A 57,671-nucleotide genomic window follows, 5' to 3' on the forward strand; every position below is an offset into this window, starting at 1 on the left:
CGCCGTGCCAGCGAGCCGCGATGCTCGGTCTGGATCGAGGTGTGATCGACGCCGGCTTCAAGGGCAGCCTGCATCGCCTGGCCGATCAGGCCTTCGGTGCCCGTGAGATAGAGGCGCAGGCCCATATGCGCATTGGCCAGCGTCTGCCTGAGCCGCGGCAGCAGGCTGGCAAAGGACGGCGCCTCATGAAACTGCGCCGGCCTCAGCGCTTCGAGCGCTGCGGCATGCTTGCCGTCAGGACCAGGGATGAAGACGATTTCGGCCCCGTCGAAAAACCCTGGCGGTGTCCGCTCGGCCATTTCCGCTATCGCCAGCGCGCCCTCCGCATCTGCAACGAAAAGATGGTGCTTGCCGGGCTGTGGAGACAGCGTTCCGTAAACGGGCCGGCTGATGATGCTTTTGGCTGCCATTTAAGTCTTCGTGCCTCGAACCCCTCGCTGTTGATTATGCCTCAACCTTTGGCCGTGCGCTTGGTCTTCTTGGGATCGTCGAAGGGGAGCGGCTGCGCCGTCGCCTTGATCGAACCGCTTTTGTTGCGAATCTCGAGCTTGGTGTCCTTGACCGCGCAGTCGACGTCGAGCCGGGCGATGCCCATCGATTTCTTCACCAGCGGCGAATACATCGCGCAGGTCACCACGCCGACCTTCTTGCCGTCGCGATAGACCGGCGCGCCCTCGTCGGCCGGCTCCTTGCCGTCGAGCAGAACGCCATAAATCTTGAAGCGTTCCTTGCCCTTGAGGCGGTAATGCTCCTCGGCGCCACGGAAGCCAGTCTTGCCGGGGCTGACGGTGAAGTCGAGGCCGAGCTCCCACAGCGTGTCGCCGGGACCTTCATTGTCGAACGGGTATTTCTGCGAATTGTCGTAGGGATAGAACAAGAGGTAGCTCTCAACGCGCAGCATATCGAGCGTGGTGAAGCGGCACGGAATGATGCCGGCGCTCTTGCCCTCATCGAGGATCCTGTCCCAGATCGTGCCGGCATCCTGGCCACGGCAGAAGATCTCGTAGCCGCGCTCGCCGGTGTAGCCGGTGCGTGAAATCATCACCGGAAAGCCGAACAGCTGCGTCTGCATGTGATGGAAATAGTTGAGATCGCGAATAGCAGGCACATGCTTGGCCAGATAGTCGACAGCGGTTGGCCCCTGTAGCGACAGGTCATGCAGATTGTCATCGAAGCGCAAGGAGACGTCGCGCCCGACGGAAGCGCGCTGCAACTCCTCATGGCCGGTGCCGGAGCCATGCACGACCATCCAGGAATTCGGTCCGGTGCGGTAGAGGATGCAGTCGTCGGTGAACTTTCCCGCCTCGTTCAGCATGCAGGCATAGGCCGACTTGCCGGGATAGATCTTCTCGACGTCACGCGTGGTCGCCAGATCGATCAGGTGCGAGGCGTGCGGCCCGGTGATGTGGACCTTCTTGAGGCCCGAAACATCCATCAGCCCGGCCTTGGTGCGGATGGCGACGTACTCTTCGTCGGCGTTCTTGTCGTAGGTCCAGGCAGTCCCCATGCCGCTCCAGTCTTCGAGCTTCGAACCAAGGGCGCGATGGCGATCCGCCAGGGTTGAAAATCTCCAGGATGCCGTCATCCGCTCGTCCTCCGTTTCGAAAAATCGTTTGCTGTTCCCTGCCCCCTGCGCAGTCGCGGGGGCTTTGGCCGAATATTGACCGCAAACATTCGGGCGCCGCAATACCCATAAGCAATTAATTTCATTGTCAGGCAAAATCCGTCGCACGAAGCAAACGGTTAACCCAACGTAAAATCGGCTTGACAATTGCGGAAATCGGACGGAATTTATGAAAAAAATTTCACTCTCTTGAAAGAGGGCGACGCGCGGTGGATTCGGAACCGTGCGTCGGAAAAAGGGGAAAACCGATGTCAGACATGCAGCAGCGCATTGAAGCGCTGTACCGTTCCGACGTGCGCGGATCCATGCTCCTGATCGTCTGCCTGTGGGCAACGATCCTCTTCGTCCTCCTCATGACGTGGCMATACATCCCCGATAGCGGCATCAGGGTCGTCGTCGCGATCGCGGCGGCCGCCGTGCTGATCTTCAACACGGCCGCCATCCTGGCGATGGTCAAGCACTACAAGGAAGACAAGGACTTCATCTACGGGCTCGACATCAAGAACGCCGACGCATTCCGCAACCGCAAGTCCTGAAGGGGTAGAAGACATGTCGCGCTACAAACCGCCGGAGCAGAGCAAGGCCGGACAGATTTTCGATATCGTCGTCGTTGTCGTCGCCATCTTCGTCGCCCTGTGGCTGCCGCTGAAACTCGGGCTGGCGGGTGCGGCCAAATCGATCGACGCACTCGATACCAAGACCTGGGAGACGCTCGGCCAGAACGCGACCATGGCCTCGATCTGGGAAAAGCTCGGCTACACGCCCGAGACCGCGCACGACATCATCCAGAACCGCTTCCACTATGTCATCGACTGGCCGACGCTGATCATCATGGCCGCGGTGCTGATCGGTTATTTCGTCTTCCTGTTCCGCGCCTCCGACCGCGAATATCGCGAAGTCATCAACGAAAAGTTCGACGACAAGTAAAAACTTTCCACGAACAATCGGGGGACACGATCATGTGGATGGCACTCTCCTACGCCTGCTGGGGCATCTCGATCGTGCTTGCCCTGTGGATGCTCAACGACTGGTTCAAGGTTGACACGACCTTCTCAGAAGAGGTGCTGACCTCGTCGCGCGAAGGCGAATTGGAAGCCGTTTCCGAAAAACACCGGATCTGAGTGGGGATTGAACAATGACGATCACACTTGAACCGGTAATCCACGGGGACAGGGTCTCACTGCTGCGCGTGCTCGGCCCGGCCCATGTCTGGGCGCTCGGAGTCGGCATCGTGCTGGTCGGCGAATTCACCGGCTGGAATTTTGCCGCCGACAAGGGCGGCGCGCTTGCCGCGCTGATCGTCTGCTGGCTCGTCGGATTGCTCTACACCTCGGTCGCGATGATCGATTCCGAGGTGACATCGACGGTCGCCGCCGCCGGCGGCCAGTATGCGCAGGCAAAGCACATTGTCGGGCCGCTGATGGCCTTCAATGTCGCGCTGTTCCTGGTCTTTGCCTACACCATGCTCGAAGTGTCCGACGCGATCCTGCTCGGCGACACCATCGTCGCCAAGGCGGGGGTCGAAGGGCTCACCCACAATTCCTTCATCGCCGCCACCATCGTGGTGCTGGCATGGCTGAACTATCGCGGCGTGCTGATGACGCTGAACGTCAACTTCGTCATCACCGCAATCGCCTACATCTCGATCGTCATCCTGTTTTTCTCGGTCAGCCCGTGGACGCAGGGCGCCGTGCTGAAGCTGAACGAACTGGTCACACCCGACAACGCCCTGCCCTATGGCTGGATCGGCGTCATCGCCGCCTTCCAGTTCGGCATCTGGTACTATCTCGGCATCGAGGGCACCACGCAGGCCGCCGAGGAAGTGCGCTCGCCGGCTCGCTCGCTGCCCTACGGCACGATGGCCGGCATGATCACGCTTTTGATCGCCGCCGCCATGACCTGGTATGTCTGCGCCTCGATGATGCCGTGGGAATATCTGGGCATCACCTATTACCCGCTGTGGGACGCCGGCAAGCTGACCGGCAGCCCGTTGCTTGAGAACCTGTTGTTCATCGCGACGCTGCTTGCCGCACTTGCCTCCGCCAATGGCTGCATCAACGACGCGGCGCGCGCCTGGTTCTCGCTCGGCCGCGACCGCTATCTGCCGACATGGTTCTCGGCCGTGCATCCGAAATACCGCACGCCCTATCGCTCGATCCTGTTCCTGCTGCCGATCGCGCTGGCCTTCGCCTTCATCGCCGACCTCAACCAGGCGATCACCTTCTCGATCCTGTCGGGTGTGCTGCAATACACGTTCATGAGCATCAACATCGTCATGTTCAGGAAGAAGTGGCCGCTCGGCTCGATCCGCCGTGGCTATACGCATCCGTTCCATCCGCTGCCGGCCGTCGTGCTGTTCTGCCTGTGCGTGGTGACCTTCTTCGCCATCTTCCTCGGCTTCGGCTCGCAGCTGATCGCCATGGTCGCCTTCTACTTCCTGATCTCGCTATGGTTCCATTTCTACCGCTACAAGTTCGTGCGGCGCGGCGATCAGTTCACCATGCCGTGGCCGAAGCCGCAGGGTTATTGATGGGAGTAGGCCCGTCCGGATCCTGGACGGGCCTGGCATGACAAAATGTCCGAGGTGACGTCAGCACTCTTTGCCGGGGCAATTGTCCTGGCCCTCATCCTTCATCTTGCCTGGCTGGCGCGCGCCAGCCGCAACAGGGCGTCAGTGGCGCTCGCCATCGACCATGCCAGCGTTCGTACCGTCATTACCGACGCTGCCGATGTTTCGGACGGCACCGCCGGTGTCATCACATGGGAAGGTTCCTGGAAGGGCCGACGCGTCCAGGTGCGCACGATCGTCGATACGCTGGCAACACGAAAACTTCCGGCACGCTGGCTGAGCGTCTCGATCACCGAGCCCGTGTCGGTGCCCGGCACCTTCGACATGATGATGCGGCCGGGCTCGCCGACGACCTTCTCCAATTTCGATCATCTCGACCATACGCTGCCGAAGGCTCCGGGATTTCCAACCGAGGCAGTGTTGCGCACCGACCGCAGGGGCGCGCGTTTTCCCCAAGGTATCATCGCCAGCCATGTCGAGATCTTCTCCGAAGGGCGCGCCAAGGAACTGCTAATCACGCCCAAGGGCATACGCATCGTCTGGCTGCTGGCCGAGGCCGAGCGGGCACGCTACGGCGTGTTCCGGCAAGCCGAATTTGGGGATGCCACACTTGACCCAGCGCTGATTGAAAGGCTGCTGGTGTCGGTGTCGGCACTTCGCGACGCCATCAACAAAAGCGATCGGCAGGCCGCATGACCAGTTCCGTCACTGTACCCGCCCCTCCCAACCCGTATCTGGTGCTCGGCGCGGCAATCGTGCTGCCGGCGAGCGGACATGTCATTCTGGGCGTGCCGGTGCGCGGCCTGCAATTTCTTTTCTTCATGGTGATCCTGGCATGGGTCACCGCCAAGATCGCGCCGCCGGACGCCAGCTTCGTCGGCCGTCATGCCGGCGGCTTCCTGATTTATGCGTTGTCGATCCTCGACGCCTACAGGATAGCCCGCATCCGCACCGCCAAATGGGTTCACAAGCTCCGGCGAGACAATGATGGTGCGCAGAGCGGCATTGAGAAACATACGTAACTGGAGGAATATTTTTTTCATACGATTGAATTCAGGAGACTCATTCGGTACATCATCTCAGAGCTGCAAACACCGGGAGGCTGACATGTGTGGAATTGTCGGACTGTTTTTGAAGGACAAGTCGCTGGAACCCCAGCTTGGCTCGATGCTGTCGCAGATGCTGATCTCGCTCAGCGATCGGGGTCCGGACAGCGCCGGCATCGCCATCTATGGCGCGCCTTCCAGGAATGAGGCCAAGATCACCATCCAGTCGGCCAAGCCGGAGCGCGATTTCCGCGGCCTCGAGGCCGAACTCGCCAAGGCCATCGGCACGCCAGTGACGATCACTGTCAAATCGACCCATGCGGTCGTCAGGACCACGCCTGCCAAGATCGACGAGGCGCGCGAGGCGATCCAGGCGCTGCGCCCCGACATCCGCATCATGGGCGCCGGCGACGTGGTCGAAATCTACAAGGAGGTCGGCCTGCCGGAGGCGGTGGTCGACCGCTTCGATGTCCGCAGCATGACCGGCACGCATGGCATCGGCCATACCCGCATGGCGACGGAATCGGCGGTGACGACGATGGGCGCGCATCCGTTCTCGACCGGGGCCGACCAGTGCCTGGTGCACAATGGTTCGCTGTCCAACCACAACAATGTCCGCCGCGAACTGATCCGCGAAGGCATGACCTTCGAGACCGAAAACGACACCGAGGTCGCGGCCGCCTATCTCTCCTCGCAGATGGCGCATGGCAAGAATCTCGGTGAAGCGCTGGAGGGCACGCTCTCCGACCTCGACGGCTTCTTCACCTTTGTCGTCGGCACCAAGAACGGCTTTGGCGTGGTGCGCGATCCGATCGCCTGCAAACCCGCCGTGATGGCCGAGACCGACCAGTATGTCGCCTTCGGTTCGGAATATCGTGCGCTGACCAAACTGCCCGGCATAGACAATGCGAGGGTCTGGGAACCCGAGCCCGCAACCGTCTATTTCTGGGAGCATTGAGTTCATGCCGGCAACCAAACTTTCAAAGACGGCGGCGCACGACCACGCTTCCCGGGTCTTCGACCTCGACCAGATGTCGTTGCGCGAGCTCAACCAGGCGCTGCACAATCTGGCGCCCGGCTCGAACGAGACGGCGTGGGAAGTGCTCAACCCGAAAGGCAACCATTCGGTCGCCGTCGGCGTCGACCAGCCTGTTACCATCGATGTGCGCGGCAGCGTCGGCTATTATTGCGGCGGCATGAATTCCGGCAGCGCCATCACCGTGCATGGCTCGGCCGGGCCCGGCGTCGGCGAGAACATGATGTCGGGTTCGATCACCGTGAAGGGCGATGCCAGCCAGTATGCCGGCGCCACCGGCAAGGGTGGCCTGCTGGTCATCGAAGGCAATGCCTCGTCGCGTTGCGGCATTTCGATGAAAGGCATCGACATCGTCGTGCACGGCAATATCGGCCACATGTCGGCCTTCATGGCGCAGTCCGGCAATCTGGTGGTGCTGGGCGATGCCGGCGATGCGCTGGGCGATTCCATCTACGAGGCGCGGCTGTTCGTGCGCGGAAAGGTCGACAGCCTCGGTGCCGACTGCATCGCCAAGGAGATGCGGGCCGAACACCTGGAGTTGCTGCAAGGCCTGCTCGACCGTGCCGGCGTCACCGGCGTCAAGCCGTCGGACTTCAAGCGCTACGGCTCGGCGCGCACGCTCTACAATTTCAATATCGACAACGCCGACGCGTATTGAGGCAGCATGACCTACAGGAACCCGCCGACGACGCCGCGCAAATCCGCGACCTTCGACGACTACACGCTTTCTGAAATCCGCCGCGCCGCGGCGACGGGGATYTACGATATCCGYGGCGCCGGCGCCAAGCGCAAGCTACCGCATTTCGACGACCTGCTGTTCCTTGGCGCGTCGATCTCGCGCTATCCGCTGGAAGGCTATCGCGAGCGCTGCGACACAAGCGTCGTGCTGGGCTCGCGCCATGCCAAGAAGCCGATCGAACTCAAGATCCCGATCACCATTGCCGGCATGAGCTTCGGCTCGCTGTCCGGTCCGGCCAAGGAAGCGCTCGGACGCGGCGCGACCCTGTCGGGCACCTCGACCACGACGGGCGATGGCGGCATGACCGAGGAAGAGCGCGGCCATTCGAAGACGCTGGTCTACCAATACCTGCCGTCGCGCTACGGCATGAACCTGCGCGACCTGCGCCGTGCCGATGCCATCGAAGTCGTCGTTGGCCAGGGCGCCAAGCCCGGCGGAGGCGGCATGCTGCTTGGCCAGAAGATTTCCGACCGGGTCGCCGAAATGCGCACGCTGCCGAAAGGCATCGACCAGCGCTCTGCCTCGCGCCACCCCGACTGGACCGGGCCCGACGATCTCGAGATCAAGATCCTCGAACTGCGCGAAATCACCGACTGGGAAAAGCCGATCTACGTCAAGGTCGGCGGCGCCCGGCCCTATTACGATACGGCGCTTGCCGTGAAAGCCGGCGCCGATGTCGTCGTCGTCGACGGCATGCAGGGCGGCACGGCGGCCACGCAGGAAGTGTTCATCGAAAACGTAGGCCAGCCGACGCTTGCCTGCATCAGGCCGGCGGTGCAGGCACTGCAGGATCTCGGCATGCACCGCAAGGTGCAGCTGATCGTCTCCGGCGGCATCCGCAACGGCGCCGATGTCGCCAAGGCGCTGGCGCTGGGCGTCGATGCGGTCTCGATCGGCACGGCTGCCCTTGTCGCGCTCGGCGACAACGATCCACGCTGGGAGGCCGAGTACAACGAGCTCGGCACCACGGCGGGCGCCTATGACGACTGGCACGAGGGCCGCGACCCGGCCGGCATCACCACGCAGGACCCGGAACTGATGAAGCGCGTCGACCCGGTCGCCGCCGGGCGCCGGCTGGCGAACTACCTCAAGGTGATGACACTGGAAGCTCAGACTATCGCCCGCGCGTGCGGCAAGAACAGCCTGCACAATCTCGAACCCGAGGACCTCGTCGCGCTGACGATCGAGGCAGCCGCCATGGCCGGCGTGCCGCTGGCCGGCACCAACTGGATACCGGGGAAGAACGGCTTCTAATCAACGAAGGGCCGAAGCCCACACGCTCTGGGGCCACCAATCGACAAAAAATGGGGAACTTCCGTGACAGCTGATCTTGCAGAATTCGCAAGGGCGAAAAACGTCAAATATTTCATGATTTCCTACACCGACCTGTTCGGTGGCCAGCGTGCCAAGCTGGTGCCGGCGCAGGCCATCGCCGACATGCAGAAGGACGGCGCCGGCTTTGCCGGGTTCGCCACATGGCTCGATCTGACCCCGGCCCATCCCGATATGCTGGCGGTGCCGGACCCGAATTCGGTGATCCAGCTGCCGTGGAAGCCGGAAGTCGCCTGGGTCGCCGCCAATTGCATCATGGACGACAAGGAGGTCGACCAGGCGCCGCGCAACACGCTGAAGCGACTGATCGCCGAGGCGGCCAGCGACGGCATGCACGTCAAGACCGGCGTCGAGGCCGAGTTCTTCCTGATCTCGCCGGACGGCAAGACGATCTCCGACGAATACGACACGGCGTCGAAGCCCTGCTACGACCAGCAGGCGGTGATGCGCCGCTACGATGTCATCGCCGAGATCTGCGACCACATGCTGGCGCTCGGCTGGGGCGCCTACCAGAACGACCATGAGGATGCCAACGGCCAGTTCGAGATGAACTGGGCCTTCGACGATGCGCTGGCCACCGCCGACAAGCACTCCTTCTTCAAATTCATGGTCAAGTCGATCGCGGAAAAGCATGGCCTGCGCGCGACATTCATGCCGAAGCCCTTCCAGGGCCTGACCGGCAATGGCTGCCATGCGCATATCTCGGTGTGGGACAAGGCCGGCAAGACCAACGTCTTTGCCGACAATGCGATGGAACTCGGCCTGTCGGCCAAGGGCAAGAATTTCCTCGGCGGCATCATGAAGCATGCATCCGCGCTTGCTGCGATCACCAACCCGACGGTCAATTCCTACAAGCGCATCAACGCACCGCGCACCATTTCGGGCGCGACCTGGGCGCCGAACACGGTGACCTGGACCGGCAACAACCGCACCCACATGGTGCGCGTGCCCGGCCCCGGCCGCTTCGAACTTCGCCTGCCCGACGGCGCGGCCAACCCCTATCTGCTGCAGGCGGTCATCATCGCCGCCGGCCTCGACGGCATCCGCTCGAAGGCCGATCCCGGCAAGCGCTACGACATCGACATGTACCAGCACGGCCATACGGTGAAGGGCGCGCCGAAGCTGCCGCTCAACCTGCTCGACGCGTTGCGCGAGTTCGACAAGGACAAATCGCTGAAGGCGGCGCTGGGTGAGGAATTCTCGTCGGCCTATCTAAAGCTGAAGCACCAGGAATGGAATTCCTATGCTTCGCACTTCACGCAATGGGAGCGCGACCACACGCTGGATATCTAACTCCCAGCGAATGCGAGCGACCTCGGAATGAACTGATGAAATACTCGATCTTCTCGCTCGCCCGCGCCGCCCTGTCCGGCCACAAGAACTGGCAGCGCACCTGGCGCGACGCCACGCCGAAGGATCGCTACGACGTGGTGATCATCGGCGGTGGCGGCCATGGCCTGGCGACCGCCTGGTTCCTCGCCAGCGAGTACGGCATCAAGAATGTCGCCGTGCTGGAAAAGGGTTGGATCGGCTCCGGCAACGCCGGCCGAAACACCACCATCATCCGCTCCAATTACGGCCTGCCCGGCAACACCGGCTTCTACGAATTGTCGATGAAGCTGTGGGAGCGGATGGAGCAGGACCTCAACTACAACACGATGGTCAGTCAGCGCGGCGTCATCAACCTCTACCATTCCGACGCACAGCGCGACGCCTATGCGCGGCGCGGCAACACCATGCGCATCAACGGCATCGATGCCGAACTGCTCGACCTCGCCGCGGTCAAGAAGATGATCCCGTTCCTGAACTTCGACAATGCGCGCTTTCCCGTGCAAGGCGGACTCTTGCAGCGGCGCGGCGGCACGGCGCGGCATGATGCGGTGGTCTGGGGCTATGCCCATGCGGCGAGCGCGCTCGGCGTCGACATCATCCAGAACTGCGAGGTGACCGGCTTTAGCCGCGACGCCAACGGCAAGGTGACCGGCGTCGAGACCTCGCGCGGCAAGATCGGCGCCGGCAAGGTCGGCATGGCGGTCGCCGGCAGTTCCTCGCGCGTCGCGGCGATGGCGGGCCTGCGCCTGCCGATCGAAAGCCATGTGCTGCAGGCCTTCGTCTCCGAAGCGATCAAGCCGCTGATCCCCGGTGTCATGACCTTCGGTGCCGGCCATTTCTACGTCAGCCAGTCGGACAAGGGCGGGCTGGTCTTCGGCGGCGACATCGACGGCTACAATTCCTACGCCCAGCGCGGCAACATGCCCGTGATGGAGGATGTCTGCGAGGGCGGCATGGCGCTGATGCCGATGATCGGCCGCGTGCGCCTGCTGCGCCAGTGGGGCGGCATCATGGACATGTCGATGGACGGCTCGCCGATCATCGACAAGACGCCGGTCGACGGGCTCTACCTCAATGCCGGCTGGTGCTATGGCGGCTTCAAGGCGACGCCCGGATCGGGCTTTGTCTTTGCCCATCTGCTGGCCCGCGACACGCCGCACGAAGAAGCCGCACGGTTCCGCCTCGACCGCTTCCGGACTGGCGCGATGATCGACGAAAAGGGCCAGGGCGCCCAACCGAACCTGCACTGAGGACGGACGGAACCATGCGCATAGTCTGTCCCTTCTGCGGCGAACGTGAACTCGGCGAATTCACCTATCTGGGCGACGCCAAACCATTGCGGCCGGCGGCCGGCGCTTCGGAAGACGAAGTCTTCGACTATGTCTATCTGCGCGACAATGTCGCCGGCGAGACCAGCGAATACTGGTACCATGGCGGCGGCTGCCGGGCCTGGCTGAAGATCGCCCGCAACACGCTGACGCACGAGATTTCTTCGGTTGAGCCGGCGGCGGGTGCCGGTGCCGCGAAAGTCGGTGCGTGATGGCCGGCGCGCAGACCAACCGGCTGGAACGTGGCGGCCTTATCGACCGCTCCGCGCCGCTGAATTTTCGTTTCGACGGCAAGACTTTCTCAGGCTTCCAGGGCGACACGCTCGCCTCGGCACTGATCGCCAATGGCGTCAAGCTGGTCGGCCGCTCGTTCAAATACCATCGCCCGCGCGGCATCCTGACTGCTGGCTCGGAAGAGCCGAACGCGCTGGTCGAATTGCGCACCGGTGCGCGGCGCGAACCGAACACCAAGGCGACCACGGCCGAGCTCTATGAAGGGCTAGAGGCGGCCAGCCAGAACCGCTGGCCATCGCTGCGCCACGATGTGATGTCTGTGAACCAGCTGTTCTCGCCGATCTTCGTCGCCGGCTTCTACTACAAGACCTTCATGTGGCCGGCGAAATTCTGGGAAGCGATCTACGAACCGGCGATCCGCCGTGCCGCCGGGCTCGGACGCGCCGCGGGCGCCGCCGATCCCGACCACTACGACAAAGCGTGGGCCCATTGCGATGTGCTGATCGCCGGCTCGGGCCCAACCGGACTGGCCACGGCCTTGGCAGCCGGACGCAGGGGTGCCCGTGTCATCCTGTGCGAGGAGGATTTTTCGCCGGGCGGGCGCCTTTTGTCGGATGGCGGCACGATCGATGGCCTGCCGGCAGCCGAATGGCTTTCACGGACGCTGGCCGAACTGGCGACGCTGCCAGACGTCCGCATCATGACCCGCACGACACTGTTCGGGGTCTATGACGGCGGCACCTATGGCGCGATCGAGCGGGTCAACGACCATCTGCCCTCGCCGCCGGAGCATCAGGTGCGCCAGCGGCTGTGGCGGATCGTGGCCAGGCGCTGCGTGGTCGCGGCCGGCGCCATCGAACGGCCGATCGTCTTTGCCGGCAACGACACGCCTGGCGTGATGATGGCTTCCGCCATGCGGACCTATGTCGCGCGCTATGCGGCAACGCCGGCCAAACGCATCGCGCTGTTCACCAACAATGAGGATGGTTGGCGCACGGTCGAGATCGCACTCGGCGCCGGGTTGCAGATCGCGGCGGTCATCGACGCCCGGCCTGACGTATCGCCCGCCCATCGTTCGCTGGCGTCCAAGGGTGGCTTCCCCGTGCTGCACGGCTCCGTCAGTGGCGTCGATGGCGGCAAGGATGGCGTCACGAAGATCGCGGTGTCACTCACCGGTGGCGCGCGCGCCGAGGTCGAAGCCGACGGGCTTGCCGTTTCCGGCGGCTGGAACCCGGCTGTCGGGCTGACCTCCTACCATCGCGGCCGGCCGAAATGGCTGGATGACATCGCCGCCTTCGTGCCGGATGGCGCGCCTCCCGGAATGGTGGCCGTGGGCGCCGCCAACGGCGCCTTCGGGCTCGGCGCCTGCCTGGCTCAGGGCTTTGCCGTGGGTAGCGCAGCCGCGCATGACACCGGGCACAGCGGCAAGGCAGGCACAGCCCCTGTCGCTGACGACGAGGCGTTCTCGCTCAAGCCGCTCTGGCATGTCGCCGGCAAAGGCAAGGCCTTTGTCGATTACCAGCACGACGTCACCGCGTCCGACATCGAACTGGCGCAACGCGAAGGCTTTGAATCGGTCGAGCATCTGAAGCGATACACGACGCTCGGCATGGCGACCGACCAGGGCAAGACCTCCAATGTCGCCGGTCTCGCCATCATGGCCGCGGTCAGCGGCCGGTCCATTCCCGAGACCGGCACGACGATCTACCGTCCTCCTTACGTGCCCGTCGCCATCGGCGCCTTTGCCGGCCATCATCGCGACGAGACGTTCCATGCGACGCGGCTGACGCCGTCGCATCATTGGGCCGCCGAACAGGGCGCTGTTTTCGTCGACACCGGACTGTGGAAGCGCGCGCAGTGGTATCCCCGCGCCGGCGAGAAGGACTGGCTGGAATCGGTAACCCGCGAGGTCAAAGCGGTGCGCGGCGGCGTCGGCTTCTGCGATGTCTCGACGCTCGGCAAGATCGACGTGCACGGTGCGGATGCCGGCGCCTTCCTCGACCGCGTCTATATCAACACCTTCTCCAATCTCGCCGTCGGCAAGGCCCGCTACGGGCTGATGCTGCGCGAGGACGGCATGGTCTATGACGACGGCACCACGTCGCGGCTGGCCGAGGATCATTATTTCCTGACCACCACGACGGCCAGGGCCGGACTGGTGATGCAGCATCTCGAATTCTGCCGGCAGGTGCTGTTTCCCGAACTCGACGTGCAACTGACTTCGGTCTCGGACCAGTGGGCACAGTTCTCGATCGCCGGGCCGAAGACCCGTGACCTGCTCAAGGAGATTGTCGATCCGGCGGAGGACCTTTCCAATGAAGGTTTCCCGTTCATGGGGGCGCGTGAAGTCCGCTTGCGCGGCGGCATCAAGGCGCGGCTGTTCCGCATCTCGTTCTCCGGCGAGATGGCGTTCGAGATTTCGGTGCCGGCACGCTTTGGCGATGCCATGGCACGCAATCTGATGCTGGCCGGTGCGCCATTCGGCGTCACGCCTTACGGCACCGAGGCGCTCGGCGTCATGCGCGTCGAAAAGGGTCACATCGCCGGACCGGAACTGAGCGGCACGACGACGGCGGCGGATCTTGGTCTCGGCAAGATGATGTCGACCAAAAAGGATTTCATCGGCCGCGTCATGGCCGGGCGCGAGGCGCTGGTTGCACCGAACCGTCAGGTCGTGGTCGGCATCAAGCCGGTGGACAAGGCGTGCAGGCTGCGCTCCGGCGCGCATATCATTCCGAAGGGGCAGACACCTGGCCCGGGCAACGACCAGGGCTATGTCACCTCGGTCTGCTTCTCGCCGACATCAGACCAATGGATCGGGCTCGGCCTCGTCGAGCGCGGCCGCGAACGCATCGGCGAGATCGTCCATGCACATGATCCGTTGCGCGGCGAGGACTACGACGTCGAACTGTGCAATCCCGTCTTCTACGATCCGGATGGAGGGCGCCAGCGTGGCTGAGTTTTCCTGGGCTTCCCGCAGTCCGCTCGAGCATGCGCTTGCCCCAGGCGCGCATGGCGCAGGCGGCGTCGAGGCCGGCGTCTCGCTGACGGAAGTCCGCAATTTCGACCTGATCCAGGTGATGGCGCGGCGCGGCAAAGCGGCCGAACTGGCGCGGGCGGCCAACGGCCGTTTCGGCGTGTCGGCTCCTAATGCGCCCACGGTGGTACAGGCTCAAGACGCCGCGCTGATCTGGTCCGGGCCGGATCAGTTCTTCATCCTGTCTAAGGGCGGCAAGCACACGATGGACACGCTGGCGCCGGCATTGTCCGGCCCTGCCTCACTGTCCGACCAATCGCATGCGCGCGCCCTGGTCAGCATTTCCGGGGCCAGGGCCCGCACCATGCTGGCCAAGTTGTCGTCGATTGACCTGCACCCGTCGGCATTCCCGATTGGCGCTGCCGCCGCAACTTCGATCGATCACACCAGCGTCACGCTCTGGCGCGGCGGCGACCGGCCGGATGGGCAGGCCGTGTTCAACCTGCTGGTGTTTGCGAGCTTCGCCGGAAGCCTGTGGCACACGATGCTCGACGCGGCGGCTGAGTACGGCGTGGCGATCGCGCATTCGGAGGAGTTGGCGTAGCGCGGAACAGATAAGAAAGGCCACCTTCGCTTGCCAAATCCGGCCTTGCCGCCTATTCTTCCTGCTAAAATAATTTCACGTACAGGCAAACTTGTTTCTCGAACCGATGTCTCGAAACACAAGGCTGAGATGAGCCAGTCGCCCTACCCTGCCGTCGCTGCCGGACCCCCACGGCCGAGCCTCATCCTGAGGCCCGGCCAGATCGCGCTGCCGCCTGGCATGGAGCGCTATACCATCCAGGGCAATGGCGCCGTCCTCATCGAAGTCGAGTCCGGCGATACCCTAACGGTTCGCAATGTCGAGGGCGGCCAGGCCTGCGAATTGCTGGCGTGGGACAAGGCCGGCGTGACCGACCCCGGCATTTTTGGCGAAACATCGAACATCAATGCTGCCGGCATCAAGGCGCTTTTGGCCGAGGGTGACGACAGTCTTGGCGCGTTGCGGCGCGGGCTTGCGCGCCGGCAGGTGCAGCTTGATCAGGCGAAGGCGGTACGCGTGTTCGGTGGCACCACGCCGGCCGGCACCGAGCAGGGTTTCAATGTCGTGCGCGACGGCGCGATGGTCATCGCCGCGCCCGGCGGGCCGATGCTGGTCGATGGCCACGACACGGCGACGCCGCTCGGCGTTATCGTCCGGCGCGCCACGATCCGTCCGGCGGCGAAGTCGCAATTGGCCGACCCGCTCGCCGAGCCGGTGCTCGACCTGCGCGTCCACTCGGCGACGGCGGAATCCTACTTCGTCAAGGCCGGCGACTATCTGCAGATCATCGATGTCGACGGGCGCCAGTGCACCGACTTCCAGTGCTTTTCGGCGCGCAAGCTGGACAAGGGTCTCGACCATCCGCTCGACGTGACGACGACCCGCACGCTGATGGGCGCGAGCTATCCGATGCCCGGCCTGCATTCGAAATACTACGACCAGGACATGGAGCCGCTGGTCGAGGTCGTGCAGGACACGTGCGGCCGGCACGATGCCTTCGCGCTCGCCTGCGCGGCCAAATATTACGACGACATCGGCTATCCCGGCCACACCAACTGCTCGGAGAATTTCAATCGCGCGCTGTCGGACAAGGGCGTCACGCCACGTGCCGGCTGGATGGCGATCAACTTCTTCTTCAATACGGCGATCGACGCGCATGGCGTCATGGTGTCGGACGAGCCGTGGTCGCGGCCGGGCGACTATGTGCTGCTCAAGGCGCTGACCGACATCGTCTGCGTTTCCTCAGCCTGCCCCGACGACACGACGCCGGCCAATGGCTGGAACCTGACCGACATCCATGTGCGGACCTATTCCGGCCAGCACAAATTTTCGCGAGCGATCGCCAGACGCATGACGCCTGATTCGGAACCGAAAATGACCCGCGAGACCTCCTTTCATTCGAGCTTTGCCAAGCACACCCGCAACTTCGTCGAGTACAGGGGCTACTGGCTGGCCAATTCCTTCGCCAGGCAAGGCCCCATCGACGAATACTGGGCCTGCCGGCAGGATGCCGTGATCATGGACCTGTCGCCGCTGCGCAAGTTCGAGGTCACCGGGCCGGATTCGGAGGCGCTGCTGCAATACACGCTGACGCGCGACGTCAAAAAGCTTGGCGTCGGCCAGGTCGTGTATTCCGCCATGTGCTACGAGCATGGTGGCATGATCGATGACGGCACGCTGCTGCGGCTCGGCAAGGACAATTTCCGCTGGGTCGGCGGCGACGATCTGTCCGGCGAATGGTTGCGCGAAACGGCGAAGAAGCTCGGCCTCAACGTCCTGGTCCGCTCGTCGACCGACCAGATGCACAATATCGCCGTGCAGGGCCCGAAAAGCCGCGACATCCTGAGGGAGGTTATCTGGACCTCACCGCTGCAGCCGTCGATTGACGAGCTCGAATGGTTCCGTTTCGCCGTCGCCCGCATCGGTGGCGGCAACGGCATCCCGGTCGTCGTCTCGCGCACCGGCTACACCGGCGAGCTCGGCTACGAGATCTGGTGCCATCCGCGCGACGCCGAAAAAGTGTTCGACGCCATCTGGGAGGCCGGCCAACCGCACGGGCTGAAGCCGATGGGACTGCAGGCGCTCGACATGGTGCGCATCGAGGCCGGACTGATCTTCGCCGGCTACGAATTTTCGGACCAGACCGACCCGTTCGAGGCCGGCATCGGCTTCACCGTGCCGTTGAAGAGCAAGACCGACGATTTCATCGGCCGCGAGGCGCTGATTCGGCGCAAGGAAAACCCGCAGACAAAACTGGTCGGCCTCGACATCGACGCCAATGTCGATGTCGGCCATGGCGATTGCGTGCATGTCGGCCGCGCCCAGATCGGCGTGGTCACGTCAGGCATGCGCTCGCCGGTGCTGAACAAGACCATCGCGCTGGCGCGGCTCGACGTCACCCACGCCGCTGTTGGTACCGAGGTCGAGATCGGCAAGCTCGACGGCCATGCCAAACGGCTGCCGGCGCGCGTCGTCGCCTTTGCCCATTACGATCCGCAGAAGACCAGACCGCGCTCCTGACCGCGCTTCACTCGCAAGCCTTCGAAAGCCGCGCCGGCAGTCTGGGCGATCGCCGCGGCTAGGCATTTCGATCGACAAATGCCGGCAGTTATGCTATTGATTTGGGGATGGTGATGATTTGCGCCGTGACCCGCTTCAGGCGGGTTTTTCATTTCAGACCCCTGGTCCTTCTTTCGAACAATCCCGCCCGCAGCAGTTCGAAGCTGACATGTTTCGCAAGCGTGATGTGCATGGTTTCACAAAACGCTTGACGTGAAAGCGCGCCGGATCAATCTTCACTGCTAAGAAAAAAATACGACTGAGTGGAAACACCGGCAGCCGCCCAAYGCATGCGTCGATGACRAAGCCTCGCGAAGTCGCGGCCGTCACGGACGGGGAACATCAAAAAGGGGAACCCAMACAMATGAGCACGATAAGCACTACGCTGGAGCCGCTTGCCGAGAGCAAGCTGCACCGGAATATCGACTGGCGCGGCGCCTTCTGGGTGGCCAGCGGCGTCCCTGCCCTTGTCCTGTTTTCGATCGGCGGCATTGCCGGCACGACCGGCACGCTGGCCTTCGCGATCTGGATCGCCTCCATGATCATGGGCTTCCTGCAATCCTTCACCTATGCCGAGATCGCCGGCCTGTTTCCGAACAAGTCGGGCGGCGCCTCGATCTATGGCGCCACTGCCTGGCTGCGCTATTCCAAGTTCATCGCGCCGCTGTCGGTGTGGTGCAACTGGTTCGCCTGGTCGCCGGTGCTGTCGCTCGGCTGCTCGATCGCCGCCGCCTATATCCTCAACGCGCTGGCGCCGGTGCCGCTGTTCACCGAAACCTCGCCCGATGTCGTCGCCTATATCGCGGCCCATGCCGGCACCAGTGCCGCCGACGCGATCACGGCGGTGACCGCTGCCGCGACGCCGGCGATCCGCAACTGGACGCTGTACAGCCACACGCTGGGCCCGGTCTCCTTCACCTTCAACGCCACTTTCTTCATCGGCGCCGTGCTGATGCTGATCATCTTCTCGATCCAGCATCGCGGCATTCTGGGCACCGCCAATGTGCAGAAATATATCGGCCTGCTGGTCATCATCCCGATGTTGATCGTCGGCGTCGTGCCGATTTTCACCGGCCAGATCAACTGGGCGAATTTTTCGCCGCTGGTGCCACTGGCGGCCGCCTACGCGCCGGAGCCCGGCGCCTGGAACATCGCCGGCTGGACGCTCGTGCTCGGCGGCATGTTCATCGCCGCCTGGTCGACCTACGGTTTCGAGACCGCCGTCTGCTACACCTCCGAATTCAAGAACCCCGGCACCGACACGTTCAAGGCCATCTTCTATTCCGGCTTGCTCTGCATGCTGCTGTTCATCCTGGTGCCGTTCACCTTCCAGGGCGTGCTCGGCTTGAACGGAATGCTGGCCACCCCGATCGTCGACGGCTCCGGTGTCGCCGATGCGCTGGCCGGCATGGTCGGTGGCGGAGCGCTGATCCACAGCCTGCTGGTGATGCTGATGATCCTGGCCCTGGTGCTGTGCATCATGACGGCGATGGCGGGTTCTTCGCGCACGCTCTACCAGGGCTCGGTCGACGGCTGGCTGCCGCGCTATCTGAGCCACGTCAACGAGCATGGCGCACCGACACGGGCCATGTGGACCGACCTTTGCTTCAACCTGATCGTGCTGGCCATCGCTTCGGCCGACGCGACGAGCTTCTTCTTCATCCTCGCCGTGTCGAACTGCGGCTACATCATCTTCAACTTCCTCAACCTCAACGCCGGCTGGATCCATCGCATCGACAACGGCCATATCGCGCGGCCGTGGAAGGCGCCGAGCTGGCTGCTCGGCGTCGGCGCCATCTTCGCCTATGTCAACGCGATCTTCATGGGCGCCGGCGCCAAGGTGTGGAATCCGATGGCGCTGTGGGCCGGACTGATCACCGCGGCCTTGATCATCCCGGTGTTCTGCTTCCGCCACTACATCCAGGACGGCGGCAAGTTCCCCGACCATATGCTGGCCGACCTCGGCATGAGTTCGTCCGATCTGGCGGTCAAGAAGGCGGGCATGCTGCCCTACCTGACACTGGTCGCCGGCGTGGTGGTGATGCTGCTCGCCAACTGGTATTTCGTCATCTGACCTCGGAAATGAAAAGGATCGGGCGCGCTTTGGCGCGCCCGATCCTTTTCAGCTGGCGCAGGCGGTCTATTCGGCGGCCAGCGCCAGTTGTGGCTTCTCGGCTTCCGGGATCAGTTCCAGATCGTCGATCCGCCCCTCCGCCCCGTGCTTCTTGGGCTCGCGGCCGAAGAACAGGGCGTAGCCCGCCGGCAGCACCAGGATGGTCAGCACGGTGGCAACCAGGATGCCGCCCATCATGGCGTAGGCGAGCGGCCCCCAGAACACGGCGCGCGAGATCGGGATCAGCGCCAGCACCGCCGTCAAGGCGGTCAGCGTGATCGGCCGGAAACGGCGCACGGCCGAGCCGATGATCGCTTCGGATCGCTCCATGCCCGCCGCTATGTCCTGGTCGATCTGGTCGACCAGAATGATCGAGTTGCGCATGATGATGCCGAGCAGCGCGATGACGCCGAGGATGGCGACGAAGCCGAACGGCGCGCCGCTGATCAGAAGGGCCGCGGCAGCACCGATGATGCCGAGCGGGCCGGTCGCCAGCACGAGCATCGCCTTGCCGAAATTCTGCAGCTGGATCATCAAGAGCACGACGATGATGGCCAGCATGATCGGCGCCTTGGCGGCGATCGAGGCCTGGCTTTCGGCCGAATCCTCGGCACCGCCCTGGATCTCGATCTTGTAGCCAGGTGCCAGCCCATCGCGCAGACCCTGCATGTCCTTGTACAACTTGGTGACGACGTCGTTGGACTGCACGCCGTCGGGCAGCGTTGCCCGCACGCTGATGGTCGGCAAGCGGTTACGCCGCCATTCGATGCCTTGCTCCAGCACCGGCACCACCTTGGCGACCTGCGACAGCGGCACGAAGCCGCCGAAATCGGTCGGGATATAGACGGAGTCGACCGAGGACAGCAGGCTGCGGCTGGCATCCGGCTCGCGGGCGACGATGGACACTGTCTCCTCGCCGTCGCGGAAGTCGTCGAGCGGCGCGCCGGACATGGTCGCCTGCAGCATCTGGCGGATGCGCTGCGAGGTCACGCCAAGCGCACGGGCGCGATCCTGGTCGATGACCAGCTTCATCGCCGGCACCGGCTCGAGCCAATCGTCATGGACGGCGCCAAGCAGCGGATCTTCGCGGAACTTGGCCTTCACCTGGTCGGCGATGCGGCGCACCTCCTGGCGGTCCGGGCCCATGACCCGCATCTGCACCGGCCAGCCGGTCGGCGGGCCGAGGAACAGGCGGTCGACCTTGGCGCGGATGGACGGGAAGTCCTCGGCCAGGACGGTGCGCAGCTTGACGATCAGCCGTTCGCGGGCCGGCTCGTCATTGGCCATCACCAGAAGCTGGGCGAAGTTCGGATTGCTCAGTTGCTGGTCGAGCGGCAGGAAGAAGCGCGGCGCGCCTTCGCCGATATAGGTGGCGATGAAACGCTTGTCCTTGTCGTCCATCATCTTGGCTTCAAGCGCCTTGGCCTGCACCTCGACTTCCTTGATGCTGGTGCCCTCCGGCAGCCAGAGATCGACGAGTATTTCGGGCCGAGACGATTGTGGGAAGAAGTTCTGCGGGATGAACTGGAACGCCCACAGGCTGGTGCCGAAGGTTACCAGGGTCATGACAAGCACGATGACGCGGTGGCGCACGGCCCAGCCGACGGTCGAGCGCAGCCGGCGATAAAAGCGCGTGTCGAAGACGTCGTGATGGCTGCCAGCATGCTTGCGCTGCTTGAGGATCATGTAGCCGAGCCACGGCGTGAAATAGACCGCGACGAACCACGAGACGATTAACGCGATGCCCACGACATAAAACAGCGTGCGCACATATTCGCCGGCCGTCGAGGCGGCGAAGCCGACCGGGATGAAGCCGGCGGTGGTGATGAGCGTGCCGGTCAGCATCGGGAAGGCGGTCGAGGAATAGGCGAAGCTCGCCGCCTCGATCTTGACCAGCCCCTCTTCCAGCTTGCGCTCCATCATCTCGACGACGATCATGGCGTCGTCGACGAGCAGGCCGAGCGCGATGATCAGCGCGCCGAGCGAGATGCGCTGCAGGTCGATGCCGAGTTCGTACATGATGGCGAAAGTGGCGGCCAGCACCAGTGGAATCGCGATGGCGATGACCAGGCCGGAACGCCAGCCGATCGACAGGAACGAGACGACGAGCACGATCAGCAGCGCTTCGCCGAGCGCGTGCATGAATTCGGCGACCGCATCGGTGACGACGCCCGGCTGGTCAGAGATCTGGTCGACCGAAACGCCATAGGGCAGCGCCTCCTCAAAGCGCTTGTAGGTCGCCTCGACCTCCTTGCCGACATCGGTGACCTTGAAGCCCTTGGCCATGACGACGCCAAGCTGCACGCTGTCATGACCGTTGAAGCGGTATTTGCGCTGGAAAGGATCTTCCAGCCCCGACGTCACCGTGGCGATGTCGCCGAGCCGGGTGACCTGGCCGCCGGCGCGCAAGCGCAGGTTGCGGATATCCTCGACCTTGCTGACGTCGCCCTCGACCGAAATGCGCACCGAATTGGTGCCGGTGTCGACGGAGCCGGCCGGGTCGACATTGTTCTGTCCCTTGATCGCGTTCTGCAGATCGGTCAGCGTCAGGCCGCGTTCGGAGAGCGCCTTGGAGGAGATGTCGATATAGAGCTTTTCCGGCTGGTCGCCGATGATGACGGCCTTCTCGACGCCGGGCGTGGTCAAAAGCATGTCGCGCGCCTGGATGGCGAACTTCTTCAGCTCGGGATAGCTGAAGCCATCGCCACTGATCGAATGCAGCGTGATGAAGGTGTCGCCGAATTCATCGTTGAAATACGGTCCGAGCAGGCCTTGCGGCAGATCGCCAGCAATATCGCCCACCTTCTTGCGTACCTGATAGAAGGCGTCCGCCACCTCGGCGGCGTTGGTGTCGCCCTTGATCTGGACCGTGATGATGGCGCTGCCGGCGCGCGTGAACGAGCGCACGAAATCGAGGTGCGGCGTTTCCTGCAGCTTGCGTTCGATCTTGTTGACGACCTGGTCTTCCATCTCCTGGATCGAGGAGCCGGGCCATATCGCCTGGACGACCATCACCCGGAAGGTGAAATCGGGATCTTCCTTCTGGCCCATGCGCATCAGGCCGAGCGCACCGGCAATGATGATCAGGCCGAACAGGAACCGAGCAATGGAGGGATGGCCGATTGCCCAGCGCGACAGGTTGAAGGGCCGCTTCTCGTCCGTGGAATTGGTCATCGATGCAGGTCCATCTTTTTAGCGCAACAAGATCGCGGTTCGGTGGTGGCTTCCGGGCGGCAAGGCTCTCCGAGCGGAGAACACTCATCGCGGTTGGGGACGCGAAAATTGATGCGCGGGGGGTCACATCAATCGAGCGCCTCGGTTCGAGCGTTTGCCGCCCGGAAACCAGCGGCTGCGGGAACGCGCAGCCGGTGTCTGTCGTCAGCGCACCTGCCTGGTGTCGCTGTCATCGCCGGCCGCAGAAGCAGATTGCAGCACCGTGTCGGCGGCAAGTTTCACTTTCAGGTTCTCGGTCATGAACTGCGTGCCGGCAGCGACCACGACATCGCCGGGCTGCAATCCCTCGGCGACCCGCACGCCATCGGCGGCGAACTTGGCGACCTTGACCGGGCGGGCGTGGACGGTGTCGGCGCCGCGATCGACGGTCCAGACGATCGACTGGCTGTCTTGCTTGGCCAGCGCGCTCAGCGGGATCGAAACGAGCTGCCGCTCATTGGCCGCCGATGCTTCGATGCTGGCGGTCATGCCGAGCAGCACGCGCGGATCGTTGGGCAGACTGACGCGAACGGCAAAGGTGCGCGACTGCGGATCGGCGCTGCCAGCGACTTCGCGGACCTTGCCCTCGAGCGCGAGTGCGTCGTCGGACCAGAAGCCCGCCTTTACGACCTTGCCCGGCTTGAACTCGGCGATTTCCATTTCCGGAACCGCGATCAGCACTTCCTTTTCGCCGTCGACCGCGACGGTGACAACCGGCGTGCCGGAGCCAACCACCTGGCCGACATCGGCGCTGACGGCGGTGACGATGCCGTCCCTGTCGGCCTTGAGGTCGGTGTAGCCGGCCTGGTTCTTGGCCTGGTCGAGCGACGAGCGAGCAGAATCGCGGGTGGCGACCGCCTGGTCATAGCTCAGCGTCGCCTGTTCGAGCTGCGATTTCGGTGCAAAATCCTTGGCAAAAAGCTGCTCGGCGCGCTTGCGGGCAAGCTCGACCGTCTCGACCTGCCGCTCGGCGGCATCGAGCGCTGCCTGAGCGCTTTTGACCGAAAGGTCGTAATCGATGGGATCGATGCGGGCGAGTACATCGCCGGAGGCCACGTGCTGACCGATGTCGACAAGGCGCTCCGTGATCTTGCCGTTGACCCGGAACGCCAGGGCGCTTTCGGTGCGGGCCCGCACCGAACCGGAATAGGAGAGCGTGCGGGTGTCATGCGCCTGGGCGATCTCGACGACCTTGACCGGGCGGATGATGTCCTTGACCTCGGCTTTCTCCTGCGAGCAGCCGGCAAGCCCGAGCGCCGCGACGATCAGGCCGGCGACCGGCAGCTTGCGAAGGATGGAACGGGACAAAGACATCTTGCTACTCCGACTGGGAGATGAATGGTCGACACCGGCACCAGAGTGCGGCGCTATTTCAAGGCCTTGATTGCATAGTCGATGAGGTCGTCGGGCATCGCCCGGTTGGTCTTGGCAAGACACTGCGCCACCATCTGCGGATGGCACAGGATGACTGTGGCGGCGCCGAAGCAGCGCGACGCGATCACCGGATCCTGTTCCCTGAACTCGCCGGCCTCGATGCCATCGCGGATGACTTCCGCGAACAGATCGTGGATGCTGTCGACGTGCTTGTCGATGACGCCCCAATCGCGTTCGAGCGCGACGATGACCATTTCATGGACCTTCTGCTCGTCGAGCATGACTTCCATCGTCATCTTGTACTGCGCATGTACGTAGCGCCGAAGCCGCTCCTCGGCGCTGATCGGCAGGTGGCAAATCTCGTAGGCCATCTTGTAGCTGGCACCGAGCATCCTGCCGCAGACGGCCTGGTGGATTTCGACCTTGGTGGCGAAGAAGCGGTAGATATTGGCCGGCGACATGCCGAGTTCACGGGCGATGTCGGCGACATTGGTCTTGCCGTAACCGTAGTGCCGGAACAGGCGCTCGGCGCAGTCGAGAATGCGCGTCACATTTTCCTGTCGGGCGACGTCGGCGGCGACTATGTTGGCGGCTTCGGACATGGGTCTCTTTGTTTACGACTGACGAATTTCAATTTTCGTCAGTCGTAAATCGAAATGGCCGACCTGTCAACGCGAAATCGATGTACGCGTACGATTGGTGACAGCTGGTGACATCCAACAGACGTCTCCAGGCGGCCCGAGGATGCGGGTCGCTGAAAATATTTTCGAGAGGGGCTGCCCTAGACGTCAGGCGACCTTGGCCATTTCCCGTAGCCGGAACTTCTGGATCTTGCCGGTCGAGGTCTTCGGGATTTCGGCGAAGATCACCGCCTTCGGCACCTTGAAGCGGGCTAGCAGTGCGCGGCAATGCTCGATGATCTCGGCCTCGGTCGCCGCCTTGCCGGGCTTCAGTTCGACATAGGCGACCGGCACCTCGCCCCATTTGTCATCGGCCCTGGCGACGACGCCGCAAGAGGCAACCGAGGGATGCTTGTAGAGCGCATCCTCGACCTCGATCGACGAGATGTTCTCGCCGCCGGAAATGATGATGTCCTTGGAGCGGTCCTTGAGCTGGATATAGCCGTCGGCGTGCATGACGCCGAGATCGCCGGAGTGGAACCAGCCGCCGGCAAAGGCTTCGTCGCTCGCCTTGCGGTTCTTGAGATAGCCCTTCATGACGATGTTGCCGCGGAACATGACCTCGCCGATGGTCTCGCCATCCGCCGGCGTCGTCCGCATTGTCTCGGGATCCATGACGGTCAGGCCTTCGAGCGCTGCATAGCGCACACCCTGCCGCGCCTTCTTGACACTGCGCTCGCCCTTTTCGAGATTGTCCCAGGCGCCGTGCCATTCGTTGACGACGGCCGGACCATAGGTCTCGGTCAGTCCGTAGAGATGGGTGACGGCGAAGCCGGCATCGGCCATGCCGGACAACACGGCCTCCGGTGGCGGAGCAGCCGCGGTGTTGAAGGTGACGGTCTGCGCGAATTCGCGCTTGTCCTCGTCCTTCGCATTGATCAGCACCGACATGACGACCGGCGCGCCGCACAGATGGGTGACGCCATGGTCGGCGATCGCATCGTAGATCGGCTTCGGCCGCACCCAGCGCAGGCAGACATGAGTGCCCGCCTGGACGGCGAGCGTCCATGGAAAGCACCAGCCATTGCAGTGGAACATCGGCAGCGTCCAAAGATAGACGGCGTGCTTGGCCATGCCGGCATGGATGGTGTTGGTGTAGGCCATGAGGGCAGCACCCCGATGGTGGTAGACGACGCCTTTCGGATTGCCAGTGGTGCCGGAGGTGTAGTTGAGCGAAATGGCGTCCCACTCATCGTCGGGCATCGACCAGGCGAAGTCGTCGTCGCCGCTTGCGATGAAATCCTCGTAGTCTGATGTGCCTATGCGCTCGCCCTTCGGATACGGCGCGTCGGCAGCGTAGTCGGGATCGTCATAGTCGATGACCAGCGGCTTGACCTTGGCCAGTTCCAGGGCCTGCTTGACGACGTTGGAGAACTCGCGATCGACGATCAGTATCTTGCTCTCGGCATGATCGAGCTGGAAGGCGATGACGGCGGCATCGAGGCGGGTGTTGAGTGAGTGCAGCACCGCCCTGGTCATCGGCACGCCGAAATGCGCTTCCAGCATCGGCGGCGTGTTGGACAGCATGACCGTGACGGTGTCGCCCTTGCCGATGCCGCGCTTCTGAAGGGCCGAGCCAAGCTTCAACGACCGGCGCCAGAAGGTGCGATAGTCGATGCGCTGGCGGCCATGGATGATGGCGACATGGTCGGGATAGGTCTTTGCCGCGCGCTCCAGATAGGTGAGCGGCGTCAGCGGCTGGTGGTTGGCCGCGTTCTTGTCGAGATCCTGTTCGTAAGGATTGCCCATCCCGTCCTCCCCGAGTTTCTTCTTTGAGATGTTCTAATCACAGGCTCGGGCCGCGTCACCACCAACGATGCCGCGATAGAGCGCATTTGGCACAATGATGATCTAGATTCAGCTGATGAAAAGGCATCGTATACCTTGGCCTGGTTTGACTTTTGTCGAAGGCCGTGAATAATGTCAGCCGAGGAGACGGCATGGCGATCCGACCGGCAGAACAGCTCATCCACAAGGCCGCCTGGCTCTACTACGCCCATGGCCTGCGACAGGACCAGGTGGCGAGCCAGCTTAACATTTCCCGTGCCTCGGTCGCCATGTATCTGCGCAAGGCGCGCGAGACCGGCATCGTCAACATCTCGACCTCGACCCAGCTTTTCACCGACGATGTGCTCGCGCGCAAGCTCGAGGACGCGCTGGGCCTCGACGCCGTCTGGATCGCGCCGGAAAACGACCATATCGCCGATCCGTCGACGGAAATCGCCGTGCTGGCGGCAAGCGTCTTTCTCGAACTGGTCAAGAAGGGCGACCGCATCGGCGTCGCCTGGGGCCGCACCGTCTACATGATCGCCGATATCATGTCCTATGCCGACCTGCAGGATGTCACCGTGGTGCAGCTCTGCGGCAATCTCGGCGCGCCCTATTCCTACCGGCCAGACCAATGCACGATGGAAATCGCGCGGCGGCTCAACGCCAAGGGGCTCAACTTCTACGCCCCGCTGGTGCTGTCGACGGAAGAGTTGGCGCGCGCGTTGCGTGCCGAACCAGTGATCCGCGAGCAATTGTCAGGCGTCGGTGAATGCGATCTGGCGCTGTACTCGGTCGGCGCTGTCGACGCCGACAGCCATCTGGTCAAATGCGGCGCGCTGACATCAGGCGAAATGGCGGAGCTGCGCAGTCGAGGTGCTGCCGGCGTCATTGCCGGGCAGATCATCGACGCCGACGGCAAGGTGCTCGACTGCAGCTACAACCGCCGGGTGATCTCGGCCGAGCTTGCCTCGCTGCGCGCCATCGCCAGGCGCCTGATGGTCGTGCAGGAGGACAGCAAGTTCGAACCGCTGCTTGCGGCGATCGCCGGCGGACTTTGCACGCATCTGGTGGTTGGCGCACGCATGGCGCAGAGGCTGCTGGATCACGCGGCTGCCACGACAGAAAAGGCCTCCTAGGAAAACACATATTTCCGCCGCCGGCGCATTGTCATCAAAGCGTCGCGGCATTCCTGTTTCACCATCAAAGACAACAACCGGACGAAGCGAACATGAAGAACCTGTGGAACGACGACGCAGCCGAAAAACTCGTTGCCGACTATGCAAAAAAGGGTGTCGGCCGCGACCTGGCGCTGCGCGTCTACACGACGCGGCTGCTGGGCGGCGAGCCACGGCTGGTCCTGCATGGCGGCGGCAACACGTCGTGCAAGACGACGGCCACCGATCTCGTCGGCGACCAGTGGGACGTGCTGTGCGTCAAGGGCAGCGGCTGGGACATGGGTGTCATCGAGCCGCAGGGCCTGCCGGCGGTCAAGCTCAAGCCGCTGCTCAAGGCCCGCGCACTGAACAGATTGGCCGACGAAGACATGGTTGCGCTGCAACGCGCCAACCTCATCGACCCGTCCTCGCCCAACCCTTCGGTGGAGACGCTGCTGCATGCCTTCCTGCCGCATAAATTCGTCGACCACACGCATTCGACCGCCATCCTGGCCATCGTCGACCAGAAGGACAGCAAACGGCTGGTGGAGACGGTGTTCGGTGCGAAGATGGGTTATGTGCCCTACATCATGCCCGGCTTCGACCTCGCCAAGGCGGCGGCCGACATCTTTGACGCCGATCCGTCGGTCGAGGGCCTGATCCTCGACAAGCATGGCATCTTCACCTTCGGCGACGACGCCAGGCAGGCCTACGACCGGATGATCCACTATGTGAATGTCGCCGAGGACTACGTCGCCAAGAACGCCAAGCCGACAGCGGCAAAGGCAGCATTGCCGGCAAAGCTCGCGACACCGGCGGCTATCGCACCGACGCTGCGCGGGGCTGTGGCGGTGGCACGCGGCGAAGGCCGTTTCGACCGCATGATCAGCGACTTCCGCACCTCAGAGGCGATCGTCGATTTCATCAATTCAGCTGAGATCGCCGACTATGCCGGGCGCGGCGTGTCGACGCCCGATCTGTCGATCCGCATCAAGACCGGGCCGATGGCACTGCCGGCGCCCGATGCCGACAAGGTCGGCGACTACAAGGCCGTGATCAAGGAGCACGTCGAGGCCTTCGCCAGGGACTACCGCGCCTATTTCGAAACCAATGATGCGCTCGACGACGTCAAGCGCACCATGCTCGACCAGATGCCGCGCCTGACGCTGGTGCCGGGCCTCGGCATGTTCGGCCACGGCCGCACGCTGAAGGATGCGAAGATCGCTTCGGATGTCGGGGAAATGTGGATCGAGGCAGTGCGCGGCGCCGAGGCGGTCGGCCGGTTTCATCCGCTCTCCAAGGCCGACCTGTTCCCGCTCGAATACTGGTCGCTGGAACAGGCCAAGCTCGCTTCCAACAAGCCGAAGCCGCTGACCGGCCAGGTGGTGCTGATCACCGGCGGTGCCGGCGCGATCGGTGCGGCGACGGCCAGGCTGTTCGCCGACAACGGCGCCCATGCCGTCGTTGTCGATCTCGACGCCGAAAAGGCAGCCGAGGCGGCGAAGAAGGCCGGCAACAACTCGATCGGCTTCGCCGCTGACATCACCGACCCGCGCCAGGTGCGCGCCGCCTTCGACAAGGCGGTCGCCGTCTTCGGCGGCGTCGACATCCTGGTCTCCAATGCGGGTGCCGCCTGGGAAGGCCGGATCGGCGAGCTCGACGATGCGCTTTTGCGCAGGAGTTTCGAGCTCAATTTCTTCGCCCACCAGTCGGTGGCGCAGAATGCCGTGCGCATCATGCTCGAACAGGGCACCGGCGGCGTGCTTCTGTTCAACACCTCCAAGCAGGCGGTCAATCCGGGTCCGAAGTTCGGCGCCTATGGCGTGCCGAAGGCGGCGACGCTGTTCCTGTCCAGGCAATATGCGCTCGACTATGGCGCCCACGGCATCCGCTCGAACGCCGTCAACGCCGACCGCATCCGCTCCGGACTTTTGACCGACGCCATGATCGCCAGCCGCTCCGGCGCGCGCGGCGTGTCGGAGAAGGACTACATGTCCGGCAATCTGCTCGGCCAGGAAGTGACGGCGCAGGACGTGGCGCAGGCCTTCCTGCACCACGCACTGGCTGATCGCACCACCGCCGATGTGACGACGGTCGACGGCGGCAACATCGCGGCGGCGATGCGGTAGGCGGAACCGATCGAAACAGGCATGCAGGCATCCGTGAACTGCTACCACAGCAGCCCACGGATGCCTTCCCAAGCCTTTTTGCCCAGCTCTGAATCGGCCTCGTCGTTGCCGCCGTGCACATGCAATGCGGAGCGTGGTGTATTTTCGCATGGCAACAGGATGCGGTGACCCGCATCCGGCGACGAAATGAGATGCGTGACCTTGCCTGCTTCGCCGCACCGCCGAGCGATATCTGTCGCGAACGATAGGGAGGGCCACAGCGCATCGTCGCCACCCGCGACAAGCAGAATCTCGGCTGACGCGGTCTCAACGGGGATGGCTGCCGCCTTTGCCTCCCGCTTGAAGGTTTTCAAGCAGCGTTCGAAAAGCCCCCTGTAAGCGACCAGGCCATCCACATGCTCTGGCGTCCAGTCTGGATCTGTCGGTACAAACGGCAGGGGAATACCGTTGAGCGACCATGAGGATCGTTCAGGCCAGCTGACGCCATCCCGGCCCGCACCGATATTTCCCCAAACCACGGATGATGGGCTGATAGCGACCACGGCGTTGATCCGCTGGTCGTGGACCGCCGCGAGCAATGAAGCCTCGGCACCCTTGGATGTGCCGACATAGACGATGCGACGGCAACCTGTTTCAAGGAGACAGTCGGTTGCGGCAAAGAACGTTTCGAGGGGAACCTCGCAGATTCCGGGAACCTGGCCCTCACCGCCAAACCATTGCAGCGCCAGGGCTGACTGACCCTCGTTTGCAAAGAGCCTCGCGCGCCCAACATCGACACGGCCACTCGATCCACCCAACACCACGACGCCCGTGGTGGCCCGCGTGCATCGAAACAATCTTCCGGTGACAGTGCCGGACAGGTTTTCCTCGATTACCGTCTGCGATTCCATGCTGAACCGGCACTTTCGCGGCTGATTTTTCCAGCATCGCAAAACTGGCGTTTTCGGCAAGCCGGTCGTGCCAGGACCTTCGACAAAAAAGCCGCCCGCAACAAGCTGCTGCAGGCGGCTAGCGGTTCCAAGTTTGCGAAAACTACTTGGCGTTCGGGTTCGGCATCCAGGCCGGCATCGCGACATCGGCATGGGCGAACTGCGGCAGCTTGGCCGACAGGTCCTCCATGTTCTTGATGTCCTTGTCGACGAGGTCCTTCTGGGTGATCAGCGTCGGCGGCACGACGACGTTGTGGCCGGGGTCTTCGCCGGCGAGCAGCTGTGCCAGCGCGCGCACCGAGACCTGGCCGACGACGGCCGGATTGGTGGCGGCGGTTGCCGCCCAGGCGCTGTCGGGCTCACGCATCGCGGCAATATCCGACGTCGAGATGTCGGCCGAGTAGATCTTGATGCCCTTGTTCAAACCCGCCTCGTCGACGGCGATCTTCACGCCCTTGGCGAATTCGTCATAGGGGGCAAACATCACCTTGATGTCGGGGTGGGCCGACAGCACAGAACGCGCCTGGTTGGCGACGGAGTTGGCGATCGGGTTGTCGAGCGTGCCGAACATCGCGACTTCGCTGATGCCGGCATGCTTCTTCTTGACGTCGACCCAGGTCTCGTTGCGGCGGTCGAGCGGCGCGATGCCGGCGACATAGACATAGCCGGCCTTCCAGCTCTCGCCATTGTCCTTGACCGCCTGCTCGAGAGCGAGGCGCGCGAGGTCGCGGTCGGACTGTTCGACCTGCGGGATCTTGGGGTTTTCGACATTGACGTCGAAAGCCACCACCTTGATGCCGGCGTCGACCGCGCGCTGGGCGGCGTCCTTCATCGATTCCGTCAGGCCGTGCTGGATGATGATTCCCTGCACGCCAAGCGCTATGGCCTGGTCGACCATGTCGGACTGAAGGGCGGCGTCCTGGCGGCTGTCGAGCACGCGCAGGTCGATGCCGAGCGCCTTCGACTGCGCCTCGACGCCCGAGAGATAGGCCTGGAAGAAGTCGCCGGTCGAGAGATAGCGCACCAGCGCGATCTTGACGCCGGGCTTGTCGAAAGGCGCCGGCTTGTCCGCGGCCAGTGCCGGGAACTGCATCAGCATGGTCGCCCCGGCCAGCCCGAGTGCCACCTTCCCCAGAAGTCTTCTCGTAATGTTCACCTTGTTTCCTCCACTCTTGTTGAACCCAAATCCTATCCGGTCGAAAGCTATCTCCTGCCCCTGCCCGAAAGGGCAAAGGTGAAGACAAGGGCGACGACCAGAACCACGCCCTTGACGAAATCCTGCGTGTAGTAAGGCGCGTTCATCATCGTCAGGCCTTGCAGCAAGATGCCGACGAACAGCGCGCCGACGGCAGTGCCGAAGGCGTTCGGCTTGGCGGCGCCAAGCACCGCGTAGCCGATGAGCGCCGCGGCGACAGCGTCAAGCAGCAGATTATTACCCGAGGCGATGTCGCCGCGTCCAAGTCGGGCGGCGAGCAAAATGCCGCCGATCGAGGCAAAAACTCCTGAAATAACGTAGGCCCAGATCTTGTATGCCTTGACAGGCGCGCCGGCGAGTTCGGCGGCACGTTCATTGCTGCCGACCGCATACATCATGCGCCCGAAACGCGTGTATTCGAGGAAGAACCAGATCAGCACGGCGAGCACGAGCAGCACCACCACCGACACCGGAATGAGGTTCGGGATGAAGAAATCGAAGCGGTGGCGGCCAAGCGCCAGGAAAGCGTCGCTGAACTTGCCATTGGCGACCGAACCGTCCGGCATGGTCATGCCGGTGGCGATCGAACGGCCCTCGGTCGGGATGCGCTGCAGGCCGACCAGCAGGAACATCATGCCGAGCGTCGCCAGGAGATCGGGCACGCGCATGTAGACGATCAGCCAGCCATTGATGAGGCCGACAATGGCGCCGATGAGCAGGCAGACGACGACCGCGACGAGAGCGTTCTGCTCCAGCACCACCATGACATAGGCCGCCGCCATCATGGCTGATGTGGCAACCGAGCCGATCGACAGGTCAAAGCCGCYGACGACGAGCGTGGCGGTGACGCCGAGTGCCAGCACGCCGGTGATGGCGACCGACTGGAAGATGAAGACGGCACTTTGCGGCGAAACGAAACCGTCGGCGGCGATCGCGAAATAGGCGATCAAACCGAACAAAAGCACGATGAAGCCGTAGCGAATGGCATGGTCTCGCAACGTCATTCAGCGCTCTCTCGCGCCGCTGCGATTTCTACCCAACTCGAACCCATGGTCTCTCCATTCCAATTCGTTGCCGCCACGCTCAGGCGGCGCTGTGCAGCGGTCCGCCGGCGACCTCGGCCAGCAGGCGATCGAGATCGACATCGGCATTGCGATGCTCGCCGACGATGGTTTGCTCGGACATCACCAGGATGCGGTCGGCGGTCTCCAGCGCCTCGTCGAGCTCGGTGACGAACAGCAGCGTGGCGCGGCCGTTGGCACTTGCCCTGAGCTTGGCGGCAATGTCGCGCCGGGCCGAAATGTCGACGCCCTGGAACGGCTCATCCAGAATGAACAGCCCGGCATCCTGCGCCATCCAGCGGGCGACCATCACCTTCTGCTGGTTGCCGCCGGAAAGTGCTGCCAGCTCGTCCTTCTCGGAGCGGCAGACGATGCCCAGTTCCTCGATCTGCCGGCGCGCGGTGCTGCGCTCCAGACGGCGTCTGAGAACACCGAGGCGCGACATGCGCTTGTGAAACGGCAGGCTGATATTTTCCTGGATATTGAAGCCGCTGACGATACCGTTCTCGCCGCGGTCCTTGGCGACGAGGAACACGCCGGCGGCGATCGCCTCGCCTGTTGTTTCAGGCGCATAGGGCTTGCCGTTCAGCACCATCGTGCCACCGAGCGGCTTGCGCACGCCAAACAGCGTCTCGGCCAGCGCCGTCTTGCCGACGCCGACGAGGCCGGTGATGGCAACAACCTCGCCGTCGCCGAGCGTCAGCGAGATCGGCCTGGCGCCTTGCGCTATGCGCAGCCCTTCGATTGTCAGGATCGCCTTGGCTGAATTCCTGACGACGATCTGGTCGAGGTGGATCTTGCGCCCGAGCATGGCGTTGACGGCGCCTTCATAGTCGAGCGGTTTCTTGTCGAAGACGCCAGAGATGACGCCGTCGCGCATCGAGACGATACGATCGGCAAGCCGCCGGATGTCCGACATGCGGTGAGAGATGTAGAGGATCGCGACGCCCTGCTCGCGCAGCCTGTCGATCAGCGCAAACAGCCGATCGGCTTCGGCGCTGGACAGCGACGAGGTCGGCTCGTCGAGGATCAGCACTTTCGGCTGATGCGCCAAAGCGCGGGCTATCGCCACCATCTGGCGATCGGCCAGCGAAAGATCGCTGACGCGCGCTTTGAGATCGATGGCCAGCCCCATGCGGTCGGCGACGGCCTTTGCCTGGCGACGCACGCGCGCCGGATTGAACAGGAACGAAGCGCCGCTGCCGCTCAAGCGGTCGAGGGTCAAATTGGTGGCGACATCGAGATCGGCGACGACACCGTCATTGATGTTCTGGTGCACGGTGACGACGCCGGCGCGGATCGCTTCCGCCGGCGTGTTCGGCGCGAAGGCCTGTCCGGCGAGGCCCATCGAACCTTCGCCGCGCTCATAGACGCCACTGATGATCTTGACGAGGGTGGATTTGCCGGCGCCGTTGGCGCCCATCAGCACCGTCACTTCGCCGGCATGCAGCTCCAGCGAGACGCCGCCAAGCACCTCGTTCTGGCCAAAGGATTTCCTCAGCCCCTCTGCGCGGAACACGGCATTGCCGACCATGCGTTCCTCCCTGACATGACGCTATGAGCTACATCGGCAATTGTCAACACGATTGACAATTGCCAGATCGCTTCCTAGCTTGGCCCGGCCGCCATGCCTCCGTTATGTTCGGAGCGCATATGCGGGAGGATGACGATGACTGGAAAATTGCAGTTCGAAGCACTGTCGGTCGAGACGCTCCCGAGCCGTCTTGGCGACAACGAGGCGTTGCGCGCGCGGATCGGCAAGGACACGAGCGCCTGGAAGGTCCGCGAGGTCGGCGACGGCAATCTGAACCTGGTGTTCATCGTCGAAGGCGCCAGCGGTGCAGCGGTGGTCAAGCAGGCCCTGCCCTATGTCCGCCTGGTCGGCGACAGCTGGCCGCTGCCGCTGAAGCGCTCGTTCTTCGAATACCACGCGCTGACCCGGCAAGAGGCGCGCGCGCCGGGCTCGGTGCCGGCGATCTACCATTTCGATGAAGGCCAGGCGCTGATCATCATGGAATATCTGTCACCGCACATCATCCTGCGGCGGGCGCTGATCGAAGGCCGGCAGCTGCCGAACATTGCCAGGGATATCGGCCTATTCATGGCCCGCACCCTGTTTCGCGGCTCCGACCTGCATATGGCAGCCAAGGACCGCAAGGCCGATCTGGCGTTGTTTGCCGACAATGTCGAACTCTGCGACATCACCGAGAACCTGGTGTTCTCGGACCCCTATTTCGACGCCAGGATGAACCGGCACACCTCGCCGCAGCTCGACGACCTCGTCGCGGAGCTGCGCGCCGACCGCGACCTCAAGGTCGAGGCGCAGCGGCTGAAGCACATATTCGCCGCCAATGCCGAAACGCTGCTGCATGGCGACCTGCATTCCGGCTCGATCATGGTCACCGACTCACAGACGCGGATGATCGACCCCGAATTCGCCTTTTACGGCCCGATGGCGTTCGATGTCGGCATGCTGCTCGCCAATTTCTGGATGTCCTTCTTCTCGCAGCGGGGACACGAGCAGAGCGGCAAGCGCGACGCCATGCGCGCCTATCTGCTCGCGGTGACCGTCGAGACTTGGGTCGTGTTCCGCGCCGAGTTCTCGCATCTGTGGCGCACCGAGCGCACCGGCATGCTCTACCAGAAAAGCCTGTTCGAGGATCAGGGCGACAGGCTCGGCGCCGAACAGGCGCTCGACCATGTGCTGCACCAGATCTGGACCGATCTGCTCGGCTTTGCCGGCATCGAGGTCCACCGGCGTATCCTCGGCCTCGCCCACAATGCCGATTTCGAGACCATTGCCGACGAGGATCTGCGCGCCAGTTGTGAGGCCAAGGCGCTGAAATTCGGCCGCCACCTCGCCGTCAACCGGCGCCAGATCCACAGCATCGACGAGGTCAATCACCTGGCCGCGCTGATTGAACAGGAGAGCAGCATTTGAACGTCGGCGACCGCCACTATCGGACCATCTGGCTGAGCGACGACGGGCGTTCGGTGGAGATCATCGACCAGCGCTGGCTGCCGCATGATTTCCGTGTCGAGAAGATCGACACCGTCACCGGCATCGCCACAGCGATCCGCGACATGTGGGTGCGCGGCGCGCCGCTGATTGGCGTTACCGCTGCCTATGGCGTCGCAATGCAGATGGCGAACGATCCATCGGATGCCGCACTTGATGCGGTCTGGGAGACTTTGCACGAGACGCGGCCGACGGCGATCAATCTGCGCTGGGCGCTGGACGAGATGCGGCGCTTCCTCAGGCCATTGCCTCCCGAACAACGGGCCGAAGCCGCCTATCGGCGGGCCAGCGAAATCGCCGACGAGGATGTCGGCCTCAACCGCGCCATCGGCGAGAACGGGCTCGCCATCATCAAGGCGATCGCGGCGCGCAAGCCGAAGGGCGAACCCGTCAACATCCTGACCCACTGCAATGCAGGCTGGCTGGCGACCGTCGACTACGGCACCGCCACCGCGCCGATCTACCTGGCAACCGAGGCCGGCATTCCGGTCCACGTCTATGTCGACGAGACGCGGCCGCGCAACCAGGGCGCCCAGCTGACCGCATGGGAGATGGCTGGCCATGGCGTGCCGCATACGCTGATCGTCGACAATGCCGGTGGCCACCTGATGCAGCGCGGCGAAATCGACATGGTCATCGTCGGCACCGACCGCACCACCGCCAACGGCGATGTCTGCAACAAGATCGGCACCTATCTCAAGGCACTYGCCGCCGCCGACAACGACGTGCCGTTCTATGTCGCGCTGCCGTCGCCGACCATCGACTGGACGGTGCATGACGGGCTGGCCGATATCCCGATCGAGCAGCGCTCGGCCGACGAGGTTTCGCTGGTCTGGGGCAAGACCTCTGCCGGCGAGATCGCCCAGGTGCGCATCTCGCCCGAGACGACACCCGCGGCGAACCCGGCCTTCGACGTGACGCCGGCGCGGCTGGTGACCGGCCTGATCACCGAACGCGGCGTCGCCAAGGCATCGCGCGAGGGTCTGAAGGCGATGTTTCCCGAGCGCGGCTAGAGCAATCCAGGAAAAATGTGAAACAGTTTTCCGTCCGGAATTGCGTCAAAACAATGAGTTAGAGCAGGTTGCCGGTTCCGTGAACCAGTGAACTGCTCTAAGACCCGGCTTCGAATGCAACGCTAATAAAGCGGCTTGCTCATGTGCTTGGGCGTCGGCCACGTCGCGGTCACGCCCGGCTGTACCGGCCGCTCGAGATAGGTCGACAGCACCACGTAGCTGCGCGTCGAGGTGACGCCCGGCGTTTCGTAGAGGCGTGACAGCAGGCCTTCGAGTGCTCTGGTGTCTTCGGTGCGGACCTTGAGCAGCATGCAGGTGTCACCGGCGACGGTATGGATTTCCTCGACTTCCGGATACTGTGAAACCGCCATCAGTTCCGGCGTCTTTCCCCAGCCCTTGGTGTCGATGTGGACGAAAGCCAGCAGCGGCTTGCGCACCGCGTGGGGATCGATGATTGCCGCGGTGTTGCGGATGGCGCCGCTGCGCCGCAGGCGCTTGACGCGCTCGTGCGCCGCCGGCGGTGAAAGCCCCACGCGATCGCCGAGCTCGGCATAACTGACGGTCGCGTCATCGACCAGGACGCCTAATATTTTTCGGTCAATTGCGTCGAGCTCACGGGCGGCAGACCTGTTCTGCGGAATGCCATCTGTTTCTTCGTCCATGCTGAAATCTCCGGTTGCCGCAGAATTTAATGCGGTCATTATGGTCATATGTCGAACGCTGATCAAGTTGTACCATTGGCCGCGAACGCCCGGGCGCCGATCCCGGCCCTTGCCTATCTGTTGACCGGATGCATCGCCGTGATCGGCTCGAATTCGCTTGTGCTGGGCCCGATTGCACCGGCCGTGGCCGCGTCGTTTGCGATCAGCGTACCGGTGGTCATGATAGCGGCGGCCGTGTTCGGCCTTGGCACCTCGGCAAGCGCCCTGTTCCTGGCACGCTACATCGACCGGATCGGCGCCCGCCGGATGTTGCAGGGCGCATTGCTGTTGCTGGCGATAGCGCTCGTCGCCAGCGCGGCTGCACCGACGGTGATGATGCTGGTCGCGGCACAATTGCTGGCCGGCATTGCTGCCGGTATCGCCATGCCGGCCATCTATGCCAGTTCCGCGGCCATCGCGCCGCCTGGCCGGGAAAGCGGCACGATCGGCGTCGTGCTGACCGGATGGACGCTGAGCATGGTCGCCGGCGTTTCGTTGTCGGCCGTGCTTGCCGATCTCGTGCATTGGCGCGCCGTTTTCGCCGCGGTCGCGCTGCTGGCAACGCTTGCCTTGGCCGGTCTTACACTGTCGTCACTGAGCGACGCCAGGAAGAGTGGCCCGGCGCCGACGCCGCTGGAGGCGCTCGGCATTCCCGGCATCGTGCCGCTGCTCATCGCCTGTGCCGCCTTCATGACCGCCTTCTACGGCGTCTATGGCTATCTCGGTGATCACCTGCACAGCGGATTGGGGAGACCGGTCAGCGCCAACGGATGGGCAGCACTTGCCTATGGCATCGGCTTCGGCACGGCTGCTCTCCTCGACGGCGTCATCGATCGCCTGGGCGCCCGTCGCGTCATGCCATTTGCCTATCTTCTTGTCGCCGTCGTCTATGTCGCCATGGCCGCGACGAGTGGCAGTTTCGGCCTGACCATCGCCATGGTGGCGGTCTGGGGGCTTGCCAACCATTTTGGACTTAACGTCCTGGTGATGCGACTGTCGGCGCTCGATCCTTCGCGGCGCGGCACGATCATGGGCTTGAACAGCGCGGTGACCTATCTGGCGGTGTTTGTCGGCACCACGGGCTTCGGCCCGCTCTATTCCAGCTTCGGTTTCGCCACCTGCGCGACGGTTGCGGCATTGCTCATGCTGATTGCCGCTTCGGCGGCGGCGTGGCGCACGCGATAAAGCGGTTCCTCGTTTCGCGGAAACGCCGCTCTACCTCTCCCTTTTTTGACGCAATTCCCAAGGGAAAACGCCATGCGCTTTTCCGGGGAAAACCGCTTCACACTTTTCCTGGAATTGCTCCAGTTGACAGACTGTATTGGCCATCCGTCTTTCACACGATTGACAGCGGCGCCCTGCCCTTTCATACAAACGGCGTTAGTGTTCTCAGGGCGGGGTGAAAGTCCCCACCGGCGGTGAGGGTTTCGGCCCAAGCCCGCGAGCGCTTTCCGGCAAAATCGGAAAGGTCAGCAGATCCGGTGTGATTCCGGAGCCGACGGTTACAGTCCGGATGGAAGAGAACGAACGGAACACGGACCGTCTCGGCGGGCCGGATTTCGTATCGTGCGTCCTGATTCTGGTTCGAAACGGAAGGATGGACCCATGAATCAGCATTCCCACAAAGACTATGAAACGACCCGCATCGCCGTTATTCGCGCGCGCTGGCATGCCGACATCGTCGACCAGTGCGTGCAGGCCTTCGAAGCGGAACTGGCTGACATCGGCGGCGAGCGCTTCGCCGTCGATGTCTTCGACGTTCCCGGCGCCTACGAAATTCCGCTGCACGCCAAGACCCTGGCCGGGACCGGCCGCTATGCCGCGATCCTCGGTACGGCGTTTGTCGTCAACGGCGGCATCTACCGGCATGAGTTCGTCGCCAGTGCCGTCATTGACGGCATGATGAATGTGCAACTGTCGACCGGCGTGCCGGTGCTGTCGGCGGTGCTCACGCCGCACAACTACCATGACAGCGCCGAGCATCACCGCTTCTTCTTCGAGCACTTCACCGTCAAGGGCAAGGAAGCGGCCAATGCCTGCGTGCAGATCCTGGCGGCGCGGGAATTGATCGCGGCCTGAGATCGCCAAAACGGCCGGATTTCAGCCCTGCAACAAGAATTGCGACCGACAGGACCGCAGAAGGTTGCGGTTGGCCTGAAATCCGGCCAGAAGCATCAGGGGCCGACCGACGATCGGCCGGCCCACGACGTTGCGCTTGAAACCAGATACGGGAGACTATTGGGTGGCTCGCATAACACTGAGACAATTGCTCGACCACGCCGCCGAATACGGCTACGGCGTGCCCGCTTTCAACATGAACAATATGGAACAGGGCCTCGCCATCATGGAGGCCGCCGAGGAGACCAAGTCGCCGGTCATCCTGCAGGCGAGCCGTGGTGCTCGCGCCTACGCCAATGACGTCGTGCTGGCCAAGCTGATCGACGCGCTGGTCGAAATCCACCCCGACATCCCGGTCTGCATGCATCTCGACCACGGCAACAATGAAGCCACCTGCGTCACCGCGATCCAGTACGGCTTCACATCGGTGATGATGGACGGATCGCTGAAGGAGGACGGCAAGACGCCGGCCGACTACGCCTACAATTCCGGCATCACCCGGCGCGTCGTCGACATGGCGCATTGGGGCGGTGTTTCCGTCGAAGGCGAGATCGGAGTGCTTGGCTCACTGGAGAGCGGTGGGGGCGAGCAGGAAGACGGCCACGGCGTCGAAGGCGAGATCAGCCACGACCAGCTTCTGACCGACCCGGAACAGGCGGTGGAGTTCGTCAAGCACACCCATGTCGATGCGCTGGCGGTTGCCATGGGCACCAGCCATGGCGCCTACAAATTCTCGCGCAAGCCGGACGGCGCGGTGCTGGCCATGAACGTCATCGAGGAGATCCACCGCAGGCTGCCCAACATGCATCTGGTCATGCACGGCTCGTCCTCGGTGCCCGAGGATCTGCAGGAGATCATCAATAAATATGGCGGCCAGATGAAGCCGACCTGGGGCGTGCCGGTCGAGGAGATCCAGCGCGGCATCAAGCACGGCGTGCGCAAGATCAACATCGACACCGACAACCGCATGGCGCTGACCGGCGCCATCCGCAAGGTGCTGACCGAGAATCCGAGCGAGTTCGATCCGCGCAAGTATCTGACGCCGGCCATGGCGGCTATGCGGAAGCTGTGCAAGGAGCGCTTCGAGCAGTTCGGCACCGCCGGCAATGCGCAGAAGATCAAGCCGCTGCCGGTGGCCGAAATGGCCAAGCGCTACAAGTCGGGCAGTCTCGACCCGAAATTCGGCTGAGCTCGATCAACCATCCAGAGCCGCCAAGCACATGCTGGCGGCTCTGGTGCCTAGGTCGGTTGGAAAATCGAGGAGGGAACGCACGAGACTTCGAATAAAGGGGCAGTCTTTGGACCTTAGCAAGACGTTTGCAATCAAGGATGGCTTCTCAAATGATCTGGAGGTCCCCTTAGGAGATAACCGTTTGCGGTTCGTCATCAGCGACACGCTGCGGTGGACAGACGAGAAAACGGTAATTGCTCATCTCGATATTATATCAAAGAGAGCGAACTCCTACTTGGAGATTGCGAAAAGCGATCAGTTTCGACAAGGGCATCCAAGGACTTCACTAAACAAATTGTCTATTGYACTTCGACTTCGTCACCTTCCCGTTCCCACCGCAGAGTCATTTTTGTGTAAAATCGCTAACAGGCTAGAAGCTGAAGGCGTGCGTTTCGTCTGGGGCTCGGGCGGCGCAAATTTTTGATCTCATATAAGAGCAGCCGCAGAGCGGGCGAAAACAGTTTCGCCAGATTGCCACTCGTTGCGACTGTGTTTCACTCCGGCGTCTCGGTCTCGGCGCGAACCAGCTTGATGTCGGCGGCGGCCGCCCATGCGCCGATATCCTCGCGGCGCAATGCCGCCGCCATCAAGTCTGGAAACAAATCCGGCGTGCAGGCAAAGACCGGAACGCCGAGCGCGGCAACGGAGCCTGCCATCTTGGGGTCGTAACCGGGCCTGCCCTGGTCGGTCAGCGCCAGCAGCACCACGACATTGACGCCAGATCGAACAAGTGCTGCCAGCCGCTGCAGCAATTCCTGGCCGTTGCCGCCTTCATAAAGGTCGGTGATCAGCACCATATGCGACTTGGTCGGCCGTTCGATGCGCTCCGCGCAATAGGCGACGGCCTGGTTGATGTCGGTGCCGCCGCCCAACTGCACGCCGAACAGGACTTCGACGGGATCGCTGAGCTCCTCGGTGAGATCGACGATGGCCGTGTCGAAGCAGACGAGTTTGGTCCGCACGACCGGTAACGAGGCCATCACCGCGGCGAAAATCGAGGCGTAGATCACCGAGCTTGCCATCGAGCCGGATTGGTCGACGCACAGCACAACCTCGTCCAGATCGACGAGGCGACGCTGTTTGCGCATGAAGCCGACCAGCTTCTCCGGCACGATGGTTTTATGCTCGGGCTGGTAGTGGCGAAGGTTGGCCGAGATGGTGCGCGGCCAGTCGATGTCGCGCTGGCGTGGCCGATTGGTGCGTTGCGAACGATCGACCGCGCCGCGTATCGCCTCGGCGGTCTTCTGCTCCAGCCGCTGCATCAGCTTGGCGACGATATCGGCGATGATCGTACGCGCGATGTCCTTGGTCTTGGCCGGCATGACCGAGCGCAGCGAAATCAGGTCGGCAACGAGATTGACGTCGGCCTCGATCGCCTTGAGGAACTCGGGCTCCATCAGCATCTGCTTCAGGTTGAGGCGTTCGAAGGCATCCTTCTGGACGATCTGCACGACCTGCGCGGGAAAGAACGACCTGATATCGCCCATCCACTGTGCCACCCGCGGCGCCGAACGGCCGAGCCCGCCGCGGCGCTTGCGCGGGTCGGCAGCCGCATCGCCGGCGCCATTGCCATAGAGTGCATCGAGCGCCGCAGAAAGCCGCTTGTCCGTGTCGGAAAGCGAAGTCGATTTCTCATCATCGGCGCCGATCGCCAGGCGCCAGCGGCGCTCGCGTCCGTCCTCGGTGGCGGGTTCGTTCATTTCGGCCGCGTCATCCATTGCCGTTCCCGCCCGTCAGCAAGGGTCCAAGCCGTTCCAGGTGCCGACGCCATGCGGCGTCGCCATCCGGCGTCGGTGTCAGTCCGGCCGGCAGGCGTGCGGTGCGGCCGAGCACCGCTTCGATCAGCCGCCGCCGCTCCATCGAGTCCAGATGCGAGAAGACCCGGCGCAGCAGCGGCAGATGCGCAATGAAGGCATCTTCGTCGAGGGATTGGAGCCAGGCATCGACCGCTCCGCGCAGTGCCTCGTCATAGATGAGCCGCTGACTGGCGGTGCTGAAGAAGCCTTCGAAGAACCCTGCGGCCTCCATGACCGGCGTTCCCGGCGACAGGCGCCGTGCGATCAGGCCGGCTGCGGCGTCGGCGGACAGATGGCCGGCTTCGTAGAGCAGATGCGCGGCACAGCCTGCAACCAGCGCCGTCGATCGCGATCCATCGAGCACCGCAGCCAGTCCGTTGCGCCAGCCGTCCAGCACGTCTTCCCCTGGCTCGACCAGCCGGATCGCTTCATCGGCCTTGCGCATCGCGCCAACCAGCGTCGTCGAAGCCTGGTCATCGAGGTCGCGGGCGGCATAGGCGAGTGCTATCCCGCCTTCGATGATCAGCCGTTCCAGCAGACCGGACAGGCGGGCCGTTTCCGTCTTGCGCGCCTCGCCATAGCGAATGATGTCGGCGAGCGGCGGCACCGATGCCAGAATTTCCAGGCACTCGCTGCTGTGCGCCGCGCGTTCCTCCAATGCCACGAGACCGGCGGCCGACGCCTCGGACAGGTTTGCCGTGATGGCGCCCTGAACCAGTCCCGCCAGCGCGTCGAGAGAGGCCGACGCGCCGATCATCTGGATCAGCCGGCCATTGGCGGCCTTCTCGATGGTCGGCCCGTAGATCAGGTTCTCGACCAGGCGAACGGCATATTCCGGCTCCCACGAGAGCGCCCATCGCTCGCGAAACGTACCGCGGCTGCGTCCGCTGTCAGTCAACTTGCCCCAATGCACGCCAAGCACGTTCAGCCGGTGCAACAAGGTCGAACGAAACAGCCCGCTTTCGCTGCGGAGATCGACCGACAATTCGCGCTCCAGCGCCTCGGGCTTCAGCCGCGCCGCCTTCTGGTTGCGCTGCAGATCCTCGATCAGCGGCGCCATTGGCGTGTCGGGCGGAATTTCACCGACATCGGCGCCCAGCAGCAGTTCGGCTTCGACCAGCGCCCAAAGCAGCGCTTCGCCGTTGAACAGGGCGGCGATAGCGGCGTCGCGCAATTCCTCGAAACCAGGCTTTGGCCGCTCGCGGATCGCGGCCAGCGCACGCGCCAGCCGTTCGGCTTCGATCAGCGAAGCGGTCGAGACCATATGTCCCTTGCCTCTCAGCACCGCCGCGATCATTGCGAGCCACAAGGTTGCCGCGTCGTGGCGGCCGCGCGTGCGCCACAGATGCTTGCACCAGCCGGGCGCGACGACACCAGCGCCATAGCCGAAGCCCAGGGCCAGGCGTGGCCCCGTCCATGGCGCCCAGGTCATCGTGCTCTTGCGCCGGGCGAGCCCCTTGAGAAGCGCCTGATCCTCTTTCTGCGGTCGCGTCGCTTTCAATGCAGGCACATGCCAGGCGCCGCAAACGACAGCGATCGGCCCCTCGACCTCCTTGCGCGCCGCGGTGATTTCAAGCCGCATATGCGCTTCACGCCTGGCCTCGAATTCGGCTAGCGGGCCCTCGCCGTCACGCAGCGTCGTCATGGCATCGGAAATCGCGGCAAAGATGGGACCTGGCTGCGGATTCTGCTCGATGATATCGGACCACCAGCTCTCGCCATCTTCATAGCCGGCGGCTTGCGCCAGTGTGCCGATCGGGTCACGCACATGCTGAGCCGTCTCGTTGTCGGCGCCGGGTTCCGCTTCATCGGCATCGGCATCCTCAGCATCATCAACCGCCGCAACCCGGGCCGATGACGGCAGGTCGATGAACCGCAAGGCCGCGTTGTTGCCAACAGCCCACAGGGCCGCCTGGTATTCCGGCGAGAACTCGGCGAAGGGCCAGAAGCTGGTCGAAGCCGGATCGTCTTCCGGATAGCAGAGCAGCGCCACCGGCGGCTGCATTTCGGCCCGGGCAAGCAGCGGCAGCAACGCGGAGGCATCGGCCGGCCCTTCGATCATCACGGCGACCGGTTTCAAGTCCTGCAACGCCTGCACCAGGCTGTCGGCGGAGCCGGGCCCGTGATGGCGTATGCCGAAATAGGAAACGTCGCTCAGCGCCATGGCGTCAGATCGCCGCGTTCAAGGCCGCGTAATAGCCGGCATAGTCGGGCCGCTTCTTGAGCACTGTTTCCAGATATTCTTCCAGCACCAGCTTGTCCTGCACCGGATCCTTCACGATCGCGCCGACCAGGCTCGCAGCCAGGCCTTCGGCGCCGAGCTTGCCGCTGTCGAACCAGGCCGCCTGGCTGAGGCCGCCAACCATGGTGGCGATGGCCTCCGCCGTGGACAGCGAACCGGACGGCGTCTTCAACGTCACCTTGCCATCGGCGGTGGCACCGGAGCGCAATTCGCGGAAGATGGTGAGCACGCGGGCGATCTCCTCGCCGACATTCTTCGGCACCGGCAGGTCGAGGCCGCCGGCCATCTCGCCGACCCGCTTCGAGACGATCGCCACCTCTTCCGCCATATCCTCGGGCAACGGCAGCACGACGACATTGAAGCGGCGCTTCAATGCCGATGACAGCTCGTTGACGCCCTTGTCGCGGTTGTTGGCCGTGGCGATGATGTTGAAACCGCGCTGCGCGTAGATCGACGTGTTGAGTTCCGGGATCGGCATCATCTTTTCGGAAAGCACGGTGATCAGCGTGTCCTGCACGTCAGAGCCCATGCGCGTCAGTTCCTCGAGGCGGCAGAGCTTGCCGTCCTGCATGGCGCGGTAGAGCGGTGTCGGCACCAGCGCCTCCTGGCTCGGGCCCTTGGCCAGAAGCTGCGCGTAGTTCCAGCCATAGCGGATCTGGTTCTCGTCGGTGCCGGCCGTGCACTGCACGATCAATGTCGAGTCGCCCATGATGGCGGCGGCGAGATGCTCCGACACCCAGGATTTGGCGGTGCCCGGCACGCCGAGCAGCAACAGCGCCCGGTCGGTGGCGAGCGTTGCCACGGCGGTCTCCATCAGCCGGCGGCGGCCGACATATTTTGGCGTTATCAGCGTCCCGTCATCTGCCTTTCCGCCGAGCAGATAGGTGAGAACCGCCTTGGGCGAAAGGCTCCATCCGGCGGGCTTTTGCCGGTCGTCATTGCGCGAGAGCGCCTGCAATTCGGCGGCGTAGGCCTGCTCGACCGGAAGTCGGATGACTGCGTTCATTTGCTGTTCTCCCGAGTGATCATGTGTCGATTCCAGGCCCGGCCAGTGCCGCATTGAGGCGCAGGAGACCGAGCGAAGGCGCCGCCGGCGCCATGCCGGCCGCAACGACATCCCCGATCAATTTTTCTGCCGTCGCCGCTGTCGCCAGAAACCCCAGATTCTCCAGTGTCTGGTCGGCGCTTCGCTTCACCGGCTCGTCGTTTCCCGCAACAGCGGAACGCAATGCCGGGAGCGTCTGGCCGTTTGTCAGGTCGGCCCATTCCAGCCAGCCTGCTTCGATGCCTTCGACCTGGTTGAGCGCGTGAAGATTCTGCGTGTCTTTCAGGATTTGCCTGGTCAACACACGCTTCCTGCCGCTGTCCAAACGCGCCATGAGATGGAGGACGAGAAGCGCCGGCTTGCCGCCTCCGGCGCCAAGCGTATCGGCCAAATGCGCCACCGCTGCATCACTGCCGGACACCGAGACCATTCGAACGAGGAAGAGATCGGCATTGTCGTCGACGCCGAACTGCCATGCCCCGAGGAAATCGGACTCGGTAACGCCGAAGCGGGCAGCAAGATCGCCCAGATAACAGGTGGCAAACAAGTCGCCGCGGCGTGCTTCCTGCGCGGGCGCCTTGAGTCTTATCGGTGTATAGGTGGTGCGGCGGCGGATGAAGCCGGATTTGCCTTCGGCGATGAAGGCGGCGAGCTCGGCTGTCGGATCTTCCGTCCCGCCATCGCCTGGGTTGCCATGCTCTCCCAACCTTGCCAGCAGCCGGCCAGCCAGTTCGCGCACCCTGCCGGAGCGGTCGGCAGAGAGGCTCTTCAGGAATGGCACGTCATCGGCGCCCAAGCCGAAGCGCATGAGTTCGATGAGAGCAGATCTGATCTCCGCCGGCTCACTTGACCCCTTGGCCTCGATCAGTTGCCTGGCCAGCGCCGGAACGGTGCGGCGCATATCGGCCAGCGCGGTACGGCGCGCAGCGGGATAGAAATCATCCCAGGTTTCCACGGTCAGTTGTTCCCGGCGGGATTGTTTCTCGCCATCCACACCTGCTTGCCAATCGACCCAGGGGGCATAAACGTCCGGACTTTCCTGATACGACGCAGAGGGCATCCAATCCATTGGATGCAGCACGAAGCCTCGGCTGGCGACGAGCGTGGCCACGCGTGTCTTGGTCCTTGCGTCGGCTGCATGCTTCAGCGCGGCTCGCAAAAGCGGCCGCAGCCGCTCCGGCAGCATGGGCAAGGCAAGTTCAGGCAGTGGCGGGCGTTGTTTCAGCATCTTCGGCGCGGTTGGCCGCAAGGCAATGTCGAGGGCCTGCGCGGCGATTGCCAGCAACCGGCGCTCGCGCTCGTCGGGGTTTGCACTGCCCGCGATCTGCTGCCATGCAGCCGGAGCCAGGTCGAAGGTGGCGCCGCCGGTTATCCAGCAGTCGCGCATGGTCGCCAGGCCGGTCTGCTCGATCTCATTCATGACAGATCAAGCCTCCCGAACCCGCTCTGCGCCGCCAGGAGCTCAAGCCGGTTGCCGTTCCAAAGTGCGGCCGTTGCCTTGAGGTCCAGCCCAAGCAGCGTTGGGTTGACGGTGTCGGCGATTGGCAAGGCGATGCCGTGCGGATCGCCGGCGGCCTGCCACCAGGCGGCACCGCGATCGTCCAGCAGGATCGCTCCGGGCGGCAGCATGACGGGGCAATCGGTAACCCAGGGCGCGGCGTCCTGGCGAACAATATGGGCCGCCAGCGGATCCGACGCGTCAACGCCGAAATCGGGCCACGCGCCGGACGAGACGTCACCCCTGCGGTCCGCCACCAATGCCCGCAGCGGCTGGCGCGCCGGATAGAAGATCAGCCGGGCTTCGAAACGATCGCCCGGCGTGAACGCATTCGACCGGCGACCGGCCGACGCCGGAAAATAGTCGAGCAGCAGGGCAAATTGCGAGGTCGCGCTGTTCAGGTCGAGCAGCCAGGTCGAATGGCTGACAAGACCGTCACGGCGAGATTCGATCTTCTCGCCGAGCACTTCCCAAGCGCTTTCGACCTGGATCGCATCGGGATTGGCCAGCACCTGTTCGCGGCTCTCGGAGGTCGAGACCAGCCGCCTCAGTTCCGGGTCATCGGGTGCCGACCGCCAGGCTTTGGCCAGCAGCACAAGCTTGCCGAGTTCGCGGATCGCCGCGTCCGGCCGTTCCTCGCTGCGCAACGCCATCAACCTAGACGGTATCTCGTCGATGCGGCCGGCAAGTGCCGTCGCCTTCATGTCGACCAGCCGCGCGGCAATCCGGCGGCACCGATCGCTGCTGTTGTCGACAAAGCCGGCAAGGCCAAGCCGCAACTGGTCGGCGATCCATTGATCGAGTTCATCCAGCGCCGCCGACACGGAGGATCGCGTGTCTTCTGCCCGCTTGCGCTGCGCTGCCTCGCGGCGTTCGACCGCGGCCGCGTCCTCGACGACAGAGCTTTCGTCGCGCGCGGCTTCGCCGATGCTCTTGCCTCCCGCACCTTGTGTCGGTTCCACAGGTTGCGACGTGGTCTTCCTGCGACGGCTCAGCCAATCGTTCACCCATTCCGGCGTCGAGCCGGCCGCGGCAAAGCTGGCCGGCGTGGTGGCGGCGATCCACATCAGCGCCAAAGTGTGCTTGCAGGGAAATTTCCGCGACGGGCAGGTGCATTTGTAACCATGGTCGCCGGTGTCGACGACCACGCGGTAGGGATTGGACCCGGAACCCTGACATTCCCCCCAGATGAGAGCCAGCTCTTTGTTCTTTTCGAGCCGGGGCCAGTTCGATTGCTTGGTCAACTTGGAAGCGGCGCTCAACGACGCCTGGTCGGGCGCAAGCGCCTCGATGGTTTTCAAGTCAAATTCCAAGCCGCGCCTCTCGTCGCTCGAACGAATGCCGGTTGCCAGTATAGATGGCCGTCGGTGAAGGATTCTTGTAGCAGCAGAGGGATAGAGACCGATACAGCGGGCCGCAAGTTAGAGTGCGCTGAGCAAAGCCGATACGCAGGCCACAGCGTTGTCAAGCAACCTGACCCTTTGCCAGGGATGTGCGCAGAAGGTGGCTACTGAAGCGTCCGCGCTGGCGGCTGGCCGACATTGCCCCGGGCGATGCCGGTATCGGCGTCCTCTGCCCCAAAGGCGCGATCGAGCCCGGTCGCCACCACAGAAACCCTGAAGCGGCCTTCCATGCTCTTGTCGAAGATGGCGCCGACGATGATGTCGGCGTCCTCATAGACCTCTTCGCGGATGCGGGTGGCGGCCTCGTCGACCTCGAACAGGGTCATGTCCCTGCCGCCAGAGATCGAGACCAGGACACCCTTGGCGCCCTTCATCGACACTTCGTCCAGCAACGGGTTGGCGATCGCGGCTTCCGCCGCCTTCATCGCCCGGCCGTCGCCGGAGGCCTCGCCGGTTCCCATCATGGCGCGGCCCATGTCGCGCATCACCGATTTGACATCGGCGAAGTCGAGATTGATCAGGCCTTCCTTGACGATGAGATCGGTGATGCAGCTGACGCCGGAATAAAGCACGCGGTCGGCAATGACGAACGCATCGGCGAAGGTGGTCTTGGCATCGGCGATCCGGAACAGGTTCTGGTTCGGGATGACGATCACCGTGTCGGCGCTTTCGCGCAGCCGCTCGATGCCCTCTTCGGCCATCTGCATGCGGCGCCTGCCCTCGAAAGCGAAAGGCTTGGTGACGACGCCCACTGTCAGGATGCCGGCCTTGCGCGCCGCCTGGGCAATGATCGGAGCAGCGCCGGTTCCCGTGCCGCCGCCCATCCCGGCGGTGACGAAACACATATGCGTGCCGGCCAGATGATCCATGATCTCGTCGAGCGATTCCTCGGCCGCGGCGCGGCCAATCTCGGGAAGCGATCCGGCGCCCAGCCCTTCGGTGACATGCGCGCCAAGCTGGATCAGCCGCGTTGCCTTCGACATGGTCAGCGCCTGCGCGTCGGTGTTGGCGGCGATGAATTCGGTCCCCTGAAGCTGCTCCGCGATCATGTTGTTGACGGCGTTGCCGCCGCCACCGCCGACGCCGATAACGGTGATCTTGGGTCTCATTTCGGAGATTTCGGGCTTCTTGAACTCGGCCATGCCTGTTTCTCCTTCGCCAATTGCGCGCGCTTCACGACCCATCCGCAGACTGCCTGGGGAGATTGCAATCGAGCGGCATGACGCGAATCAGTCCGTTCGGATGGGTACCTCAAAAAGCCAGAGAGCGGCCAGAGGTGCAAGTGCAAGCAAGGTCAAGTTTTGTGATGATGGTTTTGCACACCGTGGCATGGACGCCGGCAGCCAGGCCTCGGCTGTGCCGACACGGCTTGCGGCGCTGCGATCGGTGCGTCTATCATGCCGGCCGAGAAGTCGCTGACTTCGGCGTTCTCGCCGCGTTCGGCCAACCAAGACTATCTGCGGCTGATGTCGTCAGGGTCAATTTCAGAACGAATGAAGTAGCGCCCCCCGCCAATGGCCGACAAAACACAATTCGGGTTGACCGCCGTCGACACCGTCCCCTTGCATGAGAAGGTCTATCTGGAGCTGGTCAGAGCCTTGATGTCCGGCCAGTTCTTGCCCGGCCAGAAGCTGACCTCGCGCAAGCTTGCCAAGGAACTCGGCACCAGCGACATGCCGGTGCGCAGTGCCTTCATGCGGCTGCAGGCGCTGCGCGCGCTGAGCCCGATGCCGAACGGCAGCGTGGAAGTGCCAGTCATTTCGGCAGAGCGATTTTCGCAGTTGACCGCCGTGCGGACGATCCTCGAAGGCTCGGCGACCGAATTTGCGACAAAGCTCATCAACGGCAACAACCTGCGGACGATCCGACGCCACTCCACCGACCTGACTTTGGCGGCCCGCAAGGGCGATATCGATGACTATCTGCGGAAGAACTACGACTTCAAATTCTCGATCTATCGCCATTGCGGCAACGAGCAGATGATCTTCCTGATCGAAACCGTCTGGATGCAGGTCGGCCCTTTTCTGAGGAACCTGGCCATGGGGTTCGAGGACGATCTCGCCTCTATCCTCGACATCGACTATCACGAGGAGGTCGTCGCGGCGATCGAGGCCCAGGACGGGGAGCGCGCGCGCTCGGCCATCGTTCGCGACATCGACGAGGGCGCCACACATATTCTCCAGCAGGCGCGGTTTCCGGAACCGAGAGCCTAGAGCGTTTCACGGAAACGCCGAACGGCTCTATCTCTTTGTTTTGACGCAATTCCCTGAGGGAAAGCGCTACGCGCTTTTCCCGGGAAAACCGTTTCACACTTTTCCTGGAGTTGCTCTAGGGCGCTAGACCACGGCCATGATCACGTGGGCCTGAATTTTGGCGGCAATCTCGCCGCGGCCATGCCTGTCCGCAATCGCGGAGGCCGCGCAGTCGGTTGCAGCTTCCAGTTCTCCCGCGCCCCTGGCCTCGATTTCGTTGCGAAGAGGAGTTCCCTGGCAATAAGCAACGGCCGCAAGGCGCGGCGAGGATGCACGACTTTGTTCGGCTCTCGTCTCGATTACCACACGGGAGAAGCCCGCGTCCTCCAGCTCGCTACGGATCAGGGCCGTATCGTGGTAGCCGTGTGGCGTGCGTGCCATAAAGCGCGGCGGATCGTTCGGAAACATCCTTGCGAGAGCATTCGTCACATCATTGGCAAATACATTCTCCTCGAGGCGATCCCATACGTTGAATAGAAAATGACCTCCGGGCTTCAGGACCCGCTTTGCTTCGCGGTAGCCAGACGGGCGGTCGGGAAAGAACATCGCGCCGAACTGACAACAAACGAGGTCGAAGGCCGCATCTTCGAACGGCAGCGCCAAAGCGTCCGCCTGGCGCCATTCGATGCGACTGTCGGGAGCTTGTTGCGAAGCGGCGAAGTCGAGCATCGGCTGGTTGAGGTCGGTGACGACATAGCTTGCGCTTGTGGACAGTTTTGGCGCCAATGCGCGGGTGACAACCCCGGTGCCCGCGGCGATCTCCAAGACGGCACTTGGCGACAGGGACGCTGCTCGTCGAGCAAGATCCGCGGCGAACGGCTCGAAAATCAACGGCACCATATAGCGGTCGTAGTTTTCCGGAATCGAGCCCGCGAACACCTTGTCCGTTTCTGACATCACCACCACCCGCCATCATTCAGAAGCGCGCGAGACTAGCACACAATTGTCGGCCTGGTCGCTTTTGACCGAGAGGCTCCAGCAGCATATGCAGCTATGTCGGCGGAGAGCCGCGGCAGTTCAAATGCCCCCTTGGCTTTCCGCTCTCTTGCCTCTATGTTGCGATCGCAGATCGCGCAATTGGTTTTGAAATGCCTCCCGACATCCCAGCTAGTGACTTGAAAAAATAAGAAAAACGCCTGGCAGTGGTCAGGTTTCGTTTTCGAAAACTCACGAGCTATTGTTACCAGGGACAGTGTAGCCGATCAGGCTGCGGCACCTTCAAAAACCAGAGGTTACAAATTGAGCGATGCAATTGCGGACGTTTTGAACTGGCTTGAAAGCAGGAACGACATCCAGAGCCTGAGGGCGGCTGTGTGCGACCTCAACGGCGTCATGCGCGGCAAGCGCATCCCGGTCGAGCAGGCGCGCAAGGCGCTCGAAGGCAAGCTGCGCATGCCTTACTCCCTGATCGGCCTCGACATCTGGGGCGAAGACATCGAAGGCAACACGCTGGTTTTCTCGACAGGCGACGCCGACGGGCTTTGCCAATGGACGGGACGCGGCATTCTCCCGGTGGCCTGGACGGCGCATCCGACGGCGCTTGTCCCGCTCTGGCTCGCCGACGAAACCGGCGCGCCGTATCTTGGCGATCCACGGCGGGCGCTGGCCCGCATTCTCGATCGCTACAAGGCGTTGGGATTGACCCCGGTCGCGGCGACGGAACTCGAATTCTACCTCGTCGATCCGCAGTCGCAGCGGCCGGTCGGGCCCGTCTCGCCGGTCACCGGGCGCCGTCTCGATTCCGATGCGGCGCTGTCGATCGATGAGATCGACGACTTCGAATCCTTCATCCACGACGTCTACGAGGCCTGCCGAACGCAAGGCATTCCCGTCGACACGGCCATTGCCGAAAATGGCGTCGGCCAGTTCGAGATCAATCTGAACCACGTCGCCGACGCCCTGCGGGCGGCTGACGATGCCGTATTGTTCAAGCGCACGGTGAAGGGCATCGCCCGCAAGCACGGCTTTGCCGCCTGTTTCATGGCCAAGCCCTATGGCGACCGCGCCGGCAACGGCTTTCACGTCCACTTCAGCCTGACCGACGCCGAAGGACGCAACGTCTTCGACGACGGCACGGACCAGGGCTCGGAGATCATGCGCCATGCGGTCGGCGGCCTGCTCGCGGCGATGGCCGAGAGCACGCTGGTGTTCGCACCGCACTTCAATTCATACCGCCGGCTGCGTCCGAGATCCTATGCACCGACCGCCGTGGCCTGGGGCTACGAGAACCGCAWGGTCGCGATCCGCATTCCCGGCGGCCCGACCGGCGCGCGTCGCATCGAGCATCGCGTTTCGGGAGCCGATGCCAATCCCTATCTGGTGCTTGCCGCCATATTGGGCGCCGCGCTGATCGGCATTGAAAGACAGATGTCGCCTGGCGATCCGACCGGGAGCGACGGGCAAGGGCTTGTGCCGGCCAAACTGCCGCCGGACTGGGCATCGGCGATCGCCAGTTTTGAGAGCGGAACACATGTGGCCGAGATCTTTCCGGCGATCCTGCGCGACTCCTTTGTCGCCTGCAAACGCCAGGAGTTGAATACGTTCGCCCTCAATGTCAGCGACTTCGAGATCGAGACCTATCTCGAAAGCGTTTGAGGCATCTACGAGGGCAGTTCGGCCTTCAGCACCGAGACCGCCACTTCGCTGTTGTGGACATACTCGTTGGCGTCCGGCTGCCGCTGCACCAGCAGGATGAACAGAAGATCGGTCAGCGCCAGCTGTGCGTCGCGCGCGGTGATGGAGGATGAGCGCGCACGCTCCTCGTCGGCGATGGTGTAAAGGCAGATGTCTGAAACCCGGCTCAGCGGATTGTCGTGGACGCCGGTGACGGCGATCACCATCGTGCCGCGCTTGCGGGCCAGCTCGGCGATGCGCAGGGTTTCGATGCTGGCGCCGGAATAGGAAAGAGCGAACAGCACATCGCCTGGCCCGAGCGTCGAGACATTGGCCATCTGGACGTGGCTGTCGCTGTCGTGCAGGACATTGCGGCCGAGCTTCATCAGCTTGTAGGAGAAATCGCGCGCCACCAGCGAAGAGGCGCCGACGCCGACCAGATGGATGCGGCGCGCGCCGTCCAGCAATTCCAGCGTCCTGGAGATGATCCGCTCGGTGTTGGCGGCGACGGTCCGCTGTATCGACAGAAGCTTGCTGCCGACCAGCTTCTTCAGGATGACCTGGTAGCTGTCGCCGACCTCGATCGAGCCATGGATGACGCCGGCCGGCACCTGCCATTCCTGCGCCTTGGCCTCGCTGACGGCGAGCTTGAGCTCCTGATAGCTGGCATAGCCGAGTTTCTGGCTGAACTTGACCACGCTCGACTGGCTGCGACCGATCTCGGCCGCAAGTGCGGCCGTCGACAGACGCAGCATCTGGTCGGGATTGTCGACGATGTACCGGCCGATCTCACGATCGCCAGGCGCCATGCCGTCGAGCTTCGCATTGATCCTGTTCAGAACGGACACGAGATTCCCTTACGCTTTTCAGGTCGACAAGCCGCACAGCGTGCCGCGATAGGAATAAAATATTCCAATTCTGATTGACAGCCAAGAACGCACAATTAATTCTCGAACCTCATCACACAAGGTTTCGGCGCATGGACAGATTGCGGATCGTGGGCGGACAGAGACTGGAAGGCGCGGTCACCATATCCGGCGCCAAGAACGCCGCCCTGCCGCAGATCGCGGCAGCCCTGCTCAGCCCCTACCCGCTCGAACTGACCAACCTGCCTGATGTGACCGACGTCGAAAACATGCTCGGCGTGGTGCGGCTGCACGGCGCGGAAGTGACGAGGTCGGCGCATACCGCGACGATCGACACCAGTGCCGCCGTTTCCAAGGAGACGTCCTACGACACGGTGCGAAAGATGCGGGCGACCGTGCTTGTCCTGGCGCCGCTGCTGGCCCGGTTCGGCCATGCACGGGTTTCGCTGCCGGGCGGCTGTGCGATCGGCGCGCGGCCGGTCGACATGCATGTTGCCGCACTCGCGGCACTCGGCGCCAGGATCGCCATCGAGAATGGTTCCATCGTCGCATCGGTGCCGAACGGGCTGACCGGGACGCGCATCGTCTTGAGTTCGCCGTCGGTCGGGGCAACGGAAACCGCGATGATGGCGGCGGCCACGGCAAAGGGCGAAACCGAAATCCTCAACGCGGCGCGCGAGCCCGAGGTGGCGGACCTCGCCGCGTGCCTCAACGCCATGGGCGCGCGCATCGAGGGCGCCGGCACGCACCGCATCCTGATCGCGGGCGACACGAACTGGCATGCCGCAAGGCACGACATCATCCCGGACCGGATCGAGGCCGGCACCTATGCCATCGCCGCGGCCATCACCGGTGGCCAGCTGGAACTGACCCATGCGCGGCTCGAGCATATGGCCTCGGTGGTGCAATTGCTGGAAGCAACCGGCGTCAGCGTCTGGCCGGGCGACCGCGGGCTCATCGTGTCACGCGACCGGCCGTTGAAGGCTGTCGACGTCACGACGGAACCCTATCCGGGGTTTCCAACCGATCTCCAGGCGCAGTTCATGGCGCTGATGTGTTGCGCCGAGGGAGCATCGCTGCTGCGTGAAACCATCTTCGAGAACCGCTTCATGCATGTTCCCGAACTGATGCGGCTCGGCGCCAACATCAAGCTGCAGGGAACCACGGCGTTGGTGCGTGGTGGCGCCAAGCTGCATGGCGCACCGGTGATGGCCACCGACCTGCGCGCTTCGGTGTCGCTGGTGCTGGCGGCGCTGGTGTGCGAGGGCGAGACGACCATCAACCGCGTCTATCACCTCGACCGCGGTTATGAACAACTGGACCGTAAGCTGCGGCTGTGCGGCGCCGATATCGAGCGGCTGAGCGCATGAACAGCGCGGATTATTTTCTCGGCGTCGATGGCGGCGGGACCGGGTGTCGCGCCCGCATCGAGGACACGGATGGGACCGTGCTGGGACAGGGCCTGTCGGGCCCGGCGACCACGCGGCTCGGCATCGATGCGGCCTGGGCCTCCATTGCGAAAGCCTTTGGCGCGGCGATCGAAGAGACAGGCTTCGGACCAGCCGAGACAGCCAGAATTCGTGCCGGCATCGGCCTTGCCGGCATCGGCCGCAAGGGTGCGCTGGAGGCGTTGCGGGCGATCGCGCATCCGTTTGCCAGCATCGATTTCGTCAGCGATGGCGTCGGCGCCTGCCTTGGCGCGCATTCCGGCCAGGACGGCGCCATCGTCATTGCCGGCACCGGCTCGATCGGCCTCGGCTTTGTCGACGGCCGCGACCTGCGTGTCGGCGGTTACGGCTTTCCGATCTCCGACGAAGGCAGCGGCGCCGATCTTGGACTGAAAGCCGTGCAGCTGGCGTTGCGCGCCCACGACGGCCGGCATGAGCGGACAGCACTGTTGGCGGAGGTGATGCAGCGCTTCGAGGGCGACCCGATGGCAGCGGTCGCCTGGATGGACCGCGCCAGCGCCACCGACTATGCGGCGCTGGCGCCGATGGTGATGCGCCATGCCGACCAGGGCGATCCGGTCGGGCGGCGCATCGTGCAAGGCGCGGCCGAGCAGATCGACACGCTGGTGCGGGTGCTGTTCGAACAAGGCGCGCCGCGCGTCACCTTGCTGGGCGGCCTGTCCAGTGCGCTCGAGCCCTGGCTCTCCCCCGATGTCCGGCGCCGCCTGAAGCCCGCTGATGGCGATGCGGTCTCGGGTGCGATCATCCTCGCCAAACGGTCCTGCGGCGGGCGATAGCGCCCGGCCCCGTTAGGAATAATATATTCCATATTTCTGTTGACGTTGCGAATATCAAATTCTAAAAAGTTAACAAACGAAAACAGGGTAGCAGCAAACGGACACAGCGTCCGTGTGCGCTGGCGCCGGTCGGGAGCTCTGCTCAACGCCGGCCGTGCCGCACGATTTGAAAGCACTGGGATGACCGAACAAGGGTTGATGTCCGAGCTGGACCGGCTGATTTCCGAGGGCCGCAACCCAAGGACGATGGACATCGACCTGCTGCCGACCATCGATGTGCTGCGCAAGATCAATGACGAGGACGAGGCTGTCCCGGCGGCTGTCGAAAAGGTCGTGCCGGAAATCGCCGCCGCGGTGGACCGCATCGTGCTTGCCTTCCAGAAAGGCGCGCGGCTGATCTATATGGGCGCCGGCACCAGCGGCCGGCTCGGCGTTCTCGACGCTTCGGAGTGTCCGCCGACGTTCGGCGTGCCCGAAGGCATGGTCGTCGGCCTGATCGCTGGCGGTCCCGACGCCCTGGTGCGGTCGACGGAAGGCGCCGAGGACGATCCGAAAATGGGCGCGAAGGCGCTGCTGGAGATCGGGCTCACATCAGACGACGTGGTCGTCGGTATCGCCGTCAGTGGGCGCACGCCCTATGTCATCGGCGGAT

The 57,671-nt window shown here is 63.5% G+C and carries 48 protein-coding genes and 1 riboswitch (1 of these 49 running past the window's edge); of the genes, 29 read left to right on the forward strand and 19 right to left on the reverse strand.

The features are described from left to right. Positions 1-410 (reverse strand): hypothetical protein (locus AC1D0I_RS06310; protein ID WP_477393775.1); only part of this gene is annotated, 410 nt, incomplete at its 3' end. A gap of 41 nt (positions 411-451) precedes the next feature. Next, positions 452-1,585: an aminomethyl transferase family protein gene (locus tag AC1D0I_RS06315; protein ID WP_477393777.1), complete on the reverse strand. Its 1,134-nt coding sequence runs from the start codon at positions 1,583-1,585 to the stop codon at positions 452-454. Between the two features lie 287 nt (positions 1,586-1,872). On the opposite strand from AC1D0I_RS06315, the gene AC1D0I_RS06320 reads away from it, so the two are divergent. From AC1D0I_RS06320 to AC1D0I_RS06395, 16 genes are all read left to right on the forward strand, one after another. After that, the gene (locus tag AC1D0I_RS06320; protein ID WP_477393779.1) at positions 1,873-2,160 is read left to right on the forward strand and encodes a hypothetical protein; all 288 of its coding nucleotides are present in this window, start codon (positions 1,873-1,875) and stop codon (positions 2,158-2,160) included. Between the two features lie 13 nt (positions 2,161-2,173). Continuing rightward, positions 2,174-2,551 carry a hypothetical protein gene (locus tag AC1D0I_RS06325; protein WP_477300714.1) on the forward strand — a complete coding sequence of 126 codons (378 nt, stop codon included), beginning with the start codon at positions 2,174-2,176 and terminating at the stop codon, positions 2,549-2,551. 32 nt (positions 2,552-2,583) lie between these two features. Continuing rightward, on the forward strand, positions 2,584-2,745 hold the full coding sequence (locus tag AC1D0I_RS06330; RefSeq protein ID WP_477393781.1) for a hypothetical protein: 162 nt from the start codon (positions 2,584-2,586) through the stop codon (positions 2,743-2,745). Between the two features lie 14 nt (positions 2,746-2,759). Beyond that, positions 2,760-4,154, forward strand: a complete 1,395-nt coding sequence (locus tag AC1D0I_RS06335) for an APC family permease (RefSeq protein WP_477393783.1) — start codon at positions 2,760-2,762, stop codon at positions 4,152-4,154. A gap of 45 nt (positions 4,155-4,199) precedes the next feature. Further along, positions 4,200-4,889, forward strand: a complete 690-nt coding sequence (locus tag AC1D0I_RS06340; RefSeq protein WP_477393785.1) for a hypothetical protein — start codon at positions 4,200-4,202, stop codon at positions 4,887-4,889. Next, positions 4,886-5,215, forward strand: coding sequence for a hypothetical protein (locus AC1D0I_RS06345; RefSeq protein ID WP_095088217.1), 330 nt, complete (start codon positions 4,886-4,888; stop codon positions 5,213-5,215). Before AC1D0I_RS06340 ends, AC1D0I_RS06345 begins: the two co-directional genes overlap by 4 nt. Positions 5,216-5,300: 85 nt before the next feature. Next, positions 5,301-6,197, forward strand: a complete 897-nt coding sequence (locus AC1D0I_RS06350) for a class II glutamine amidotransferase (RefSeq protein ID WP_477300720.1) — start codon at positions 5,301-5,303, stop codon at positions 6,195-6,197. A gap of 4 nt (positions 6,198-6,201) precedes the next feature. Then, entirely contained in the window at positions 6,202-6,933 is a 732-nt protein-coding gene (locus tag AC1D0I_RS06355) for a GltB/FmdC/FwdC-like GXGXG domain-containing protein (RefSeq protein ID WP_095088211.1), read from the forward strand. Positions 6,934-6,939: 6 nt separating this feature from the next. After that, complete coding sequence (locus AC1D0I_RS06360; RefSeq protein WP_111546931.1) at positions 6,940-8,268, forward strand: FMN-binding glutamate synthase family protein; 1,329 nt, start codon at positions 6,940-6,942, stop codon at positions 8,266-8,268. Between the two features lie 63 nt (positions 8,269-8,331). Continuing rightward, positions 8,332-9,639 carry a type III glutamate--ammonia ligase gene (gene glnT / locus AC1D0I_RS06365; RefSeq protein ID WP_095088209.1) on the forward strand — a complete coding sequence of 436 codons (1,308 nt, stop codon included), beginning with the start codon at positions 8,332-8,334 and terminating at the stop codon, positions 9,637-9,639. A 35-nt stretch (positions 9,640-9,674) separates the two neighbouring features. Then, positions 9,675-10,928: a sarcosine oxidase subunit beta family protein gene (locus AC1D0I_RS06370; protein WP_477393787.1), complete on the forward strand. Its 1,254-nt coding sequence runs from the start codon at positions 9,675-9,677 to the stop codon at positions 10,926-10,928. Between the two features lie 14 nt (positions 10,929-10,942). Next, a complete protein-coding gene (locus AC1D0I_RS06375; RefSeq protein WP_477393789.1) occupies positions 10,943-11,218 on the forward strand; it encodes a sarcosine oxidase subunit delta in 276 nt (91 codons plus the stop codon). After that, the gene (locus AC1D0I_RS06380) at positions 11,218-14,199 is read left to right on the forward strand and encodes a sarcosine oxidase subunit alpha (protein ID WP_477393791.1); all 2,982 of its coding nucleotides are present in this window, start codon (positions 11,218-11,220) and stop codon (positions 14,197-14,199) included. Before AC1D0I_RS06375 ends, AC1D0I_RS06380 begins: the two co-directional genes overlap by 1 nt. Then, positions 14,192-14,821, forward strand: coding sequence for a sarcosine oxidase subunit gamma (locus AC1D0I_RS06385; RefSeq protein WP_477393792.1), 630 nt, complete (start codon positions 14,192-14,194; stop codon positions 14,819-14,821). Before AC1D0I_RS06380 ends, AC1D0I_RS06385 begins: the two co-directional genes overlap by 8 nt. Positions 14,822-14,950: 129 nt before the next feature. Then, the gene (locus AC1D0I_RS06390) at positions 14,951-17,320 is read left to right on the forward strand and encodes a DUF1989 domain-containing protein (RefSeq protein WP_477393794.1); all 2,370 of its coding nucleotides are present in this window, start codon (positions 14,951-14,953) and stop codon (positions 17,318-17,320) included. 403 nt (positions 17,321-17,723) lie between these two features. After that, entirely contained in the window at positions 17,724-19,433 is a 1,710-nt protein-coding gene (locus tag AC1D0I_RS06395; RefSeq protein WP_095088261.1) for an APC family permease, read from the forward strand. A 66-nt stretch (positions 19,434-19,499) separates the two neighbouring features. Here the strand turns inward: AC1D0I_RS06395 and AC1D0I_RS06400 are convergent, their stop codons facing one another. The 4 genes from AC1D0I_RS06400 to AC1D0I_RS06415 form a co-directional block, all read right to left on the reverse strand. Continuing rightward, positions 19,500-22,646 (reverse strand): efflux RND transporter permease subunit, encoded by a 3,147-nt coding sequence (locus AC1D0I_RS06400; RefSeq protein WP_477393796.1) that lies wholly within the window; start codon positions 22,644-22,646, stop codon positions 19,500-19,502. 204 nt (positions 22,647-22,850) lie between these two features. Further along, a complete protein-coding gene (locus tag AC1D0I_RS06405) occupies positions 22,851-23,999 on the reverse strand; it encodes an efflux RND transporter periplasmic adaptor subunit (RefSeq protein ID WP_477393798.1) in 1,149 nt (382 codons plus the stop codon). Between the two features lie 53 nt (positions 24,000-24,052). Beyond that, a complete protein-coding gene (locus AC1D0I_RS06410) occupies positions 24,053-24,661 on the reverse strand; it encodes a TetR/AcrR family transcriptional regulator (protein WP_095088192.1) in 609 nt (202 codons plus the stop codon). Between the two features lie 186 nt (positions 24,662-24,847). Next, positions 24,848-26,488: an acyl-CoA synthetase gene (locus tag AC1D0I_RS06415; RefSeq protein ID WP_477393800.1), complete on the reverse strand. Its 1,641-nt coding sequence runs from the start codon at positions 26,486-26,488 to the stop codon at positions 24,848-24,850. 191 nt (positions 26,489-26,679) lie between these two features. Between AC1D0I_RS06415 and AC1D0I_RS06420 the strand changes: the two genes are divergently transcribed. Both AC1D0I_RS06420 and AC1D0I_RS06425 read left to right on the forward strand, forming a co-directional pair. Next, positions 26,680-27,645 carry a sugar-binding transcriptional regulator gene (locus AC1D0I_RS06420; RefSeq protein ID WP_457150319.1) on the forward strand — a complete coding sequence of 322 codons (966 nt, stop codon included), beginning with the start codon at positions 26,680-26,682 and terminating at the stop codon, positions 27,643-27,645. A 92-nt stretch (positions 27,646-27,737) separates the two neighbouring features. After that, entirely contained in the window at positions 27,738-29,792 is a 2,055-nt protein-coding gene (locus tag AC1D0I_RS06425; RefSeq protein ID WP_477393802.1) for a bifunctional aldolase/short-chain dehydrogenase, read from the forward strand. 41 nt (positions 29,793-29,833) lie between these two features. Here AC1D0I_RS06425 and AC1D0I_RS06430 read toward each other — a convergent pair whose 3' ends face one another. From AC1D0I_RS06430 to AC1D0I_RS06445, 4 genes are all read right to left on the reverse strand, one after another. After that, complete coding sequence (locus tag AC1D0I_RS06430; RefSeq protein ID WP_477393804.1) at positions 29,834-30,682, reverse strand: acyl-CoA thioester hydrolase/BAAT C-terminal domain-containing protein; 849 nt, start codon at positions 30,680-30,682, stop codon at positions 29,834-29,836. Positions 30,683-30,824: 142 nt separating this feature from the next. Further along, the gene (locus tag AC1D0I_RS06435; protein ID WP_457150317.1) at positions 30,825-31,877 is read right to left on the reverse strand and encodes a substrate-binding domain-containing protein; all 1,053 of its coding nucleotides are present in this window, start codon (positions 31,875-31,877) and stop codon (positions 30,825-30,827) included. 47 nt (positions 31,878-31,924) lie between these two features. Beyond that, positions 31,925-32,920, reverse strand: coding sequence for an ABC transporter permease (locus tag AC1D0I_RS06440; protein WP_477393805.1), 996 nt, complete (start codon positions 32,918-32,920; stop codon positions 31,925-31,927). Positions 32,921-32,999: 79 nt separating this feature from the next. Next, a complete protein-coding gene (locus tag AC1D0I_RS06445; RefSeq protein ID WP_477393807.1) occupies positions 33,000-34,511 on the reverse strand; it encodes a sugar ABC transporter ATP-binding protein in 1,512 nt (503 codons plus the stop codon). A gap of 135 nt (positions 34,512-34,646) precedes the next feature. Between AC1D0I_RS06445 and mtnK the strand changes: the two genes are divergently transcribed. Together mtnK and mtnA are read left to right on the forward strand one after the other, a co-directional pair. Next, positions 34,647-35,918, forward strand: coding sequence for an S-methyl-5-thioribose kinase (gene mtnK, locus AC1D0I_RS06450; RefSeq protein ID WP_477393809.1), 1,272 nt, complete (start codon positions 34,647-34,649; stop codon positions 35,916-35,918). Then, complete coding sequence (mtnA, locus tag AC1D0I_RS06455; protein WP_477393811.1) at positions 35,915-37,009, forward strand: S-methyl-5-thioribose-1-phosphate isomerase; 1,095 nt, start codon at positions 35,915-35,917, stop codon at positions 37,007-37,009. The genes mtnK and mtnA overlap by 4 nt, the downstream gene beginning before the upstream one ends. Positions 37,010-37,131: 122 nt before the next feature. On the opposite strand, the gene AC1D0I_RS06460 is transcribed toward mtnA, so the two are convergent. After that, a complete protein-coding gene (locus AC1D0I_RS06460) occupies positions 37,132-37,671 on the reverse strand; it encodes an Lrp/AsnC family transcriptional regulator (protein ID WP_095088168.1) in 540 nt (179 codons plus the stop codon). Positions 37,672-37,719: 48 nt separating this feature from the next. Between AC1D0I_RS06460 and AC1D0I_RS06465 the strand changes: the two genes are divergently transcribed. The 4 genes from AC1D0I_RS06465 (at position 37,720) to AC1D0I_RS06480 (ending at position 41,483) form a co-directional block, all read left to right on the forward strand. Beyond that, entirely contained in the window at positions 37,720-38,895 is a 1,176-nt protein-coding gene (locus tag AC1D0I_RS06465; protein ID WP_477393813.1) for an MFS transporter, read from the forward strand. Positions 38,896-39,091: 196 nt separating this feature from the next. Further along, positions 39,092-39,239: riboswitch (FMN riboswitch) on the forward strand. Positions 39,240-39,315: 76 nt separating this feature from the next. Next, on the forward strand, positions 39,316-39,789 hold the full coding sequence (locus AC1D0I_RS06470) for a 6,7-dimethyl-8-ribityllumazine synthase (protein WP_111546962.1): 474 nt from the start codon (positions 39,316-39,318) through the stop codon (positions 39,787-39,789). Positions 39,790-39,952: 163 nt separating this feature from the next. Continuing rightward, positions 39,953-41,017 carry a class II fructose-bisphosphate aldolase gene (fba, locus tag AC1D0I_RS06475; RefSeq protein WP_477225929.1) on the forward strand — a complete coding sequence of 355 codons (1,065 nt, stop codon included), beginning with the start codon at positions 39,953-39,955 and terminating at the stop codon, positions 41,015-41,017. A gap of 31 nt (positions 41,018-41,048) precedes the next feature. Next, positions 41,049-41,483: a DUF6572 domain-containing protein gene (locus AC1D0I_RS06480; protein ID WP_477393814.1), complete on the forward strand. Its 435-nt coding sequence runs from the start codon at positions 41,049-41,051 to the stop codon at positions 41,481-41,483. A 70-nt stretch (positions 41,484-41,553) separates the two neighbouring features. On the opposite strand, the gene AC1D0I_RS06485 is transcribed toward AC1D0I_RS06480, so the two are convergent. The 6 genes from AC1D0I_RS06485 to ftsZ all read right to left on the reverse strand — a co-directional run bounded on the left by AC1D0I_RS06485 (position 41,554) and on the right by ftsZ (position 50,185). After that, positions 41,554-42,777, reverse strand: a complete 1,224-nt coding sequence (locus AC1D0I_RS06485) for a VWA domain-containing protein (RefSeq protein ID WP_477393816.1) — start codon at positions 42,775-42,777, stop codon at positions 41,554-41,556. Continuing rightward, positions 42,770-45,019, reverse strand: coding sequence for a DUF5682 family protein (locus AC1D0I_RS06490; protein WP_477393818.1), 2,250 nt, complete (start codon positions 45,017-45,019; stop codon positions 42,770-42,772). The genes AC1D0I_RS06485 and AC1D0I_RS06490 overlap by 8 nt, the downstream gene beginning before the upstream one ends. A 4-nt stretch (positions 45,020-45,023) precedes the next feature. Next, on the reverse strand, positions 45,024-46,103 hold the full coding sequence (locus AC1D0I_RS06495; protein WP_477225926.1) for an ATP-binding protein: 1,080 nt from the start codon (positions 46,101-46,103) through the stop codon (positions 45,024-45,026). 19 nt (positions 46,104-46,122) lie between these two features. Further along, positions 46,123-47,562 carry a DUF5691 domain-containing protein gene (locus AC1D0I_RS06500; RefSeq protein WP_477393820.1) on the reverse strand — a complete coding sequence of 480 codons (1,440 nt, stop codon included), beginning with the start codon at positions 47,560-47,562 and terminating at the stop codon, positions 46,123-46,125. Next, positions 47,559-48,941: an SWIM zinc finger family protein gene (locus AC1D0I_RS06505; RefSeq protein ID WP_477393822.1), complete on the reverse strand. Its 1,383-nt coding sequence runs from the start codon at positions 48,939-48,941 to the stop codon at positions 47,559-47,561. Before AC1D0I_RS06505 ends, AC1D0I_RS06500 begins: the two co-directional genes overlap by 4 nt. A 206-nt stretch (positions 48,942-49,147) precedes the next feature. Next, a complete protein-coding gene (ftsZ, locus tag AC1D0I_RS06510) occupies positions 49,148-50,185 on the reverse strand; it encodes a cell division protein FtsZ (RefSeq protein WP_477393824.1) in 1,038 nt (345 codons plus the stop codon). Positions 50,186-50,557: 372 nt separating this feature from the next. Between ftsZ and AC1D0I_RS06515 the strand changes: the two genes are divergently transcribed. After that, the gene (locus tag AC1D0I_RS06515; RefSeq protein ID WP_477300770.1) at positions 50,558-51,256 is read left to right on the forward strand and encodes a GntR family transcriptional regulator; all 699 of its coding nucleotides are present in this window, start codon (positions 50,558-50,560) and stop codon (positions 51,254-51,256) included. A 123-nt stretch (positions 51,257-51,379) separates the two neighbouring features. Here the strand turns inward: AC1D0I_RS06515 and AC1D0I_RS06520 are convergent, their stop codons facing one another. After that, positions 51,380-52,192: a class I SAM-dependent methyltransferase gene (locus AC1D0I_RS06520; protein ID WP_477393826.1), complete on the reverse strand. Its 813-nt coding sequence runs from the start codon at positions 52,190-52,192 to the stop codon at positions 51,380-51,382. 342 nt (positions 52,193-52,534) lie between these two features. On the opposite strand from AC1D0I_RS06520, the gene AC1D0I_RS06525 reads away from it, so the two are divergent. Then, complete coding sequence (locus AC1D0I_RS06525) at positions 52,535-53,890, forward strand: glutamine synthetase family protein (RefSeq protein ID WP_477393828.1); 1,356 nt, start codon at positions 52,535-52,537, stop codon at positions 53,888-53,890. A gap of 5 nt (positions 53,891-53,895) precedes the next feature. On the opposite strand, the gene AC1D0I_RS06530 is transcribed toward AC1D0I_RS06525, so the two are convergent. Beyond that, positions 53,896-54,756, reverse strand: coding sequence for a MurR/RpiR family transcriptional regulator (locus AC1D0I_RS06530; protein WP_477393830.1), 861 nt, complete (start codon positions 54,754-54,756; stop codon positions 53,896-53,898). 131 nt (positions 54,757-54,887) lie between these two features. On the opposite strand from AC1D0I_RS06530, the gene murA reads away from it, so the two are divergent. The 3 genes from murA to murQ form a co-directional block, all read left to right on the forward strand. Next, positions 54,888-56,144, forward strand: coding sequence for a UDP-N-acetylglucosamine 1-carboxyvinyltransferase (gene murA / locus AC1D0I_RS06535; protein ID WP_477300778.1), 1,257 nt, complete (start codon positions 54,888-54,890; stop codon positions 56,142-56,144). Continuing rightward, complete coding sequence (locus AC1D0I_RS06540; protein WP_477300780.1) at positions 56,141-57,019, forward strand: glucosamine kinase nucleotide-binding domain-containing protein; 879 nt, start codon at positions 56,141-56,143, stop codon at positions 57,017-57,019. Before murA ends, AC1D0I_RS06540 begins: the two co-directional genes overlap by 4 nt. A gap of 180 nt (positions 57,020-57,199) precedes the next feature. Further along, positions 57,200-57,671 carry the 5' portion of an N-acetylmuramic acid 6-phosphate etherase gene (gene murQ / locus AC1D0I_RS06545; RefSeq protein WP_477300782.1) on the forward strand. 452 nt of this gene lie beyond the right edge of the window, so the window shows 472 of its 924 coding nt (coding positions 1-472); it begins with the start codon at positions 57,200-57,202; its stop codon lies beyond the right edge, outside the window.

The sequence above is a fragment of the Mesorhizobium sp. P2_D1 genome (assembly GCF_056404455.1).

Bases quoted from the DNA above. Each gene is read 5' to 3' on its own strand.
- AC1D0I_RS06315 (WP_477393777.1), bottom strand. From the start codon at position 1,585: ATGACGGCATCCTGGAGATTTTCAACCCTGGCGGATCGCCATCGCGCC.
- AC1D0I_RS06325 (WP_477300714.1), top strand. From the start codon at position 2,174: ATGTCGCGCTACAAACCGCCGGAGCAGAGCAAGGCCGGACAGATTTTC.
- AC1D0I_RS06330 (WP_477393781.1), top strand. From the start codon at position 2,584: ATGTGGATGGCACTCTCCTACGCCTGCTGGGGCATCTCGATCGTGCTT.
- AC1D0I_RS06335 (WP_477393783.1), top strand. From the start codon at position 2,760: ATGACGATCACACTTGAACCGGTAATCCACGGGGACAGGGTCTCACTG.
- AC1D0I_RS06340 (WP_477393785.1), top strand. From the start codon at position 4,200: ATGTCCGAGGTGACGTCAGCACTCTTTGCCGGGGCAATTGTCCTGGCC.
- AC1D0I_RS06345 (WP_095088217.1), top strand. From the start codon at position 4,886: ATGACCAGTTCCGTCACTGTACCCGCCCCTCCCAACCCGTATCTGGTG.
- AC1D0I_RS06350 (WP_477300720.1), top strand. From the start codon at position 5,301: ATGTGTGGAATTGTCGGACTGTTTTTGAAGGACAAGTCGCTGGAACCC.
- AC1D0I_RS06355 (WP_095088211.1), top strand. From the start codon at position 6,202: ATGCCGGCAACCAAACTTTCAAAGACGGCGGCGCACGACCACGCTTCC.
- AC1D0I_RS06370 (WP_477393787.1), top strand. From the start codon at position 9,675: ATGAAATACTCGATCTTCTCGCTCGCCCGCGCCGCCCTGTCCGGCCAC.
- AC1D0I_RS06375 (WP_477393789.1), top strand. From the start codon at position 10,943: ATGCGCATAGTCTGTCCCTTCTGCGGCGAACGTGAACTCGGCGAATTC.
- AC1D0I_RS06380 (WP_477393791.1), top strand. From the start codon at position 11,218: ATGGCCGGCGCGCAGACCAACCGGCTGGAACGTGGCGGCCTTATCGAC.
- AC1D0I_RS06390 (WP_477393794.1), top strand. From the start codon at position 14,951: ATGAGCCAGTCGCCCTACCCTGCCGTCGCTGCCGGACCCCCACGGCCG.
- AC1D0I_RS06395 (WP_095088261.1), top strand. From the start codon at position 17,724: ATGAGCACGATAAGCACTACGCTGGAGCCGCTTGCCGAGAGCAAGCTG.
- AC1D0I_RS06400 (WP_477393796.1), bottom strand. From the start codon at position 22,646: ATGACCAATTCCACGGACGAGAAGCGGCCCTTCAACCTGTCGCGCTGG.
- AC1D0I_RS06405 (WP_477393798.1), bottom strand. From the start codon at position 23,999: ATGTCTTTGTCCCGTTCCATCCTTCGCAAGCTGCCGGTCGCCGGCCTG.
- AC1D0I_RS06410 (WP_095088192.1), bottom strand. From the start codon at position 24,661: ATGTCCGAAGCCGCCAACATAGTCGCCGCCGACGTCGCCCGACAGGAA.
- AC1D0I_RS06415 (WP_477393800.1), bottom strand. From the start codon at position 26,488: ATGGGCAATCCTTACGAACAGGATCTCGACAAGAACGCGGCCAACCAC.
- AC1D0I_RS06420 (WP_457150319.1), top strand. From the start codon at position 26,680: ATGGCGATCCGACCGGCAGAACAGCTCATCCACAAGGCCGCCTGGCTC.
- AC1D0I_RS06425 (WP_477393802.1), top strand. From the start codon at position 27,738: ATGAAGAACCTGTGGAACGACGACGCAGCCGAAAAACTCGTTGCCGAC.
- AC1D0I_RS06430 (WP_477393804.1), bottom strand. From the start codon at position 30,682: ATGGAATCGCAGACGGTAATCGAGGAAAACCTGTCCGGCACTGTCACC.
- AC1D0I_RS06445 (WP_477393807.1), bottom strand. From the start codon at position 34,511: ATGGTCGGCAATGCCGTGTTCCGCGCAGAGGGGCTGAGGAAATCCTTT.
- mtnK (WP_477393809.1), top strand. From the start codon at position 34,647: ATGACTGGAAAATTGCAGTTCGAAGCACTGTCGGTCGAGACGCTCCCG.
- AC1D0I_RS06460 (WP_095088168.1), bottom strand. From the start codon at position 37,671: ATGGACGAAGAAACAGATGGCATTCCGCAGAACAGGTCTGCCGCCCGT.
- AC1D0I_RS06465 (WP_477393813.1), top strand. From the start codon at position 37,720: ATGTCGAACGCTGATCAAGTTGTACCATTGGCCGCGAACGCCCGGGCG.
- AC1D0I_RS06470 (WP_111546962.1), top strand. From the start codon at position 39,316: ATGAATCAGCATTCCCACAAAGACTATGAAACGACCCGCATCGCCGTT.
- AC1D0I_RS06485 (WP_477393816.1), bottom strand. From the start codon at position 42,777: ATGGATGACGCGGCCGAAATGAACGAACCCGCCACCGAGGACGGACGC.
- AC1D0I_RS06490 (WP_477393818.1), bottom strand. From the start codon at position 45,019: ATGGCGCTGAGCGACGTTTCCTATTTCGGCATACGCCATCACGGGCCC.
- AC1D0I_RS06495 (WP_477225926.1), bottom strand. From the start codon at position 46,103: ATGAACGCAGTCATCCGACTTCCGGTCGAGCAGGCCTACGCCGCCGAA.
- AC1D0I_RS06500 (WP_477393820.1), bottom strand. From the start codon at position 47,562: ATGAATGAGATCGAGCAGACCGGCCTGGCGACCATGCGCGACTGCTGG.
- ftsZ (WP_477393824.1), bottom strand. From the start codon at position 50,185: ATGGCCGAGTTCAAGAAGCCCGAAATCTCCGAAATGAGACCCAAGATC.
- AC1D0I_RS06515 (WP_477300770.1), top strand. From the start codon at position 50,558: ATGGCCGACAAAACACAATTCGGGTTGACCGCCGTCGACACCGTCCCC.
- AC1D0I_RS06520 (WP_477393826.1), bottom strand. From the start codon at position 52,192: ATGTCAGAAACGGACAAGGTGTTCGCGGGCTCGATTCCGGAAAACTAC.
- murA (WP_477300778.1), top strand. From the start codon at position 54,888: ATGGACAGATTGCGGATCGTGGGCGGACAGAGACTGGAAGGCGCGGTC.
- AC1D0I_RS06540 (WP_477300780.1), top strand. From the start codon at position 56,141: ATGAACAGCGCGGATTATTTTCTCGGCGTCGATGGCGGCGGGACCGGG.